Annotated in this window: 37 protein-coding genes; 10 read left to right on the top strand and 27 right to left on the bottom strand. The window is 59.2% G+C overall.

Annotated features, from left to right (window positions below; translation table 11 throughout):
* Positions 1-142: 142 nt before the first annotated feature.
* On the bottom strand, positions 143-790 hold the full coding sequence (locus I2H19_RS08235) for a DedA family protein (RefSeq protein WP_117848562.1): 648 nt from the start codon (positions 788-790) through the stop codon (positions 143-145).
* A gap of 223 nt (positions 791-1,013) precedes the next feature.
* Between I2H19_RS08235 and cysE the strand changes: the two genes are divergently transcribed.
* On the top strand, positions 1,014-1,718 hold the full coding sequence (cysE, locus tag I2H19_RS08240) for a serine O-acetyltransferase (RefSeq protein WP_055310162.1): 705 nt from the start codon (positions 1,014-1,016) through the stop codon (positions 1,716-1,718).
* A gap of 108 nt (positions 1,719-1,826) precedes the next feature.
* Here cysE and I2H19_RS08245 read toward each other — a convergent pair whose 3' ends face one another.
* The 4 genes from I2H19_RS08245 to I2H19_RS08260 form a co-directional block, all read right to left on the bottom strand.
* A complete protein-coding gene (locus I2H19_RS08245; protein WP_229089860.1) occupies positions 1,827-3,833 on the bottom strand; it encodes an ABC transporter ATP-binding protein in 2,007 nt (668 codons plus the stop codon).
* A gap of 1 nt (position 3,834) precedes the next feature.
* Positions 3,835-5,559, bottom strand: a complete 1,725-nt coding sequence (locus I2H19_RS08250) for an ABC transporter ATP-binding protein (RefSeq protein ID WP_195622332.1) — start codon at positions 5,557-5,559, stop codon at positions 3,835-3,837.
* The gene (locus tag I2H19_RS08255; protein WP_195622333.1) at positions 5,559-6,059 is read right to left on the bottom strand and encodes a MarR family winged helix-turn-helix transcriptional regulator; all 501 of its coding nucleotides are present in this window, start codon (positions 6,057-6,059) and stop codon (positions 5,559-5,561) included. The genes I2H19_RS08250 and I2H19_RS08255 overlap by 1 nt, the downstream gene beginning before the upstream one ends.
* A gap of 181 nt (positions 6,060-6,240) precedes the next feature.
* Positions 6,241-6,531: a hypothetical protein gene (locus I2H19_RS08260; protein WP_006235631.1), complete on the bottom strand. Its 291-nt coding sequence runs from the start codon at positions 6,529-6,531 to the stop codon at positions 6,241-6,243.
* A 294-nt stretch (positions 6,532-6,825) separates the two neighbouring features.
* On the opposite strand from I2H19_RS08260, the gene I2H19_RS08265 reads away from it, so the two are divergent.
* Positions 6,826-7,347 carry a nitroreductase family protein gene (locus I2H19_RS08265; protein WP_195622334.1) on the top strand — a complete coding sequence of 174 codons (522 nt, stop codon included), beginning with the start codon at positions 6,826-6,828 and terminating at the stop codon, positions 7,345-7,347.
* A 104-nt stretch (positions 7,348-7,451) separates the two neighbouring features.
* On the opposite strand, the gene I2H19_RS08270 is transcribed toward I2H19_RS08265, so the two are convergent.
* From I2H19_RS08270 to I2H19_RS08280, 3 genes are all read right to left on the bottom strand, one after another.
* Positions 7,452-8,021: a hypothetical protein gene (locus I2H19_RS08270; RefSeq protein ID WP_195622335.1), complete on the bottom strand. Its 570-nt coding sequence runs from the start codon at positions 8,019-8,021 to the stop codon at positions 7,452-7,454.
* A gap of 84 nt (positions 8,022-8,105) precedes the next feature.
* A complete protein-coding gene (locus I2H19_RS08275; protein WP_195622336.1) occupies positions 8,106-9,323 on the bottom strand; it encodes a helix-turn-helix domain-containing protein in 1,218 nt (405 codons plus the stop codon).
* Positions 9,324-9,589: 266 nt separating this feature from the next.
* Positions 9,590-10,624 (bottom strand): YeiH family protein, encoded by a 1,035-nt coding sequence (locus I2H19_RS08280; RefSeq protein ID WP_195622337.1) that lies wholly within the window; start codon positions 10,622-10,624, stop codon positions 9,590-9,592.
* 172 nt (positions 10,625-10,796) lie between these two features.
* Between I2H19_RS08280 and I2H19_RS08285 the strand changes: the two genes are divergently transcribed.
* Complete coding sequence (locus tag I2H19_RS08285) at positions 10,797-11,519, top strand: GntR family transcriptional regulator (protein WP_229089861.1); 723 nt, start codon at positions 10,797-10,799, stop codon at positions 11,517-11,519.
* Between the two features lie 113 nt (positions 11,520-11,632).
* On the opposite strand, the gene glmS is transcribed toward I2H19_RS08285, so the two are convergent.
* On the bottom strand, positions 11,633-13,480 hold the full coding sequence (gene glmS, locus I2H19_RS08290; RefSeq protein WP_195622339.1) for a glutamine--fructose-6-phosphate transaminase (isomerizing): 1,848 nt from the start codon (positions 13,478-13,480) through the stop codon (positions 11,633-11,635).
* Positions 13,481-13,793: 313 nt separating this feature from the next.
* Here glmS and I2H19_RS08295 point away from each other — a divergent pair, with 313 nt between their 5' ends.
* Positions 13,794-14,906: a LacI family DNA-binding transcriptional regulator gene (locus I2H19_RS08295; protein WP_229089862.1), complete on the top strand. Its 1,113-nt coding sequence runs from the start codon at positions 13,794-13,796 to the stop codon at positions 14,904-14,906.
* Positions 14,907-15,019: 113 nt separating this feature from the next.
* Here the strand turns inward: I2H19_RS08295 and I2H19_RS08300 are convergent, their stop codons facing one another.
* Positions 15,020-15,670 carry an HAD family hydrolase gene (locus tag I2H19_RS08300; RefSeq protein WP_117746492.1) on the bottom strand — a complete coding sequence of 217 codons (651 nt, stop codon included), beginning with the start codon at positions 15,668-15,670 and terminating at the stop codon, positions 15,020-15,022.
* A 173-nt stretch (positions 15,671-15,843) separates the two neighbouring features.
* Here I2H19_RS08300 and larE point away from each other — a divergent pair, with 173 nt between their 5' ends.
* Positions 15,844-16,722: an ATP-dependent sacrificial sulfur transferase LarE gene (gene larE, locus I2H19_RS08305; protein WP_195622341.1), complete on the top strand. Its 879-nt coding sequence runs from the start codon at positions 15,844-15,846 to the stop codon at positions 16,720-16,722.
* A gap of 224 nt (positions 16,723-16,946) precedes the next feature.
* On the opposite strand, the gene I2H19_RS08310 is transcribed toward larE, so the two are convergent.
* From I2H19_RS08310 to I2H19_RS08340, 7 genes are all read right to left on the bottom strand, one after another.
* Positions 16,947-18,641 carry an ATP-binding protein gene (locus tag I2H19_RS08310; RefSeq protein ID WP_161145456.1) on the bottom strand — a complete coding sequence of 565 codons (1,695 nt, stop codon included), beginning with the start codon at positions 18,639-18,641 and terminating at the stop codon, positions 16,947-16,949.
* A 403-nt stretch (positions 18,642-19,044) separates the two neighbouring features.
* Positions 19,045-19,497 (bottom strand): PTS sugar transporter subunit IIA, encoded by a 453-nt coding sequence (locus I2H19_RS08315; RefSeq protein WP_195622342.1) that lies wholly within the window; start codon positions 19,495-19,497, stop codon positions 19,045-19,047.
* A gap of 12 nt (positions 19,498-19,509) precedes the next feature.
* A complete protein-coding gene (locus I2H19_RS08320; RefSeq protein WP_195622343.1) occupies positions 19,510-20,448 on the bottom strand; it encodes a transketolase family protein in 939 nt (312 codons plus the stop codon).
* Positions 20,448-21,278, bottom strand: coding sequence for a transketolase (locus I2H19_RS08325; RefSeq protein WP_195622344.1), 831 nt, complete (start codon positions 21,276-21,278; stop codon positions 20,448-20,450). The genes I2H19_RS08320 and I2H19_RS08325 overlap by 1 nt, the downstream gene beginning before the upstream one ends.
* A 63-nt stretch (positions 21,279-21,341) precedes the next feature.
* Positions 21,342-22,025, bottom strand: coding sequence for a fructose-6-phosphate aldolase (gene fsa / locus I2H19_RS08330; protein ID WP_195622345.1), 684 nt, complete (start codon positions 22,023-22,025; stop codon positions 21,342-21,344).
* A gap of 124 nt (positions 22,026-22,149) precedes the next feature.
* Positions 22,150-23,418 (bottom strand): class II D-tagatose-bisphosphate aldolase non-catalytic subunit, encoded by a 1,269-nt coding sequence (locus I2H19_RS08335; RefSeq protein WP_055251764.1) that lies wholly within the window; start codon positions 23,416-23,418, stop codon positions 22,150-22,152.
* 144 nt (positions 23,419-23,562) lie between these two features.
* Entirely contained in the window at positions 23,563-25,035 is a 1,473-nt protein-coding gene (locus I2H19_RS08340) for a PTS fructose transporter subunit IIC (protein ID WP_156599829.1), read from the bottom strand.
* Between the two features lie 415 nt (positions 25,036-25,450).
* On the opposite strand from I2H19_RS08340, the gene I2H19_RS08345 reads away from it, so the two are divergent.
* Both I2H19_RS08345 and I2H19_RS08350 read left to right on the top strand, forming a co-directional pair.
* A complete protein-coding gene (locus I2H19_RS08345) occupies positions 25,451-26,461 on the top strand; it encodes a LacI family DNA-binding transcriptional regulator (protein ID WP_271745857.1) in 1,011 nt (336 codons plus the stop codon).
* 129 nt (positions 26,462-26,590) lie between these two features.
* Positions 26,591-27,574: a DNA/RNA non-specific endonuclease gene (locus I2H19_RS08350; RefSeq protein WP_195622347.1), complete on the top strand. Its 984-nt coding sequence runs from the start codon at positions 26,591-26,593 to the stop codon at positions 27,572-27,574.
* Positions 27,575-27,703: 129 nt separating this feature from the next.
* Here the strand turns inward: I2H19_RS08350 and I2H19_RS08355 are convergent, their stop codons facing one another.
* The 4 genes from I2H19_RS08355 to I2H19_RS08370 all read right to left on the bottom strand — a co-directional run bounded on the left by I2H19_RS08355 (position 27,704) and on the right by I2H19_RS08370 (position 32,496).
* Positions 27,704-29,779 (bottom strand): elongation factor G, encoded by a 2,076-nt coding sequence (locus tag I2H19_RS08355; RefSeq protein ID WP_195622348.1) that lies wholly within the window; start codon positions 29,777-29,779, stop codon positions 27,704-27,706.
* A 310-nt stretch (positions 29,780-30,089) separates the two neighbouring features.
* Positions 30,090-30,854, bottom strand: a complete 765-nt coding sequence (locus I2H19_RS08360; RefSeq protein ID WP_229089863.1) for an amino acid ABC transporter ATP-binding protein — start codon at positions 30,852-30,854, stop codon at positions 30,090-30,092.
* A complete protein-coding gene (locus I2H19_RS08365) occupies positions 30,847-31,500 on the bottom strand; it encodes an amino acid ABC transporter permease (RefSeq protein ID WP_099432382.1) in 654 nt (217 codons plus the stop codon). The genes I2H19_RS08360 and I2H19_RS08365 overlap by 8 nt, the downstream gene beginning before the upstream one ends.
* 138 nt (positions 31,501-31,638) lie before the next feature.
* Positions 31,639-32,496 carry a transporter substrate-binding domain-containing protein gene (locus tag I2H19_RS08370; protein ID WP_195622349.1) on the bottom strand — a complete coding sequence of 286 codons (858 nt, stop codon included), beginning with the start codon at positions 32,494-32,496 and terminating at the stop codon, positions 31,639-31,641.
* A 572-nt stretch (positions 32,497-33,068) separates the two neighbouring features.
* Here I2H19_RS08370 and rlmD point away from each other — a divergent pair.
* Positions 33,069-34,283 (top strand): 23S rRNA (uracil(1939)-C(5))-methyltransferase RlmD, encoded by a 1,215-nt coding sequence (rlmD, locus tag I2H19_RS08375; RefSeq protein ID WP_324252742.1) that lies wholly within the window; start codon positions 33,069-33,071, stop codon positions 34,281-34,283.
* Positions 34,284-34,362: 79 nt separating this feature from the next.
* Here rlmD and I2H19_RS08380 read toward each other — a convergent pair whose 3' ends face one another.
* From I2H19_RS08380 to tilS, 5 genes are all read right to left on the bottom strand, one after another.
* The gene (locus I2H19_RS08380; protein WP_195622351.1) at positions 34,363-35,184 is read right to left on the bottom strand and encodes a phosphatase; all 822 of its coding nucleotides are present in this window, start codon (positions 35,182-35,184) and stop codon (positions 34,363-34,365) included.
* Positions 35,185-35,343: 159 nt separating this feature from the next.
* Entirely contained in the window at positions 35,344-36,534 is a 1,191-nt protein-coding gene (locus tag I2H19_RS08385) for a pyridoxal phosphate-dependent aminotransferase (RefSeq protein WP_195622352.1), read from the bottom strand.
* Between the two features lie 189 nt (positions 36,535-36,723).
* The gene (gene ftsH / locus I2H19_RS08390; RefSeq protein WP_229089864.1) at positions 36,724-38,796 is read right to left on the bottom strand and encodes an ATP-dependent zinc metalloprotease FtsH; all 2,073 of its coding nucleotides are present in this window, start codon (positions 38,794-38,796) and stop codon (positions 36,724-36,726) included.
* A 61-nt stretch (positions 38,797-38,857) separates the two neighbouring features.
* The gene (gene hpt, locus I2H19_RS08395; protein WP_195622354.1) at positions 38,858-39,406 is read right to left on the bottom strand and encodes a hypoxanthine phosphoribosyltransferase; all 549 of its coding nucleotides are present in this window, start codon (positions 39,404-39,406) and stop codon (positions 38,858-38,860) included.
* 147 nt (positions 39,407-39,553) lie between these two features.
* Complete coding sequence (gene tilS, locus I2H19_RS08400; RefSeq protein ID WP_195622355.1) at positions 39,554-41,092, bottom strand: tRNA lysidine(34) synthetase TilS; 1,539 nt, start codon at positions 41,090-41,092, stop codon at positions 39,554-39,556.
* Positions 41,093-41,140: 48 nt separating this feature from the next.
* Here tilS and I2H19_RS08405 point away from each other — a divergent pair, with 48 nt between their 5' ends.
* Complete coding sequence (locus tag I2H19_RS08405) at positions 41,141-41,950, top strand: MBL fold metallo-hydrolase (RefSeq protein ID WP_195622356.1); 810 nt, start codon at positions 41,141-41,143, stop codon at positions 41,948-41,950.
* Positions 41,951-42,032: 82 nt separating this feature from the next.
* On the opposite strand, the gene I2H19_RS08410 is transcribed toward I2H19_RS08405, so the two are convergent.
* Entirely contained in the window at positions 42,033-42,464 is a 432-nt protein-coding gene (locus tag I2H19_RS08410; RefSeq protein WP_055310182.1) for an Hsp20/alpha crystallin family protein, read from the bottom strand.
* A 276-nt stretch (positions 42,465-42,740) separates the two neighbouring features.
* Between I2H19_RS08410 and I2H19_RS08415 the strand changes: the two genes are divergently transcribed.
* A complete protein-coding gene (locus I2H19_RS08415) occupies positions 42,741-43,208 on the top strand; it encodes a hypothetical protein (protein ID WP_195622357.1) in 468 nt (155 codons plus the stop codon).
* Positions 43,209-43,395: the final 187 nt, after the last annotated feature.

The following is a 43,395-nucleotide window of genomic DNA, read 5'->3' on the forward strand; positions in this document are numbered from 1 at the left end:
GCCGTTTGGCCCCACCCGCATAGCGGGTGGTTTCTGATGCGGCGCGCTGCGCGCCCCGCACAGGCTAAAGCCCGTAACTAAAGAGGCCCGCCACCGTAAGCGGTGACGGGCCTCAACTGCACGGTTTGCGCGCTGGCTCGAGCTACGCGTTCTTTTTGCCCAGCTTAGCCTTAACCAGACCGACCACGGTCGGGATGATCGACACGGCAACGATGCCGACGATCAGCAGCTCAAAGTGCTCCTGCACAAAGGGGATGCCGCCAAAGAAGTAGCCCAGCAGCGTAAAGAGCGTTGACCAGGTAATGCCGCCCAGCACGTTAAAGATAACGAAGTTACGCCAGTGCATGCCGCCCATGCCGGCGATAAAGGGCACAAAGGTGCGGATAAACGGGAAGAAACGGCCCAGGAAAATAGCCAGGTGGCCCCACTTGTCCAAGAAGTCCTCGGACTTTTTAATGCGCTCGGGCGTCATGGCCTTGACCTTGCCCGAAGCGATGATCTTTTTGCCAAAGAAGTGACCGATCATAAAGTTGCACTGATCGCCCAAAATGGCAGCGGCCCATGCGGTGGCCAGAAGCGCCACAATGTTAAAGCCGCCATTGTGGGCAAAGAAACCCGAGGCGAACAGCAGCGAATCACCGGGAAGGAATGGGAAGAACACCACGCCCGTCTCGATAAAGATGATCAGGAACACGCAGCCGTAGGCCATAAGCGGGCCGGCGGCGATCCAGCTGGCGATCGCGGTGCGCGGGTCCTTAAGCAGCTCGGCAATAAAATTGATGAAACCCATGAAGTAAAACCTCTCAGTTGTGGGCGCGGATACGTCCAAGTTGACCAGTATACGGTTGCGGTGCCCCCTCGTGCGCAACCCCACAAAAGCATGACTCCATTACCAGCAAGTTTGCATAACTGACACCTGTCGCGCAATGCCGCCAAGATTGTCCTTCCTAATCCCTAGCGAATCGCTATACTTTATTGAATCGCATTGCCATGGCGCTAAGGGAGGGCGGCCGGTGAGCTTTATCAATACCATTCGCGAGGACATCAAGACCGTCCAAGCGCAGGACCCCGCCGCGCAAAACGGTCTGGTCATCTTCCTTTCCTATCCTGGCCTGCACGCCAAGTGGAACCACGTGCCCGAGCACTGGCTCTGGGAGCACGGTCATCGCTCGCTCGCCCGCGTGCTCTCGCAAATCACCCGCCACATCACCGGCGTCGAGATTCATCCCGCCGCACAGATCGGCAAACACTTCTTTATCGACCATGCCATGGGCGTCGTCATCGGCGAGACCACCGTCGTGGGCGACAACTGTGTACTTTACCAGGGCGTTACGCTCGGCGGCACCGGCAACGAGACCGGCAAACGCCACCCAACGCTCGGCGATAACGTCACCGTGGGCACGGGTGCCAAGGTGCTCGGCAACATTCGCATCGGCAACAACGTCAAGATCGGCGGCAACTCGGTTGTCGTCAAGGACGTGCCCGACAACTGCACCGTCGTGGGCGTGCCGGGACGCATCATCAAGCGCAACGGCTGCCGCGTGTTCGAGGAGAGCTTCGACGCCAAGCAGCATCGCGAGTACATGCCCGATGACGCTGCCGAGCAGAGTGCCCTCAACCGCCAAGGCATCACCGAGAACGCCCGCCGCGTCAAGGAACTCGAGCGAGAGGTGGCCGAGCTCAAAGCCCTCGTCGCCAAGCTCGTGGACGAACGCTAGAGGCGGACGACCACCGACAACATTGACGCCAACGCAAAGGCGCGCCAGAGGATTCACCCCCGGCGCGCCTTATTTGTGATGTGGTAAAGAGACTGTCCCTTTGTCACATTATGCGAACTGGCTCAGATAGAGGTCGGCGTAGGCACCCTCGGCAGCCAGCAGCTCCTTATGCGTGCCCTGCTCGATAATGTTGCCGTGATCCATGACCAAGATCAGGTCGGCATCCACAATCGTCGACAGGCGGTGTGCGATCACAAAGCTCGTGCGCCCGCGCATAAGCGCATCCATGGCACGACCGATGGCAAGCTCGGTACGCGTGTCCACGCTTGAGGTCGCCTCGTCCAGAATGAGAATCGCCGGGTTGTTGAGCAGCACGCGAGCGATGGTCAGCAGCTGACGCTGGCCCTGGCTGATGCTCTCGGCATCGTTGGCCACGCGCGTGTCGTAGCCCTGCGGCATGGTGCGCACAAAGAAGTCGACCTGCGCGGCGCGCGCAGCCGCCACGATCTCGTCGCGCGTCGCCTCGGGGCAGCCGTAGGCGATATTCTCGGCAATCGTGCCGTCGAACAGCCAGGCGTCCTGCAGCACCATGCCAAACTGCTGACGTAGCTCGCCGCGATCCATGCGGCTCGTATCCACGCCGTCGAGCGTAATACGCCCGCCGTCAATCTCGTAGAAGCGCATGAGCAGGTTGATGAGCGTCGTCTTGCCTGCGCCCGTGGTTCCCACCACGGCAATCTTCTGGCCCGGCTCGGCGGTAAACGACACGTCGCGCATGAGCGGCTTGTCGGGCGAATAACCAAAGCGCACGTGCTCAAAAGCGACGCGGCCCTCCACGCGACCCGGCAGCTTGGCGGCCTTGTCCGGCAGCGGATCGGCCTCCATCTCGGGCTCATCGAGCAGGTCGAACACGCGCTCCGCACTCGCCAACGCGCTCTGCAGCGAGTTGAAGGTAAACGACAGCTGCGTCATGGGTTCGGACGCCTCGTAGATAAACTGGAAGAACGCCTGGAACACGCCGACGGTCATGTGACCGGCAACCAGCATGCTGCAGCCCACCAGCGCAATAACGATCTGCGCCAAACGGCCGATAAAGCGCACCGCGGGGCCGACAGCATTGATCATAAAGTCGGCCTTGGTGCTCACACGAGCCAATTCCTTCGAAGCCTCGTGCACCTCAGCGGAGCTCTGACGTTCGCGGTTAAACGCGCGAATCACCAAACGGCCCGAATAGCCTTCCTCGACCGCGCTCGTAATTTTGGACACCCACTCCTGGCGCTCACCGGTCACGTCATGCGTGCGACGCGAGACCACTTTGGTCACCAGCAGCGACAACGCCATAAAGAACAAAAAGACTAGCGTGAGCGGCACGCTAAACACGAACATCATGATGATGGCACCCGTCACGGTACCGATCGATACCAGCAGCTGCAGCAATCCGCGCTGCATACTCTCGGACATCTTGTCCAGGTCGTTGGTCGCGCGGCTGACGACCTCGCCGGGACGATGCGCGTCAAAATAGGCGAGCGGCAGACGGTTGAGCTTTTGCGCGATGCGGTTGCGCAGGCGCAGGTTGAGGCGTTCGGCCACGCTCGACATCAAAAAGCTCTGGAGCGCGTAGAACGAAGCGGCGGCCGTCCAAATCAAAAAGTAGATGAAGATAGTCCTGCCGCAGTTCTCCCAGGTGATGCTGAAGGTGGCGTTGTTGACAAACGCTACCTGAATGTGGCCCCACAGCTCATCGATCACGCGGGCGCTATATGCCGGCGCGGCAGTGTTAAAGATGACATAGAACACAATGCTCGCGAACACGATATAGAAGCGCCAATGGTCGCCGGCAGCCTCACTCCACAGACGGCGCACCGTCGCCCAGGTATCCCGAGGCGTCTCGTCCTCGTCTTCGTCGTCCACGTCGCGCATACGCTCTGCCTCGGCGCGGGCGCGCTCGTCCTCGGCACGTTCGTTTTCCTCGTAGAGCGCTTGGCGGCGAGCCTCGTGCTCGGCTGCAGCCTTGGCGGCGTCATCCAGCTCGGTCGACGCGGCAGCCGTTTCCTCGACCAGTCCCGCGGCAGCGGCGTCATCAACGCCGCCCTGCTTCTTGAGCTCCTCGGTCATGCTACTCACCTCCCTTCATCTGCGATTCCGCGATGGCGCGGTACACCTCGCAGGTTTCCATAAGCCCGCCATGCGTGCCCAGACCCACAACCTCGCCATCCTTGAGCACGACGATCTGGTCGGCGTGCAAGATCGTCGAGATGCGCTGCGCGATGATGAGCACCGCAGCGTCACGCGTCTCGTCTTGCAACGCATGACGCAGGGCGGCATCGGTCTTAAAGTCCAGGGCCGAAAAACTGTCATCGAAGATATATAGATCGGCATGCTTCATGAGCGCACGGGCGATTGCCAAACGCTGGCGCTGGCCGCCCGAAAAGTTCGTACCGCCCTGGGCAACCGGGGTATCGAGCCCCTGCGGTTGGTCGAGTACAAAGGTGCTCTGGGCAACCTCAAGCGCGTGAAGCATGTCGCCCTCGGTCGCGCCTTCGTTACCAAAGCGAAGGTTGCTCGCCACCGTGCCCGAGAACAGCCACGCCTTCTGCGGCACATAGGCAATGCGCCCGCGGATTTCGTCTTGCGTAAGCTCGCGCAGGTCCACACCATTCAGGCGAATGGAGCCCTTGGTGGCATCGTGGAAGCGCAGCAGAAGCTTTGCCACCGTCGATTTGCCCGAGCCTGTCGAGCCAACGATCGCAGTCGTCTGACCGCGACGGCAGGCAAAGCTCAGGTCGCACAGGGTGTCCTCGTCGGCGTCGTCAAAGCGAAACGACATATGATCGAACACGGCGACCACATCGGCCCCGTCCTTTGAGTCGGACGCGGCCGCATCAAGCGTACGCCCGCCATCGACGATGCTCGGCTCAATCTCCAGCACCTGCTGCGCACGGTTCAGGCACGCGGCAGCACGCGGAAGCGTCAGCACCACCATCTGGGCCATCATCACAAAGAACAGGATCAGAATTGCATACTCCAGCACCGCCGAGATACTCGCAATCTGCATGGCGTGGGCGCCTACGCGGTTGCCGCCCATCCACAGCACCGCCACCTCGGCGATGTTCATCAAAAAGAAGCTTGAGCTGTCGAGGCCCACAAACAGGTGGTTGACTTTGATGGCGTTGGCGGCGTATTCGCTAAACACCTCGTCCAGACGCCGTTCCTCGTGGCGCTCCTTGTTAAACGCACGGATGACGCGCACGCCCACGATGTTTTCGCGCAGCACCACGTTCATGCGGTCGATAAAGCTCTGCAAGCGCATAAAGATCGGAGCCGCGTTGGCAACCGTAAAGACCGCCGCCACCAGCACAATCGCAACGACTACGCCCAGAAGCGTGCCCATGGCAGGATCGATAAACCAGGCAAAGATGATGCCCGCCACAGCCAAAAACGGCACGGGCAGCACCAGCTGAATCGTCTGCAAAATCGCCTGCTGAATCACGTTGATGTCGTTGAGCGAGCGGGTGATCATCGATCCGGTGCCAAAGCGCTCAAAATCGCTGGCCGCGAGCTCGAGCGATTTGTCGTACACGGCATTGCGGATATCGCAAGCCACGTTGGCGGCCAGGCGCGCCGAAAGATAGCAGCCCAGCACCGTGCCGCCGCTAGCCATGCTGGTCGCGATAAACATGTATAGGCCGTTGCGTAAAATGTAGTCGACATCGCCCGTGGTAATACCGGTGTTGACCATGTTCGCCAGCATCGTGGGAACCAACAGCGTACCGACGTTATCCACCAGCAGCACCAGCAGCGTCACTGCGACAAGCCCTCGATATGGCTTCATAAACCTCATTAGCAGTCGCACGACTCCCCCTCACCTTGATTCTCGGCTTGGCTCTCGGCAGCGATATGCTGCTTAAAGGCACCGCACTCATCGCCGAGCGCATGGGAAAATTTTCCGATCAAGCGCATAATCTCGCGCTGCTCACACGGCTCAAGCGCGCCAAAGGCTCGCTGCTCGGCCTTGAGTGCCGGCAGCGCATAACGCTCGGCAAATCGCCTGCCCTCTTCGGTCAGGCTCACAACCTTGTTCTTACGACTGCCTTCGGCAAACTCCAACGTTGCGAAACCCCGCGCCGTCAAGGTTTTAATTGCCGAGTTGATGGTCTGCTTGCTGTAGAACCATTCGCTTGTCAGACGGCTTACGGCGATGCTACCGCCCGCCGTGCTGGTGTCGACGAGCATCCAGTAGGCGCAGTCCGAAAGACCGCAGGTGCGCGAGAACTCCGAATAGATATGGTCGAGTCCATTGATCAACCGGTCGAAGTCGACCAGCGCAACCGCACTATTCATCTATCCCACCATTCGATTGTCCGATTTTTGACCAATTATGTGTCTCTAGATTAGTCCGAGTTTTGACTATCGTCAACAGGCTCTCCGCGAATGCGTGCATTTTTATGGCCTATCGGCAGAAAAAGACCGCCGGCGCGGGGGCGGCGCCAGCGGTCACGTGAAAATCGGGTTTTATTGCCTGTTAAGCGGCGACGGCCTCATAGACCGTAGCGCCCGAGAAGCTGTCATGCAGGCTCTTGCCGGCAATCCACGGCAGCTCGACGACCTCGCAGACCGTGTTGACCAGCTCGGAGCAGTCAGTAAAGTGGCCCTTGTCGTTGAGGGCCTCGCAATCCTGAACACGCCAATAGCCATCGGTGTGCGTGATGTAGTACTCGTGATCGTTGATCGACACGAAAGCGCGCGTCTTGGAACGCAGCAGCTTCAGAAATCCTTCGAAATCGGTCTCGACGACATCTCCAGCCTGGAACATGATGGTTACCTCCTGGCCCAGCGCCCACACGGCGCATTGATAAACGTTGGTGCCCCTTTAGTAAAACCTTTATCATCGCTTATGCGTTGGTCATTTAGGCAAATGGTAAAGAACCGCAGGGTAGACGGGATAAAACGTTTGACCAATCGCTGGTTTGTCACATTTTTGCCGCGGTTTTATGCAGGCCGACCTTTTCCATTGATGGCTATAGCTGCTTGGACCCTTCCGTGCGATTACGGCTGCAGCCCGACGGGTATGAACGGAGCATCTGTAACGTCATCACTAGGAGAACCCATGGAGACTATCGAAGCACTCATCCACCGCCGTAGCTGCCGTAACTACAGCGACCGCCCCGTCGAGGCAGAGAAGCTCGCACGCATTATCGAGGCCGGTCAGTATGCACCCAGCGGCATGGGACGCCAGCCCGTCACCTTTGTCGCCGTGACCGACCCCGCGACCGTCGAGCGTCTCTCGCAGCTCAACGCACAAGTCATGGGCGGCAACGGCGACCCCTTCTACGGCGCCAAAACTGTTGTGGTGGTACTGGTCGACCGCAGTGTGCCCACGCACCTAGAAGACGGATCGCTTGCCATGGGCAACCTGCTCAACGCCGCCTATGCGCTGGGCGTCGATTCGTGCTGGATCCACCGCGCGCATGAGGTCTTCGACTCGCCCGAGGGCCTGGAGCTGCTGGCGAAGTGGGGCCTGCCCGCCGACGGAAGCCTGCGCGGCGTCGGCAATTGCATTCTGGGCTATGCCGAGGACGTGCTTCCCGAGGCAAAACCACGCCGTAACAACGTGGTGTACGTAGGGTAACCCAGGAACGTCCCCTTCTGCCGGCCCTATGCAGTTGCGGTGAAATACGGACTGTTTTGGCTCTATATGAGCCCATTTAGTCCGTATTCCACCGCAACTTATCTTTATGTCTGGTTCGATGCGGCTTCGTTCTCCTGAGTCGCTTCGCTATCGTTGCCTTGCTCGCCTTCGTCCTTTTGCGCATCGGCGATGGTGGAGGCCGCCGCAACGATGCCGCGTTGGGGTGCGACACTCGTTTGGACCTGTGCGCCCTCGACAACTTCTGTGCCTGCATGCGCGAGCTCGGGCGATTTAAACACTGCGTCCAAGTTGGCGCCACCGCCGGCATAGCCAAGCGCAGCGAGTGCGATGACGATCACTGCAACGGCGGCCACGATCGGCACGTAGCGATGCCAGCCGGCGGGATTGAGCCCGCTGCGGCGAGCCGCCCCGCGGCTGATGTAGCCGAGCGTTCCGTCGTGCTTGAGCTTTGAGCCCACCACGCGTTTGCGGCCCCACAGCGAGGACTCTGCCTGCATTGCCAAGCGGGCGCTTGCCGAAGGATAGCCGTATTTAGTGCGCTTGAACGAGCCATCAAACCCCGAGGCGTGTTTGCCCCACGTCACCGATGTCGTGCGTCGGTTGACCGGCGCGGCACTCCGCCTTCTGCGGCTCGGTTTTGAAGTCTCAGCCATATGCCCTCGCACGCCGTAACCAAATCGAAACAATAACGCTTTGGACTGTAGCACACGCGTCGCGCGCGGTCACGGGCGCCTCGCTCAACGGTCATCGTCCTTCAGCAAGCGCCACAGCGTTGTACGGCTTATGCCCAGCACCTCCGCCGCACGGGTTCGGTTGCCGTGGAGATGGTCTACAACCAGATGCGCGATATCTCGCTCGGTATCGGCCAGCGGTCGCAGGATATACAGGTCACTTTCGAGCGTCGGGGCGCCAAAGGTTGCGGTCTTAATCACGTCCTCTTGGGCGAGCACTTCCTCCGCCACAGCGCGGTCCACCGTGCCCGCCCCCACCAATATATACAGTCGTTCCGAGACCTCGCGGAGCTGCAGATAATTGCGCGGCCAGCGGTAAGCATCGAGCGTCTTCGTCGCCGCGACAGACAGCGTGGGCGCTGCCGTTCCAAATGCATCAGCGAGATATTCCAAATAGCGCGCAGCCTTCGTCGACGCGGCTCCCTGCTCGGCGATTGCCGGCGCCACGCTCACCGCACAGGCGAAGCGCTCGGACACAAAGGCGGCTTGATCACTTTCGCTGCCGCCCGGCATGTCATTCGCCGTCAGCACCACATGGCAGCGCGTCGCCAACGCGGTGTCGGCCATCGTGGAAACGAGCTCGCGAAGGCGCTGCGGACCAACCGCGTTCCAGCCCTCAATGCAAAGTGTCAGCCCCGTTTGGAACAGCGGCGATTCGGAGCTTTTGAGCACATGGCGCCAACCGCGATCGGTGAGTTCATCGAGCGCGACGGAAACAAAGGGCTGATCGGCAAAAGGACCGTCCAGATAGAGGCGCTTGGCGATCTCGACCTGACCCGCTCCCAGCTCGCCCTCGAGCATAAGGGGCACACCGCGCGCGTAGCTCTCGGCAACCGGTGCAGCCACCGAGGCCGCCCCCTCAACGATGCCGTACGCGCTCGATTCGTAGCGGGCCTCAACCTCGTCGGCGTTGAGCCACTCGATGCCCGCATGCGCCGCGGCACCGCGCACCTCACGCGCCACGACCACCCAAAGGCCCCCGCCCTCTTTGTCGGTGGGGCGAACGGTCAGGCTCAGGCGCGTACCCGCACGCCCCATAACAAGACGCGCGCCGTCTCCTATACGGTCGAGGCGCTCAGCGACAAAAGCCGCCACATCCCGCTCGAGCGCCGCGTCATTCATGGTCGAGATCGCGACGTCCCCACGCGCATCGATTGCCAATGCCGAGGCCCCGGCAGCAGCCAGGGCCTCGGTCAAGATGTTCAGCTTGACATCGCTATCCATTATTTGCCCCTGTCCGCAGCGACGCGCAACCGCCGACGGTCGCACGACCGAGTGTTTCAAAATTGAACGATATTGCTCATCAAACACTATAGGGCAGAAAGCGCCGTCCTGCGAGTATAGGTGTTGCCCCGCATCGCCATCCTGGCGGGGCGATAAGAGCTCTTCGGGACTTATAAACCTGCGGACAAGCCATACCCGCAAGAGCTCCTATCGCTCCACCGTGAGAATGCGCTCACCAGCACGCAGCACGCAAATAAGCTACTTCTCTACCAGATTCCCAGCACGTGCTGCATTCCCAAACTCATGCACGCAATGCCAATCCAGCAGCAAAAGCCCAGCGCGATGGGCTTGCCGCCCTTTTTGACCAGCTCGACGATATCGGTATTAAAGCCAATTGCCGCCATGGCCATCACGATAAAGAACTTAGACAGCTCCTTGATGGGCGCCGTAAAGGACGCGGGAAGCTGAAGCACCGTAGTGATCACACTCGCCAGCACAAAGAACAGCACAAACATGGGAAACGCGCGTTTAAGCGAGAACGTGCTCCTAGCGTCGCCGCCGGCCTTGCGCGCCAGATGCATCTGCCAGCAAGCAAGCGCCAGCGTGATGGGAATGATGGCCAGCGTCCTGGTGAGCTTGACCACCGTGGCGCTCTCGAGCACATTGGCGCCGGGATGCATGCTGTCCCAAGCGCTCGCCGCAGCCGTTACGGACGAGGTGTCGTTGATGGCGGTACCGGCAAACAGGCCGAAGCCCTCGTTGGTCAGCCCGAGCATGCCGCCAAGCGTCGGAAACACGAGCGCCGCGATAACGTTAAACAGGAAGATGACCGAAATAGCCTGGGCAATCTCGCGATCGTCGGCATCGATGACGGGTGCGGTCGCGGCGATGGCAGAACCGCCGCAAATCGACGAACCCACACCCACAAGCGTCGCGATCTTGCCCGGTACGTTCATAACGTGGCAGAGCACAAAGGCGATGACAAGCGAGGTCGAGATTGTCGCCACGATAATCGGCAGCGACTGGGCGCCCTTGGACAGAATCTGGGAGAGGTTCATGCCAAAGCCAAGCAGGATAACCGCGTACTGCAAGACTTTTTTGGACGTATAGGTAACGCCGGCGGCGAGCTGTTCGCGACGATTCTTGGGAAAGACGAGCGCCAAGACCATGCCAAAGAGGATGGCAAACACCGGCCCGCCGACCACCTCAACCTGTTTGCCGAGCAACGTCGCAGGAATGGCGATGATCAGGCAGAACAAGACGCCTTTCCAGCGCTCGCGTACGATATTTGCCAGTTGCATATGGGATTCCTTCTTTCTATTTCACGTTTGCGACGGCTTATGATACGGCAACATTGAGCGCAGCCTTGCGCAAACACAGACTAAGATGCCGCAATAGTTCTCAGGCAACAGCCGAATTACCCACCGCGGAGAGCTGATTCGCGGCATAATTAACAACTGACATATGAGTTTGATGGAACAGTTGCGAGGCGCTATGGAAGAATCGATGCACGTCGGCGAGCAGGAAACGAGCCTACAGGACCAGTCCTATCACACCATTCGACGCAAAATCGTCTACCTGGACTACAAGCCGGGCGAAAAGCTGGGCGTCAAGCAGCTTTGCGACGACCTAGATATGGGTCGCACGCCCGTGCGCGAGGCTTTGGTTCGCTTGGCGCAGGAAGGCCTGGTGCGCACCGTGCCCCAAAGCGGCACCTATGTCTCACCCATCAACCTCACCCTTGCCGAGAGTGCCTGCTACATCCGCGAACATCTGGAAAAGCAGGTGATCGTGGAGTGCTGTGCGCGCGCCACATCGGCCGGCATCGAGCAGCTCGACCGCGCCATCGCGCTGCAGGAAAAGGCCATGGCCGAAGAGGATCGCATCGGCTTCTTTTTGAGCGACAACCTCATGCATCACATGATTTTTAGCATCGCATGTCGCAGCACCGTGTGGTCGTGGCTCGAAGAGACCAATGCCGACCTGGAGCGCTTCCGCTGGTTGCGCGCCGCCACGCAGGTTCTCGACAATCAGGACATCGTGAACGAGCACAAGCAGATTCGCCGCGCTATCGCCGGTCGCGACCCCATCGAAGCGAGCTTTTTGGTCAGCAAGCACCTGCATATGATGTTCCGCAACCAAACCGAGGTTCTGGACCAGTTCCCCGAGTACTTCGAGACCAGCAAGCTCCGCTAACCTGCCAAATAGGGACAGGTTCATTTTGGCAGGTTTTATCCGGGCAAATGCAACAAGGCCCGGCTCCGTCTTGATGCGGAGCCGGGCCTTAGTCGCTAGAACGGCGGAACCAACTACTCTACCGTGACGCTCTTGGCCAGGTTACGGGGCTGGTCAACGTCGCAACCGCGCAGGATGGCCACCTCGCGGGCGAGCAACTGCAGCGGGACGCTCGCCGTGATGGGGCTGAACACGTCGCGGACTGCCGGCACGCGGATGATGCAGTCGGCGATCTTGTTGATCTCCTCGTCGCCCTCGGTGGCAACAACGATGACCTTGGCGCCGCGCGCCTTGCACTCCATGAGGTTCGACACGGTCTTGTCGTAGGTGGCACTCTTGGTGGCCACAGCGATGACAGGGAAACCCGGGTCGATCAGCGCGATGGGGCCGTGCTTCATCTCGCCGGCGGCGTAGGCCTCGGCGTGCAGGTAGCTGACCTCCTTGAGCTTGAGCGCACCCTCGTAGGAAATAGCGGCACCCATGCCACGGCCCACGAACAGCGCCGACTGCGCATCCTTGCACAGCAGGGCGGCCTCATGCACGGCCTCGGTCTGGGTATCCAAAATCCACTGGATCTGCTCGGCCGTATCGGAAAGCTCGCGGAACAGCATGCGCGCCTGCTTGGTGGTCAGGCGGTACTTGACCTGCGCCAGCAGCAGAGCCAAAAGCGTGAGGCTCACAACCTGGCCGATAAAGCTCTTGGTCGAGGCGACCGCGATCTCCTTGTTGGCCTTGGTGTAGATGACGCCGTCGCTCTCACGCGCCACGGGGCTGCCCACCACGTTGGTGATGCCGAAGACCTTGGCACCCTTGATGCGCGCGTCACGAATGGCAGCAAGGGTATCGGCCGTCTCGCCCGACTGGGACACGGCAACGACAAGCGTCGTCGGCGTAATGATGGGATTGCGATAACGGAACTCGCTGGCCGCCTCAACCTCAGTGGGGATGCGAGCCCAGCCCTCAATGAGATTCTTGGCGATCAGGCCGGCGTGATAGCTGGTGCCGCAGGCGATCACGTAGACGCGATCGATGTCGTTGAGCTCCTCGAGCGAAAGGCCCAGCTCGTCGATGTCGAGCTCGCCGGCCGGCGTCATACGACCGACCAGCGTGTCGCGCACGACGCGCGGCTGCTCGTGGATTTCCTTGAGCATAAAGTCAGGGTAGCCACCCTTTTCGGCCATGTCCAGGTCCCAGTCGATGTGGGTGACCTTGGGCTCGATAACGTTGCCGGCCTCGTCGGTGTACTCGACGCCTGCGGGCGTGAGCTTGGCAAACTGACCGTCCTCGAGCACCACGACATCGCGGGTGGCGTCGATGAGCGCGATGACATCGGAAGCAACATAGGAGCCGGTTTCGCCCACGCCGACTACGATCGGGGAATCCTTGCGGGCCACGGCGATCACGCCGGGCTCGTCAGCGCACACGGCGGCCAGACCATAGGCACCGACCACGTGGGTGCACGCCTCGCGCACGGAGGCCATCAGGTCGTGCACCTCGGCATAAGCCTCTTCGATCAGATGCGCGAAGACCTCGGTATCGGTCTCGCTCTTAAAGTGGTGGCCGCGACCCTCCAGCTCTTCGCGCAGCTCGGCGAAGTTCTCGATGATGCCGTTGTGGACGATGGCGATACGACCGTCACAGCTGGTGTGGGGGTGAGCGTTAACGACGGAGGGATTGCCGTGGGTGGCCCAACGGGTGTGGCCGATACCGCAGGTAGCGTCGCTGTCGATGTTGGAAAGCTCGCTCTCCAAGCCCGCGACCTTGCCCACGCGGCGGATGACATCGAGGTGTGCCGCGGCGCCCTCGCCCACCTCGAGCGCGACACCCGAGGAGTCATAGCCGCGATACTCCATACGCTTGAGGCCCGTGACCAGGATGTTCTTTGCAATATCAGAGCCGGTGTAGCCGACGATTCCGCACATAGGATAAATCCCTTCGTTCGCGTGACTGCAAGACGTCCACGCACGGGAGGCGCTGAGACGTATAACGTTCGAGTATTGTACTCACGCAAGCACAAGCTGATATACCAGAAGTGGTATCTCAACTTAGATACCACCCGATGCACACACATCCAGCCGGTCCAAACCACCACAAAAGCGCCTGTCCCCCTTCGTGGTGGTCGCGTTGGCAACAGCGTTTCCCCAGATAAAACCTGCCAAAATAAACCTATCCCTTTTTGGTTGGTTTGGGATGCTACAATCTGGCTTGTACTTGAAACGCATCAAAGGGGCCGCTATGGCAAAGGTAAAAATCAGCGACGTCGCGCGCGAGGCCGGAGTTTCGCTGGGCACGGTTTCCAACGCGCTCAACCACCCCGAAAAGCTGCGCCCCGAAACCCTCAAGCTCATCAACGAGACCATCAATCGCCTTGGCTACCTGCCCAACCAAAGCGCTCGTCAGCTCGCGGGCGGCGCCACCAAGTCCTTTGGCCTGGTGCTCCCCCGTCTCGATCACGGCTTTTCGCTCCAAATCGCCAGCGGCGCCCACAACGAGGCCCGCAAGCACGGCTACGACCTGCTCATCGCCAACGCCGATAACGACGATATTCTCGAGGACCATTACCTGCGCTACTTTATGGGCACCCAGATGTCCGGCGTCATGGTTCAGCCCATGGCATCCCCCGACTGGCACCCCGTCATGGCCAAGATGCCCGTGCCGATCGTCCACCTGGACATCCATTGCTCCGAGCCCGGCTACTACGTAGCGGCCGACAACGAGGCCCAGGGTCGCATCATTGCCGAACTCGCCATCGCCCGCGGCGCACACCATATTGTCGTCGTCGGCCGAGCAGCATTTATGCAACTCACCCTGCGCGTCCTTGGCATTCATAAAGTGCTCGCTCTACACCCCGATATCAAGATCGAAGTCATCGACGCCGGCGAATGGAATACCGCCGCCGACGGCTACGGCATCGGCGCCCAAATCGCCGCGCGCCCCGCCGACGAACGCCCCGATTTTGTCGTCGGTCTGACCGACGTGCTGGCCTCGGGCGTTATCTCGGCGCTGGTCGACAAAGGCATCGCCGTCCCCGGGGAAGTACGCGTAGCAGGTTGCGATGGCAACCCGCTCGCTTGGAGCGGATCGGTCCCGCTCACTACGGTAGCGCCCCCGGGCTACGAGATTGGCCGCAAGGGCGTTCAATTGCTCATGGAGCAAATCGAGAACAAGGCCCCGGCAAAGACCAAGCACGTCCACATCGGCTCTGCCGCGCGCACCGTCACCGCAGTCACCGCCGCCGAGGATATCAACCGCCAAGAACTGGTACGTCCGTTCCTACTGGAGCGCGCCAGCACCCAGGCAAGCACCCAGACCGACGCCACGGCCATCAACCTCGGTGCGTATCTGTAGCACGCCCGCAAGTATGCTATGTCGCCGCTTAAGCAAAAGGGGCCCGACCATTGCCGGGCCCCTTTTGCTTAGGCGCAAACGTGGGCAATTGCTCGTTTCAACGCCGCAATTGTCTAGCGCGCGGCTTTAACTGCCGCCGAAAGGTCGAACAACGTATCGAGCACGGCCTCGCAGCCATCCACCACGTCCTGCGGCAGCGGCACGATATCAGGAACGGCAAAGACGTGGCATCCGGCCGTAATGCCCGAGACACAGCCGTTGCGCGAATCCTCGACCACGGCACATTCCTCGGGAGCAAAGCCCGCGCGCTCGCAGGCGAGCAGATACATCTCGGGGTCGGGCTTGCCGTGCACGACGTCCTCGCCACACGTTACCGTTTCAAACTTGTCAAAAAGACCGACCATCTTAAGGTTGCGCTCGGCCGTAACGAGGCGCGACGACGTCGCTAGACCCACGTGATAGCCCGCAGCCAGCAGCTCGTCTAGGCACTCGGCGGCACCGGCCTTAAGTTCCAGTTCGGTCTTGACCATCTCGTCGCGAATCTCCTTGTGGCGACGATAGATCGCCTCGGTGGTTTCATGGCTGCCGTAATGCTCATCAAGGATGTCCATAACATCGGGCAGCGTGCGGCCGATAAACTGATGGATCAGCGCTTCATCAATCGCGAGCCCCAGCTCAGCGGCGCCTGCCTTCCAGGCCTTAATCCCCAAACGCTCGGTATCGACCAGCGTTCCATCCATGTCAAAAATAACAGCCTTGATCATATCGGTCCCCCATCGACTCTCGCTGTCGCATTGCCGCAACTCTACCGCATTTGGCAACTTGTATATAACGTATATACCATATTGCACTTTCGTTACACAGATAGAAGTCTTATGGCAAGTAACGCATTAGGATTATAGTTTTCGATCGAGTACTCAACGATAAGGAACGTTTCATGATTTTAGACACCACGGCACCCGCAGAGGAGCTTCAAGACAAGCTATCGGCGCTCGAACAGCTGCTTTTGGCATACGGGCGCGTGGCCATCGGGTTTTCCGGCGGCGTTGACAGCAGCTTTTTGGCCGCCGTGTGCGCCCGCATCATGCCTACCAATACCCTCCTCATCCATCTCACCACGCCGCTCATCGGCACGCCCGAACAGACTTCGTTTGAGCAGTCCGTTGATGGACAGGCCAATGAGGGGCCGCATTTTAAGCTCCCCGTGCTCAATCTTTCGGTGGATCAGCTGCAGCTCCCCCAAGTAGCCTGCAACGATGCTAATCGCTGCTACCACTGCAAGCACGCCGGCTTTACCGCCATCGTCAACCACGCCAAGTCGCTCGGCTTTCCCACCGTCATCGATGGCAGCAATGCAAGCGATCGCGGTGACTACCGCCCCGGCATGCGTGCGGCAGAAGAGCTCGGCGTACGCTCCCCTCTCATGGAGGTCGGCTTTACCAAGGACGAAGAGCGCGAGCTGCTGCGCGCATGGGGCTATCCCGTTTGGAACCTGCCGGCGGGAGCATGTCTTGCCACCCGCGTCCCCACGGGCGAGGAGCTTACGCGCGAGAAGGTCGATTTGATCCGCACCTGCGAGGACTACCTGCACGATCTCGACCTGGCGCAGGTACGCGCGCGCTTGGTCGGCGGCTGCATGCATATCGAAGCCGCGCCCGCAGATGTCGCCAAGATTGCCGCTCTCGGCGGTGCCGCCGTCGACGGCGAGGGCAAGACCCCGTTGCCCGCCGCCATCGAGCCCGCGCTGCGCGAGCTGGGCTGCGCCCACATCTCCCCCGAGGTCACCCCCTACATCCACGGCAACATGAACCAGTAGCGTATCCCGATAAGTTGCGGTGGAATAGTTCCTGTTTTGCGGCCTATCGGGCCCAAACAGGAACTATTCCACCGCAACTCCGTTTGGCGGGCATGGACCCGCAGACCTTCCAAAAAGGGACAGGTTTATTTTGGCAGGTTTTATCTGGGGAAACGTCGCGAGGCAGTCGCCCCTCTAGCACCCATCTAACTTCGAGAGGCACTAGAGAGGCGACTCGGCTGCATCTACTTCTTCCGATATCGGCGGTTACGACTCGTCGATGAACCCATTACCTCAATGAGTCCTTTATCTGCCATTTTTGGCAGATGGTAACGGACAGACGAAATTCTGACCCCCGATGCAACCGCTATTTCTCGCGCCGTCATATCCACTTCGGCGCTGAGAGCCTCCAGGATCCTATCCGCCGTCGAAGCTGACGATCCTCTGTTCAAATCGATAATTTCAAACGTGTCTTTGCCGCATTTTGACAGGACATGTTTATCCACAAGGTCCCCGCAGATCAGGCGAATGTCATCCGAATCCCACTTTAGGGCCTCTCGTATTTTTTGAACATCGCATACGCACCCATGCTCCCGCATAAACATGAGCAGTGTTTCCTCGCGATCCGTCAGCTCGGTGCCCACATGGCTCTGAATCCACGTGCGGTTTTCAGCTAGCTCCGCCCCGTGCCGGGAAAGCAGCACCGTAAACGAATCGGCCTTAACGATAAATTTCGGCCTGCCAAGCGAACGAGACTCCATCTCGCGAATCATAGCCGGGATACCAGATCCTTGGCTTTCCGCAACGGCCCCCTCGGCATGCTCTAACGGCGTCGCCCCCATTAGGCTCATGAGCTTTGGGTTTCGGCAGCGCGATTCCCCGTCTGCAAGATTGTCCACCGTCTTTCCGCCCCAAAGCCCGCCAGGGTTTTTGATCTCTATTCTGTCTGGATAGATATCGACACTCACGGCCTGCCCCACAAACATGGGTGAATATTCTCGATGGATGCAGGCATTTGCCAAGGCCTCGCGCAAAACCTCCTGGGGAACTTCCCAATCATCCCTTCTGCCAGTGCCTTGCACTATCGCCGCTTTGCGCAAGTTTCGTCCAATCGCGGCAAGGGCATCTTCGATGCAAGCCGGAATCGGGCCATCGCACAACTGGCGGTCAATAAACCGGGGCTGCCCGGGTGCAGATTTTTCCACATCGGAATGAACGGCGACATCGATCATGAGTTTGGGATAGAACTGCTGGGGGTAAATTCCCGCCGAAAGAAGCCCCGCGAGCTTCACGGCACCATCCTTTGTAGTGATATTGAGTCTGACCAGCTGCTTTTCCAGCGTATCGGCCCCGCGCAAAACGCGCGGGGTCTGCAGCCGGCGATTTGCGATAATAGACCGCACGACATCTGGATCCAAATCCTCGACCGTTGCCTCCGAAACCACCGTGCCGTCTGCATCGCTCGGAAGCAACGCACTCTGCAGTTCATATAGCTCAGCGGGTGACATCTTGATATCTTTATCATCCACGCGCTTGTAGCTACCGTTCTGCACGCCGCGCGCGCCGATATAGCAAGGCTTCGCTTTAAGCTCAAGTTCAAAGATGCGCACCAGAAGCACCTGGAGCCCGTCGACCTCACCTCGATCAAGCTCGTACCGCGGCGCATGGGTCACCACCGCCGCTGAGCCTCCGTCTCCGATACCCGAAACAAACTGATCGCGCACCCTATCGATAGCAAAGTTAGCCGAAGGAACAAATCCTTCGGCTTCGTTCAGGCCCAAAATAATGAGCCCACCCGCAGTGTTCGCAAAAGCGCTCACTGTCTCCCATACGTCTGCGCTCAATTTATTCGTGCAGGCTTTAACTTCTACCGATGCGTCATCAGTCCCTCGCCTGCGAAGGCGCTCAACGATAAGGCCAAGAGGTTCATCCAGCAGCATTGGCATTCCGTCTCTCTAAAACGATAGATTTATCTCTCTAAAGTATAGTATATCTCTCTAACTTTAGAGAGATAAGCACCTTATTTTAGAGAGACATTTAGAGAGATGTATCGAATTCGCTGTTAGATTACCCAATGTTATCTCTTTAACTGGCTTTCTCTTTGGAGAGACATTTAGAGAGACGAGCGCAACCTCTCTAATCATGGGCCCTGCTCTTTAAGGTGTACACTTCCTAACCGTGCCCTAAGTTGCGGTGAAATAGCCCCCGATTAACCCGCCAAAAAGGGACAGGTTTATTTTGGCAGGTTTTATCTGGGGAAACGCAAACAGGGCCGCGACACCTCTATGGCATCGCGGCCCTTTTCCTTGGAGAAGGATCGATTGATGGAACGGAGAGCCCGTTCTAGCCCTCGAGTCCGGCGTTGATGAGCTCGGCAATCTCGACAGGATCGGTGCTCGCGCGCACCTTGTCGCGGAAACCGGCGTCCATCAACATCACGGCAGCCTTGGAAAGCAGACGCAGATGTGTGGTTCCGGCTTCGCCGGCGGGCACGTACAGCGCAAGCGCGACATCGACAGGCACGCCATCAAAGCTCGGCCACTCAACAGGCTCGGACAGCTTGAGCACGTCCACGCCCGGCGTATGGATCGCATCGCTCTTGGCATGCGGAACGGCAAAACCGGCGACAAGGCCCGTCTCGGCCTCGTTCTCGCGAGCGATAAAGGCAGCCTCGACAGCAGAAGCATCATCGGCAAAGCCAAGCTCAACAGCCTGCTCAGACAGATAATGCAACGCGCCCTCGCGCGAGGCGGCGGCGTAGCCAATCGTCACTTGGTTGGCAGATACAAATCCCATGGAAAGCCCTCCCTACAACACGGACCTGACCGCGGCTTCGATACCGTCGGCGTCCAAACCGTACTTGTGCAGCAGATCAACCGCAGGACCGGATTCACCGTACACATCGCGCACGCCGACGCGACGCATCGGCACTGGATGCTGCTCCGAGAGCACCGAGGCAACGGCCTCGCCAAGACCGCCGATGATCGAATGCTCCTCGGCAGTGACCACGCGACCGGTCTTCTTGGCGCTGGCAACCACCAGACGCTCATCAAGCGGCTTGATCGTGTGCATGTTGATGACCTCGGCGTCAATACCATCGGCAGCGAGCGCCTCGGCTGCCTCGAGCGCCTCGGCGACCATGAGGCCGCATGCGACGATAGTCACATCGGATCCCTCGCGCACAACCACGCCGCGACCAATCTTGAACTCATAGCCCTCGCAGTCGTTGATAACCGGCGTAGCCAGGCGGCCAAAACGCATGTAGACCGGACCCTCAAACTCATAGGCGGCGCGCACACAGGCACGAGCCTCGACATCGTCGGCGGGAACGACCACCGTCATACCCGGAATCGTGCGCATGAGTGCGATATCCTCACAGCACTGGTGCGTGGCGCCGTCCTCGCCCACCGAAATGCCGGCATGGGTGGCGCCAATCTTGACGTTGAGGTGCGGGTAGCCGATGGAGTTGCGGACCTGCTCGTACGCACGACCGGCGGCGAACATGGCAAAAGTGCTCGCAAAGGCGACGTGACCCGTGGTCGCAATACCGGCGGCGAGCCCCATCAGGTTGCTCTCGGCGATGCCGGCATCGTAAAAGCGCTCAGGGTGGGCAGCCTTAAACTTACCCGTCTGCGTAGCGGCAGCCAGGTCGGCATCGAGCACTACAAAGTCATCGTGCTCATTGCCCAGCTCGACGAGCACCTCGCCATAGCTAACGCGCGTGGCGACTTTCTTGACCTCTGCCATTAGAGCTCCTCTCCTGCTGCCGCGAGCTCGGCCATGGCCTGCTCAAACTGCGCGTCATTGGGCGCCTTGCCATGCCAGCCAACCTGGTTCTCCATAAAGGAGACGCCTTTGCCCTTCACCGTCTCAGCGATGATAGCGACGGGCGCGCCGGTCACCTCGCGAGCCTCGGCGAAAGCCGCCTCAATCTGCGCCATGTCGTTGCCATCGGCTAGCTCTATCACATACCACTTAAAGGCGCGGAACTTATCGGCGAGCGGCATGGCCGAGTTGACTTCATCGATCGTGCCGTCAATCTGCAAGCCGTTGTGGTCGACGACGGCAACAAGATTGTCGAGCGCATGGTTGCCGGCAAACATTGCTGCCTCCCACACCTGGCCTTCCTCGCACTCACCGTCGCCCAGCAACGTGTAGACACGGTAGCTGTCGCCCCAGTGCTTAGCGGCAAGCGCCATTCCAACTGCAGCAGAGATGCCCTGACCGAGCGAGCCGGTGGACATATCGATGCCCGGGGTGTCGTTCATGTTGGGATGGCCCTGCAGTCGGCTGCCAATATGGCGGAGCGTCTCGAGCTCTTCGACGGGAAAATAGCCGCGATGTGCCAGCACCGAATACAGGCCCGGCGCCGCGTGACCCTTGGAGAGCACAAAGCGGTCGCGATCGGCCTTGTGAGGGTCGGCAGGATCGATATTCATTTCCTCAAAGTACAGATAAGTCATGATGTCGGCAGCACCGAGCGATCCACCCGGATGTCCCGACTTGGCCGCGTGAACCGCAGTCACGACACCCTTCCTGACCTCATTGGCGACCTCCGCCAGCTCCTGGTTGGTCATACGAATTCCTCTCTTGAGAACAACCCCGGCACCAGATGACGCGATGCCGGGGCAACCCACTCGTTAGGCCTGAGCGACGACCTTCTGCCAGTCAGCCTCGAACGAGGCAAGGCCCTGGTCGGTCAGCGGGTGATGCAGGCATTTCTTAAGAGCAGCCATGGGGACGGTCGCAATATCGGCACCGAGCAGCGCCGCCTGGGTCACGTGGTTGGGCGTGCGGACCGAAGCGGTGATGATCTCGACGGTGTTATCGACGTTCTCGCCAGTCCAGTCATAGTTCTTGATGCAGGTCACAACGTTGTCGAGCTGCGAAATACCATCCTCGGCGATGTCGTCGAAGCGTCCCACAAACGGGCTGATGTAGCGGGCGCCGGCGTTGGCGGCCATAAGGGCCTGGGTCGGCGAGAAAACAAGCGTCATGTTGACGCGCACGCCCGCATCGGCCAGGGCGCGGCAGGCGGCGAGGCCGGCCTCGCACACGGGAAGCTTAACCACGATGTTGGGAGCCAGAGCGGCAAGACGATTGCCCTCCTCGATCATGCCCTCAGCCGTGGTGGTGGTAGACTCGGCGGACACGGGCAGTCCCTCGCAGAGCTCGGCAATCTTGAGCATATGGGGCTCAAAGTCGGCGAGCTTACCGCCGGTCTTGGCGTACAGGGACGGATTGGTGGTAACACCGGCCAGGCAGCCCCAGCTCTTGGCCTCGGCAATCTCGTCAAGGTTGGCGGTATCGATAAAGAACTTCATGGTGCAAACTCCTTCTAAGGAATCCAAAACTCAAAAATAGGACAAAGGGGATGTCCCTTTGTCCTATGTGCCGGGCCCGCAGCTGGGACATGCCCCGGGCCCGGCGTCGTGTAGGAAAAGCTACTTAGAGAGCCTTCTCGATGCGGCTCGTGACGCCCTTGAGGTTAAGACCGACGACGTACTGCTTGATCGGGCGCTTGATGTGCTCGATCACAAAGCGCTTGCCGTCGATGTCCTGGGCAGCGAGGTTGCGGTAGAGCTTCTCGACCTGCTCCTTGACCTCGGGGTCGTTGAAGGCGTAGTGACCGGAGACATCCAGAATCTTCAGGCTGAGCTCGTCGTCTGCCAGGATGTCATCAACCTGCAGGTTAACGTCATCGCCGGTCATCCACTTGCGCCAGCGCTCGGTCTTGATAGCCTTAACCAACAACGTGTGGTACAGGTCGGAAGGATCGTCGCACAGGCCGTTGTCGACCAGGATCTGCTCGGTAGCGCAGAGCTTGAGGTAAGCGCGGGTCTCCTCGGTGCCGTACTGAGGGGCGACATTGGAGGCCGTCACGTGAGCCGGGATGTGCTCGAGCAGCGTCGCGTCGTCCAGGTAGTCGGCGTTGTGCTCCTTCAGGCCCACGCCGTAGCGCTTGGCCATGTCGGCGAGCTCGCGGGCATTCTTAAAGTTGTAATGACCGACCTGCTCGGTCCAACGGGTGAGCGTACCGGTCTGACCGACGATAAAGGTGGGCATGGGGCAGCCGCGCTTCTCGAGCTCGGGCTGCAGCTGAGAAATGAACTCCTCGTACTTGTCGGTAGAGGTCAGGCCGCCATTGGTCTCCTCGGTACCGACCTCATAGGCAACCTCGGGCAGGTTATGCTCGCGACGGTACTGCTCAAGGTAGTCGATAAGATCGATCGTGCGGCGAAGCACCACGTCGAGCGGAATAACCTTGCCGATCTGATAGGGGTCCTTGGTGGGGTCGACCATCAGCAGGTCAAAGCCCGCCTCCATGTCGGCGACGAATGACTTGCGAGCGAGCTCCATGGCCTCGTCCTCGGGCAGGTGGGCGTTACGCTCCTCGTCGCGCTGCCACGGACCGCCGTGATCGCGGCACAGGTAGTACGGACCGGTGTAACCCACCTCGTCGGCAACCTTCTTGATGTCGGCGGCAAAGCGCGTCTGGTCCCAACCGTTGACGTAGCCGGCGCCCATCTCGTCCATATCGACCTGGTTGCGGCTGGCGATAAACATGGGTGGGAAATCCTCGTCCTTGGCAAGCTCGAACACGGCCTGAATCAGGTTGGGGCTCATGGGGCCAATGCCGACCATGGTTGCGTGATCGCCGCTATCCTGTAGCTTGAGCATGCCCTGAACGGCCTGGCGGATGGTGAGGTTGGACATTTTGTTCTCCTTCTCCAGAGGATTTTTGACAAAAGTTCCCTGGGACCCAGATGTGGGCCCTATCAGTACGGATGGATTTTGTTGTGTAGGGGCGGTTGTGCGGAGTCAAATCCATCCCTCCGCACAACCGGAGTCCTTAAAGGTTTACTTGGCCTGCTTATCGAGCGTGGGCTTCATGGCAATCAGGATTGCAGCGGCGACCAAGGAGCCAATCACGATGTCCAGGCAGAACAGCGCGACGTTGTTGGTGGCCAGGGCGACGATAAAGCCACCATGCGGAACGTAGCAATCGATGCCCTGGAAGGCGGCAAGCGCCGCGCCCACGGCAGAGCCGATGCAGATGCCGGGCAGGGTGTGGCCAAGATCCTTGACCGCGAAGGGGATAGCGCCCTCGGTAATGCCGATGCAGCCCATGAACAGCGCGGAGATGCCCATCTGACGGTCAGCGTCATCGAACTTGTTCTTGGCGATGAGCGCGGCGAGACCACAGGCGATCGGGGGAATGGCGACGGCGACGCGGAACATACCGTTGGGGCCGTAGATACCGGAGGCCATGATGGCCATGGTAAAGGTCGAAGCGGTCTTGTTGATAGGGCCACCCATATCGAAGGCGGTCATAACACCAATGACCAGGCCCAGGACAACGGCGGAGCCGCCCTGCAAGCTACCGAGCACGCTGGTGAGCCAATCCATCACAAAGCCAAGCGGCGTGGCCAGGATGTAGATGTAGGCCATACCCAGGACGAGAGAGGTCAGAATCGGGATGATCAAGATCGGCATGATGGTCTGAATGGTGTTGTTGACCTTCCAGGTCTTCATCCAGCGGACAAAGTAGCCGCAGATAACCGCCATGATCATGGCACCCAAGAAGCCGGTCGAAACGCTGTTGCCGCTCGGGGTGACGACGGCGTTGTTAACCAAGTAGCCCAGGACGAAGCCAGGGGCAAGCGCGGGCTTGCCGGCCATCGAGTAGGAGATGTATGCCGCAAGCACCGGAATCATCATAGAGATGCCGGCCATGCCGATGGTGTTAAGGCTCACCATCAACGGGTTGGTGACCTCCATGCCGCTAGCACCGGCAGTACCGGACGCCAACGAAAAGGCAAGGAACACGCCACCGATAACGACGATGGGGATAAAATAGGAAACGCCGGTATTGAACGCATTGAGCAGCGTCTTGCCAGGATCGGCAAAGATGGACTGCTTGGACGCCGGTGTCGGGGCCTGCGGGGCAGCGGAGACGGCCTTCTTCTCTGCCTTGGCCTCGGCCTTGGGCGCGTAAACTGCGCCACCCGTCGCCTTAATGGTCTCAACGGCCTGGTCGATAATCTTGACCGGATCGGCGATCACATCGGAAGTACCGACCTTGAGGAACTTGCCCTCGGCCATCTTCTGCTCAAAACGATCCTCGTTCTCGACACCCACGTCGACGGACTCGAGCACCAGGTCGGCGGAATCCACGTCTTCCTGCGTCAGCTCGTTCTCGATACCCAGACCACCCTGAGCCTCGACTTTGCACTCGATGCCACGGGCGGCGCATTCATCCTGAATCGCCTTCTGGGCCATATACGTGTGAGCGATACCCACGGTACAGGCGGCAACGCCTACGATCTTCATTGCTTCCCTCTTTTCATAGAGTTGCGTGCGCAAGACACCGTTTGCGGAGGCCTCCGGAGCATCCCCTGCCGTTTGGACTTGCTGTCTTTTCGACAAGACCAATATATGGTGCTGGCATTGATAAAACCAGCTCAATTCGGTAAACGCTCAGGTCAGGGCATTAGTTATGCGATTTAGTTATGCGTTTAACCAAAAATGAATCCTGCGATTTTACCCTCGATTTCAAAAGTCAAGAAGTATTTGATTTTCTCGGTAGACAGCAGATGCGCATGCCGGTCACAAATTTCGACCCCACCCGTATACCGCATTTGTTGCATACTCATATGAAAGGAAAAAGTCGCTCACCGAAGCGCATCCCTCACCAAGACTCAAAGTCATCATGTTGGAAAATGCTCATCTGTCGGAAGGAGTCGCTGTGGCAAAACAGCGCGTTACGATCGCAGACGTCGCTCGAGAGGCGGGAACCTCGACGGCAAGCGTCTCGTATTACCTCAACGACAAACGAGAAAAGCTTAGCGAGAAGACGCAGGCAAAGATTGCGCGCGTCATCAAGGAACTCGGATACGTTCCCAACGCCCAAGCGCAAACGCTCACCGGCAAGCAGACCCACGTCATCGCCATCATCATTTTGGATAACACCAACAAGTGGGCGGGCCTCGTCCTCAACGGCATGGAACAAGTCATGCTCCCCGCGGGCTACCAGACGGTCGTTTGCACCAGCAATTTCGACCCCGAGACCGAGCTCATATATGTCGACAAAATGCTCTCGCTGGGCGTCGATGGTTTTATCATCCAGCCCACGGCAAATTTCAAGGCCGTCCACGACCGCATCAAGCGCGCCGGCAAGCCCGTCGTCTTTTTTGACGCGGCCATCTACAGCCCAGGCACCAGCTGGATCAAAACCAACCTCTACGACGGCGTATACAATGCCACGCAGGCGCTTCTCGATGCCGGCTACGAGGACTTTTTCTCCATTGCCGCCAATATGACCGAAATGCGCACCCGCATGGAACGTTTTCAGGGATATGCCGAGGCATTGGCCGCGAATGGGCAGCTCTACAAAGCCATTCCCATCGATCACAACAAGCCGTCAATCAGCGAGCTCACCGAATACTTTAAATACAAGCTCAACCCCGCCAAGCGAACCCTTATCTTCGTGCAAAATCAGTGGGCACTCCCCCGTGTCTACAAGGCCCTCCAGCCCATGGCCCATCTACTTCCGAAGCAAATCGGCCTTTTGGGACTCAACTGCGAAGACTGGACCAACCTCACCACGCCGACCGTCTCCACGATCATCGAGCCCGTCGACCAGGAAGGTCGCGAAGCAGCCGAGATGCTGCTCGCCCTACTTGATGGCAGCAGTACGCCCGGTGAGCAGCGCATTCTCGAATGCAAACTCAATTGGCTCGGTTCCACCTCGATCTAGCCATACGTCAAATATGAGGCAAATGAATCAGTAGCGTCTATCCCAAATCTTAAGTATTTGTTCGATAGAACGGCCCCTGTCGGCTCCTGCTAGACTGGTAGATTCTCAACCGTCCATCCAGGAGCCGCAATGTCGCGCAAATCCGCCTACAAGCAAGTACTTTCCATCGGCACCGCCGTGGTGCTGGGATTTGCGCTGTTCACAGGGTCGATCGACGGAGCACCCAAGTTGTTGTCTCCGCAAAGCGATGAGCAGGCGGCGACTCTGGCTGAGAAGCAAAATGAGAGCCCCAGCCGCACCGACAACGAGGCGAACCTAGTCGCCCGCCTCGAATCGGGAACAGCAAGCTCGTCTGACTCCCAAAACAGCCAGGACTCTGGCGATGGCTCCGAATCCACCGCGACCAACACCGACGGCAACGTTCACGAGGACAGCTCCACCACCCCCATCGACGAGGTGGAAAACCCTGACCTCAACCGCGCCCGTGGCGTATATCTCAGCAGCATTCCCGACTACGGCGGCAACCCCTACGTAGCCCTTCGCGCCGACAGCACGCACCCGTTGGGCACGCCGTCGTTCACTCTCGATGAATACGATCGTGCCACCGAAGAGGGCTGCTTTAAGAAATTCTCCAAGCTCGACAGCCTTGGCCGCACCCGCAAGGCGCTCGCCTGCGTGGGCCCCGAATCGCTCGGTCAAGGCAAGCGCGGCGATATCTCGCGTATCCATCCTGCCGGTTGGCACCAGCAGCGCTACGACTTTATTCCGAGTCAGAGTCTCTACAACCGCTGTCACCTCATCGCCTGGTCGCTCTGCGGCGAGAACGCCAATCGCAAGAATCTCCTCACCGGCACGCGCTATCTCAACGAGACGGGCATGCTGCCATTTGAAGAGCAGATCCTCGACTACATCCGCGACACGGGCAACCATGTGCTCTACCGCGTCACGCCCATGTACAACGAAGAGGAACTCGTCTGTCGCGGCGTGCGTCTTGAGGCGCAATCGGTCGAGGACCACGGTAAGACCCTGTGCTTCCACGTGTACTGCTACAACCTGCAGCCGCATGTGCAGATCGACTACGCCACCGGCCGCAATCAAGCCTCGGGGGACTAGGGCCGACCAAGCTGCCACAAAACCTAAAATGATCCGTTTTCCTCCGTCCCCAAGGGATCAAAAAGGGCCGCCCCGGATTACCCGGAGCGGCCCTTGCATCGGTATGCATGTTGCAGGCAAAACCGCACGCTACTTGGCGCGGCCCTCCTCATAGCGCTCGACCAGCTTGGCCTGAACGTCATAAGGAACCTGCTCATAGCCTGCGGGCTTCATGGTAAAGTCGCCCGTGCCGCGCGTGATAGAGCGCAGACGCGTCGAATAATCCGTCAGCTCAGCCAGCGGGGCTTGAGCGATGACCACGGTGTCACCACGCTCATCGGTCTCCATGCCCGTCACGCGACCGCGCGAGGCCGAGATGTCACCCATCACGGCGCCGGCGTAGCTCTCGGGGATAGTCACCGTGATTTCCTCGATGGGCTCCAGCACCACCGGATCGGCGTCGGCGCATGCCTTGCGCAGGCCAATGCGAGCCGCCGCGCGAAACGCCATCTCGTTGGAGTCGACGCTGTGATACGAGCCGTCGTACACAGCCACGCGAATCCCCGTAAGCGGGTAGCCGGCAATGATGCCGTCCTTCATGGTCTCCTGAACGCCCTTGTCCACGGCGGGGATCAGCGAGCGCGGAATGCGGCCGCCCACGACCTCGTCCACAAACTCATAGCCATCGCTCGTGCCGTCGGGCCCAATGAGCGGCTCAACGCGCAGCCAGCAGTCGCCATACTGACCGGCGCCGCCGGTCTGCTTCTTGTGGCGGCCCTGTGCGCTCGCCGTGCGGCGGATGGTCTCGCGATACGGAATGCGGATCGGCACGCTCTTGGCCACGACCTTGGTGCGATCCTCCAAACGGTTGAGCAGCACCGAAACCTGCGCCTCACCCACCGCCGAAATGATGGTCTGGCCAGTCTCCTCGTCACGATCGATGCTCATGGTCGGATCAGCCTTGCACGCCTTCTCGATAAACGTATAGAGCTTCTCTTCGTCGCCACGGTTCTCGGCCTCGATGGCAATGCGGTACTGCGAGTTGGGGAACTTAAACGCCGCGGCCTCGACCTTGCCGGTAATCGAGAGCGTATCGCCCGTCTCGGCAGCCAGCTTAGGCGCCACGATGATGTCGCCGGCATAAGCATGCCCGACCTCGGTCATGTCACGACCGCACATCACATACAGGTGAGCCAGACGCTCACCCTTGCGCGTACGTGCATTGATCAGCTCAAGGCCCGGCTCAAGCGTACCCGTCAGTACCTTGATAAAGCTGATGCGACCCTGCTGCGGGTCGGCCAGCGTCTTAAACACAAATGCCACCGGACGGTCATCGTCGCTCGAGATCTTGAGCGAATCACCGTCGATGAGCGGCATCTCGCCGTAGTCCGTCGGCGCCGGGAAGTACGTGGCGATGTCGTCCATCAGCGAGTTGACGCCCTGCTCCTTAATGCAATCGCCCGCAAAGACCGGCACAAAGATGCGCTCGGCGATCGCCTTGGACAACAGGCCCTCGAGCTCCTCCTGCGTCAGCGTCTCTTCGCCTTCCAGGTACTTCATCATCAGCTCGTCGTCGGCCTCGGCCACCAACTCGCACAGATGGTCATGGGCCTCCTCGGCCTGGGCACGATACTCCTCGGGAATCTCCGACTCAATGGCCTCGGCGCCGTTGCAGTGGCGCGCCTTCATACGCACCAGGTCGATAATGCCGTCAAAGTCCTCGCCCTCGCCCCAGGGGAGGGTCACGGCACCCAAACGCGTGCCAAAACGCTCCTGCAGCAGGCCCATCGTGGTCGTAAAGCTGGCCTCGGGACGCGACAGGCGGTTCACGAACACTGCACGCGCCAGGCGCAGGTCCTCGGCGGCGTACCAAAGCTTAACCGTCGTGGGCTGCGGGCCGGCCTCGGCGTCGACCACGAACAGCGCCGTCTCGCAGACGCTCATCGCGGCAAAGGCGTCGCCGATGAAATCGGGGTAGCACGGGGCATCGAGCACGTTGATGCGGGCGCCCTTCCAATCGATCGGCGCGATGGTCGTCGAGATGGAAAACGCACGCTTGACCTCTTCGGGGTCATAGTCGAGCGTGGGCTTGGTGCCGTCGTGGCCGCCCAGGCGGGCGGTCTTACCGGAAAGGTGGAGCATGGCCTCGGCGAGTGAAGTCTTGCCCACCCCGCCTTGGCCTACGAGCACCACGTTCCTTACGTTGCCGGTCTTGGGAGCACCCATGATGACCTCCTTGCAGGGTCGCGCGCGATGCGCGACGCCAACGGGGAGAGTTCGCGGTCGATGCCGTCCCGGGAGCAGCATGGTCGGCAGCCGAGCCGACTCACCCTCCAAATGTCCTATGCCTCCACCCTACCCTTGCAGTCGCCTGTCCATGCAGACCTTTCGGCACGCGTATGGATACGGGCGGCGAGAGGAGGGGGCGAGCTTGCAAGGCGATTATTGAACCCCGCGGATGCAAATAAAATGCCGCCCCAGGCCGTAAGACCTGCGGCGGCATCACCTCAATAAGCAGTTGAGTAAATAGCTGAGCCTATCCCTCGATACGGCTCAAGAACTCGCGTGTACGCTGTTCGCGCGGATGATCGATAACCTGCTCGGCCGGACCCTCCTCGACAATGCGCCCGCCGTCCATAAAGACCACGCGGTCGGCAACGTCGCGGGCAAACTGCATCGCGTGGGTCACGATCACCATCGTCATATTCTGCGCGGCCAGATCCTTGATGACGCGCAGAACCTCGGCCGTCAGCTCTGGATCAAGCGCCGAGGTCGGCTCATCAAAGAACAATATTTCCGGGTCGAGCGCCAGGGCGCGGGCAATACTCACGCGCTGCTGCTGACCGCCCGAAAGCTCACACGGCACCTTGTTCTCGTTGCCCGTCAGCCCCATTTGCGCAATCAGCTCGTGGGCGCGGGCCTCCGCCTGCTCGCGCGGGCGCTTAAGCACGCGAATCGGCGCATCGGTGATGTTTTTCATCACGGTATAGTGCGGGAACAGATTGTAGTTCTGAAACACCAGACCAAACCGCGAGCGCGCCTGTTTAGGAACATCGTCCTTTACGTACACCGCGCCCGAACCCGCATCCGTCGCGACGGCAAGGTCACCAAACGAGAGCGAACCACCGTCGAGCGTCTCGAGCAGCGTGGCACAGCGCAGCAGCGTGGACTTACCGCCGCCCGAAGGCCCGATAATCGCCACAACCTCGCCACGCTTGACCTCGAGCGAGATATCCTTGAGCACCTCATTGCCGCCAAACGCCTTGCGTGCGCTTTCGATTTTCATCACTGAGTTAGTCATGGTAATAGTCCAGCTTCTTTTCGGCAGCGCCCAGCAGCATCTCGACTACAAAGTTAAAGACCCAGTAAATCAGCGCCGCGATTGCAAACGGCACCATGCTCACCTGCGAGGCGACCAGCGCCTTGGCCGTCGAGAACATCTCGCCCACGCCGATGGCGAACGCCAGCGACGTGTCCTTGACCAGTGTGATGATCTCGTTGCCCATCGCCGGCAAAATGCGCTTGGCGACCTGTGGCATCACAATGTACAAAAACGTCTGCAGACGAGAGTAGCCCAGCACCTCGGCAGCCTCATATTGACCGCGCGGAATCGACTGCAGGCCCGATCGATAGATCTCGGCAAAGTAGCCGGCGTAGTTGATGATGAACGCCACGACGCACGCCGTCCACTTGGAATCGGGCGTGAGCGAAATGCCAAACACGTAGTACGGGGCAAAGTAGATGGCAAACATTTGCAGCATGAGCGGCGTACCGCGCATGACCGAAATGTAGATGCGCGCAATCCAGCGAAGCGGCGCGATTTTGCTCATGCGCATAAACGCCACGGGGATTCCCAGCGGAATCGACCCCAGCAGTGTCAGCACAAACAACTGCAAACTGACCAAGAATCCCTGGCCAAGCATCTGCATCATGACTTGGATAGACAACCTACCCTCTCTTTCACAGCAACAGAACAGCGGGCGTTAATTGAAATAGGCACAGTGCCCAAGATTGCGAGCGACAAGCCCGACGAAGCGTACTTTGGTACGCGAGGAGGGTTGGAGCCGCAAGGTTGGGTGCTGTGGCTATTTCAAAACCCAATTATCGAAAGATAGACCATAGCTTGAATACTTGTCGCACAGGTCCTTAACCGTGCCGTCCTCGTAGAGCGCCTTGAGCGACTCAGTCACGGCATCGGCGGACTTGGTGTCGCCCTTCTTAAAGCCGACGGCGTAGTGCTCGCTGGACAGCGGCTTGTCGAGCTGCGTATAGGCATCGGGCTTAGCAGCAAGCTGATACTGGGCGATCGAGAGGTCACAGGCAACGGCATCGACTGCACCACTCTCGAGCTGCATAAACGCCGTGTTGTACTCACCGATGGTATCGAGCGTGGCAAACGTCGCGGCCAGATCCTTCTGGTCGCCCTCGAGCACATCCTGTGCGGCGGAATCAGTCTGCGTAATCACGGTCTTGCCGGCAAGATCGTCCCAGCTCTTGATACCCGCGTCCTTCTTGACCACGAGCACCTGCTCGTTGAGCATATAAGGCTCGGAGAACGTGTAGTCGTCCTCGCGGCCCTCCATGGTAAAGCCGTTCCAGATGCAGTTGATGGCACCCGAGTTGAGCAGCGTGTCCTTGGCGTCCCAGTCGATGGCCTCATACTCAACATCCCAGCCCTGCTTGTCGGCAACGGCCTTGGCAAGGTCGAGGTCAAAGCCGGTGTACTCGCCATCGTCGCCTACAAAGCCGTACGGAGGATAGGACTTGTCAAAGCCCACCACGAGCTTCTTGGACTCCGCAGCACCCTTCATGTCCTTGGCTGCGGCAGAACCGGCAGCAGTGCCCTTATCGGCACCGCCACAGCCAACCAGGCCAAGGCCTAGAACCGTAGCGAGTGAGCCGGCTAGACCAACAAACTGACGACGAGACATATCGGCATTCATGGTATCCCCCTTGGTAGCACTTTAGTTAGGTAAAGTGAATCATGTAACGTTCAGAATCATACACTTTAGTGAGATGGAGTACAAGGGAGGGTTTGCCCGCTGGGCTCCGGGGCGGGGGTTAAGTTTCCTGCTCTACAGTCCTGCTCACGACGGAGGCCACATTAAGTGGCCTCCTGTTCGTGCGGAACTCGCGATAAACTTAACCCCCGCCCCGGAGCCCAGCGGGCAATCATCGTTGTACCTATCACTGATACCAATAAACCGCTTGCATATCGTCTGTTGGCTTGGCACGGTACAATGCTTGTGGCTTTAAATTTATAAATTAGTGGGGTTAATTCATGGCAGAATCTCGTGCGGAGCGTAGGGCTCGTCGTGCTTTGGTGGAGGCGGCTGAGGGGTCGAAGGAGGAGAAATCTTCTACGAAATCCAAGTCTTCCAAAACTGCAAAAAGCAAATCGACCAAGAGCAGAGCTAAGGCCAAGCGTCCCGGCTCTCGTCGGGGTGAGGACAAGTCACCTCAGACTCGCACCAAGCGCCCGCATAAAGATCCGGTTTCGTCTGCACGTAAGGCTGTGGACCCCAAGTCTCCCTGTTCGATCATGAAATCTTGCGGTGGGTGCACGGCGCTCAATCGTCCTTATAAAAAGCAGTTGGCAGCCAAGCAAGCTGCTATGGAGGAGCTTTTTGCTTCGCTTTGTGAGCGTGAGGGTATCGCCGTTGATCCTATTCGCGGTATGGGCGTCACCCTGGGCGACCCGGGTAAATATCCTGCGCCGCGTGGCTTTCGCCATAAGGCTGCCACTCCCTTTGCTCCCGGTAAGGAGGGCGCTGTCCGTTGCGGTTTCTTTGAGCGCGGCACGCACAAGATCGTTGCCGTACCCGAGTGTCCTGTCGAGGCGCCGGGTGCCCGTCAGATTCTCAACGGCATCGCACGCGAAGCTGAGCGTCTGCATATTCCCGCCTTTAATGAGGACAAGCATCTTGGTTTGCTTCGCTATGCCGTCGTCCGCTGCGGTTGGCGTACCGACCAGGTCATGGTTACGCTCGTGACCGCCCAGCGTGACTTACCGCATGCGCAGGAGTTCTTTGAGGCCGTCGCGGCGCTCGATCCGCATATCGTCACCGTTGCCCAAAATATCAATGGCCGTCCCGGTAACGCCATCTTGGGTGAGGAGACTCGTATCGTCTATGGCGCCGAGTGCATGCGCGACCAGCTGCTCGGTTGCGAATTCGATATCTCCCCTACCGCGTTCTATCAGACCAATCCGCAGCAGACCGAGCTACTCTATCAGCTCGCGATTGACGGCATGGACCTGCAGCAGGGTGACATTCTTATGGACGCTTACTGCGGCAGCGGCACCATCGGTCTGTGCGCCGCGAAGGATGCCCAGGACAGAGGTGTCGGCATTATGCTGCTCGGCGTGGAGCGCAACCCGGCGGGCATTGCCGACGCACGTCGCAATGCCGAGCTCAACGGCCTCACCCGCAGCGCTTGGTTTATGGCCGACGACGCCACCGACTACATCCTAGATGCTGCCGATAACAACGAGCGCGTCGACGTCCTCTCCATCGACCCGCCGCGCGCCGGCTCAACGCCCGAGTTTCTTGAGGCCGCCTGCGCACTTAAGCCGCGCCGCATCACCTATATCAGCTGCAATCCCGCCACCCAAGAGCGCGACCTGCACCAGCTCCTCGACGGTGGCTATCGCCTGCTCAAGATCACGCCGGTCGACATGTTCCCTCATACCGACCACACCGAGACCGTCGCGGTCCTCGAGCGCCGCTAATCCACCCCGGTAGATTTTTGGGACAGGAAAGGGGGCGGCCCGTCTGGACCGCCCCCTTTCGTTGGACATATGAGTCTCGTTACATCCCCTTGCGCAGGTCGCATACGCCGGCTGCCGCCATCTCGCGCAGCAGCGTCTCGCGGTCGCGCGTCACGATCAGGTCCAGCGGGAAGTGAATCTCGTCGAGCAACTTGCGGGCGTGCTCGAGCTTGCCAATGGCCATACCAATGTGGGCATCGGTCGACACACCAATTCCCACGCCCAGCTCGGCGCAGCGCTCGGCGATCTTGCGGCATACGGCCCAATGCTCAGTGTCGGCACCATGCTCAAGACTATGGTTGTTAATCTCGATAATCTTGTGCTTGGCCTTGGCCGCCAGTAGCACCTCATCGATATCGAACGGCACGCCCGAACGACCCGTATGCCCAAGCATGAACACCTTGGGATGCTCCAGGGCATTGATGTACATCTGAGTCGTTTGAGCCAGCGTCGCGCCCTCGGCAAACTGCGGATTATGCACGCTTGCCACCAAATAATCCAAATTACGCGTCACCAAATCGAACAGCGAATGCTGGTGACTGTACGAATCGCCGGCAATATCGAGCGACACGGGAATGTCCTCGCCAAACAAGCTTCCGTCCAGCGAAACGATATCGACCTCGGTGCCGCGAAGCACCAGCACGCCGCTCCAAATGCGCGGCCAGATATCCTGGTTAATAAAGAACTGGAAACTGCGCAGGTCGTTGGGGCAAGCCGTAACCATAGAGCTCAGATGGTCGGCGGATCCGAGCACCTGCAGGCCACGTTCCGCCGCCCAGTACACATTCTCCTCAATGGTTGAGTACGCATGTGCGGAGAACAGCGTATGAGTATGAATATCACAAGAAAGAAGGTAGGGCATCGGGTCTCCTTATCCGGTATGGCCGTCGCGTATATTCATTGTACGCATAGCTTTCGGCAGTCGTAAAACTGCTTCATCCCAATCACACAACGGCATAGACAACGGGGTCTGGCTTAAAACCAAACCCCGTTTCACGTAAAACATTGTAAGCAGAGCGCTTTACTTTTGACGATACTCGTCGGCCAGCTGCTTCCAGGCGGGCAGTGAGTTAACGATAGTCTCGTAGCTCACACAGTAGCCCAAGCGGAACCAGCCCGGCATGCCAAAACTATCCGAGGGCACCGCGAGCAGCTCATACTTCTTCGCGCGCTCGCAGAAAGCGTTCGCATCGGGCTCCAGCGCCTTCACCCACAGGTAGAATGCACCATCCGGCTCAACATACGTGTAGCCGTACTCCGCTAGTGCATCGGTAAGCGCGGTGCGGTTGCGCGCATAGGCCTCAACGTCACTCGGCTCATCGATGCAGTCGATAATTACGCGCTGGAAGAGCGCCGGCGCGCACACGAAGCCCAGCGTACGGGCGGCACCGGCAACGGCGGGCATTAGACGAGCTGCCTGAGGGTTCGTATTGGGAACCAAGATCCAACCCACGCGCTCACCAGGCAGCGACAGCGACTTGGAATACGAGTAGCACACGATGCTGTGCTCGTAGATCGAGGGCACCCAAGGCACCTCGGCACCATAGACAATCTCGCGGTACGGCTCATCCGAGATGAGCATAATCGGATTCTCGGAATCGCGCTGAGCGTTGGCCTCGCGCAGAACATTGGCCAGTCGCGTCAGCGTGTCGCATGTATATACGGCACCGGTCGGATTGTTGGGCGAGTCGATAATGACGGCAGCCGTCTTATCGGTGATCGCCTTGAGCACGTTGTCCACGCTCAGCTGGAACGTATCTTCATCGGCGAGCGCCTCAACACACGTGCAGCCGGCCTTCTCAATCCAAACGCGATACTCCGGAAAGTACGGGGCGATAACAATAACCTCGTCGCCCGGGTTCGTAACGGCGTTGAGCGTACAGGTGAGCGAAGCCGCGGCACCCACCGTCATAAAGACGTCCTTACCCTCATAGTTCGTTCCAAAGCGGCGGTTGAGCGATTCGGCGACGGCTGCTCGACATTGCGGCAGGCCCGGAGCGGGGGTGTAGCCGTGCAACTGATCACTCGGCAGCTCCAGGGCCTTCTTAATCGACTCAGCCACGGCAGCCGGCGCCGGAACGCTCGGATTGCCCAGCGAAAAATCGAATACGTTTTCCGCACCGATCTGCGCCTTGCGCTCAAGGCCATAGCTAAAAATCTCACGGATGATGGAGCTTTCCGCACCGCGAGCATACATAGTTTCGTTGATCATCTGTTCCCCTTTCGCATAGGCGCTATTGTACGCTTTAGCCGAGCAAAGTGCCGCAGCAATGTTGATTGGGGACAGACTTAAATGCGTGAAAACGCTCATTTAAGTCTGTCCCCAATCAACAGACGGCCCCATATCGCTCAAAAGAAAAAGCCTCCGCAGGTTTCCCCGCGGAGGCTTTCGCTACAAAGACTATTTGTCGGCGTCGGCACCGGCATCGACGGCATGGTCATCGTCAGCATCATCGGATGCGGCTTCGGCATCCTCCTGCATGGCCGCCTGCGCAAAGGCCGCGGCATCAGCCGCCAGCTCCTCCTCGCTCATACGAGGCGCGCGCTTCTTGGTCGGCATGCCGGCCGCCTTGGCATTGCGCTCCTCCTTGGCCGCCAGGATATCGTCCTCGCGCTCAAGGTAGGCCTCCCACTCGTTGTCGAGCAGGGCGTTCACGGCGTCGCCTTCGACGGTCTCGCGCTCAAGCAGCACCTTCGCCATCAGATCGAGCTGATCGCGACGGGCGTCCAGGATCTCGACCGCACGACGATGGGCCTCACGCATAATGCGCTGAACCTCGATATCGATGCGGCGCGCCGTCTCCTCGGAGTAATCCTGGTGATCGGCGTAATCGCGACCAAGGAACACCTGATGTTGCGCCTCGCCAAACACTTGCGTGCCCAGCTCCTCGCTCATGCCCAAGCGCATGACCATCTCGCGCGCCATCTTGGTTGCGCGCTCCAGATCGTTGCTCGCGCCCGACGTAATGTCATCGCACATGAGCTCCTCGGCAACGCGACCGCCCAAGAACACGGCGAGCTCGTCGAGCATCTCGTTCTTGGTCTTGAGGAAGTGGTCCTCCTGCGGAAGCTGCAGCGTGTAGCCCAGAGCCTGACCGCGGCTGACGATCGAGATCTTGTGGACCGGATCGGAGTGCTCCAGGATGTGGCCCACCAGGGCGTGACCGCTCTCGTGGTAGGCAATCGTGGTGCGCTCGGCCTCGGTCATCACGCGACCCCTGCGCTGCGGTCCGGCAATCACGCGCTCCATCGATTCCTCGACCTCGTCCATCGAGATCACGGAACGATGACGGCGGGCGGCCAGCAGCGCAGACTCGTTGAGCAGGTTCGCCAAATCGGCACCAGTAAAGCCAACGGTCATCTGGGCGAGCTTCTCAAACTTAACGTCCTCGTCCATCGGCTTGTTCTCGGCATGCACGCGCAAGATCTGCTCGCGGCCCTTCACATCCGGACGGTCGACCGTAACCTGACGGTCAAAACGGCCGGGACGCAGCAATGCCGGATCCAGGATGTCAGGACGGTTGGTCGCAGCGATCAGGATGACCGACTCGCTTTCCTCAAAGCCGTCCATCTCGACCAGCAGCTGGTTGAGCGTCTGCTCGCGCTCGTCGTGACCGCCGCCCAAGCCAGCTCCGCGCTGACGTCCCACGGCATCGATCTCATCGATGAAGATGATCGACGGGGCCTGGGACTTGGCCTCCTTAAAGAGGTCACGCACACGGCTGGCGCCGACACCTACGAACATCTCGACAAAGTCGGAACCCGAGATGCTAAAGAACGGCACGCCCGCCTCGCCGGCAACGGCCTTGGCCAGCAGCGTTTTACCGGTGCCCGGAGGGCCAACCAGCAACACGCCACGTGGGATCTTGGCGCCCAGCTTGCGATAGCGATCCGGATCGCTCAAAAAGTCACGGATCTCCTCGAGCTCCTCGACTGCCTCGTCCACTCCGGCAACGTCTTCAAACTTGACCTTGGGGCGTGTGGCCTCGTTGGTCTTGGCGTTGGTCTTGCCAAACTGCATGTTCCTGTTGTTGGCGCCCATCATCTGGCGCATAAAGTAGAACATGATGGCGATAAGGGCGATCGTCGGAAGCACACTCATCGCCAAGTCGCCCCAAAAATCGGGATCGTTGGTGTTGACGATGTACTTGGTATCGGGGTGCTCCGCCATGAGCTCGGCAAGCGAATCGGAGCCGACATAGGTCGAAGAGAAGCTCTTGAGCTCGCTCGTATCGCCCTTGTCCTTTTTTGTCTTCCAGTAATGACCCGTCACGCTTCCGTCTTGAACCGTATAGGTCAGATCTTCGACGCGATCCTGCTTGATGGCGCTGACCATCTCGCTCGTCGCGAGCTTAACGGTATTGCTGGAGCTGGTAAAGCCGGAACCCATATTAAAGAAGGCATAGCCCAGAAGCGCGCAAGCCAAAAGAAAATACAGCCAGCCCGTACGCGTGGGCTTCTTGCCTCCGGGCATCCCCGGGATCTTTGGGTCCCGGGGAGTCTGGGAATTGTTGTCGTTACGGTCGTCGGGCATCTTACGAATAAACCTCCGGTTTCAGAATGCCCAGATACGGAAGGTTGCGATAGCGCTCGGCATAGTCGAGGCCGTAGCCCACCACAAAGGCATCGGGGCAATGGGTTCCAACATACTTGGGCGTGATGGCCGAGACGCGGTCCTCAACGTCCTTCCACAGGAAGGCGGCGACCTCCAGAGAAGCGGGCTTGCGGCTCTCGAGGTTCTTCATCAGATACTTGAGCGTCAGGCCCGAGTCCAGAATGTCCTCGACGATCAGCACGTCGCGACCGCGGATGTCGATATCCAGGTCCTTAATGATACGCACGATACCCGAGGACTTCACACCGTCGCCATAGCTCGAAACAGCCATGAAATCGATGTTGGTCGGCAGCTCGATCTTACGCATCAGGTCGCCCATAAAGACCACGGCGCCGCGCAGGACCGCAATCAGCACCAGATCCTTACCCGCGTAGTCGCGCGTAATCTCCTCGCCCAGGCGAGAGACGATACCGTCGATATCCTCCTGCGTGAACAGAACCTTCTCGATATCCGGATGTTGAGAAGTCATGACAACCCTTTCTTGTGCTTATCGCCCACACACCGCCGTATGGACGCGAACTACACATTCTAGCAGCGCACGGGGTAAATTTACCAGCCCGTGCGCCATCAGCGCGGGAATACCGTCAACGTCGCACAGAATAGCAGGCGTGGGACGCTATTCCGCATCGACCACGCGGAGCAGATATGCCACGCGCGTTGCGGCCGTGCACTTAAAACGCTCGTCCGCGCGAACTCCGGCGACCCACACCACGGCACCCCCCGGCGCCGTCCTCACCATGGGCACGCCGGCGCGCTCGGAAACGGGAATGCGAGCCTCACCTAGCAAATCGGATACTTTCTTGCTTCGGCCACTCATCCCTAACGGGCACATCACGTCTCCCGGCGCGGGACCGTCCACCCACAGGCGCGCCAATCGCGCCTCGGCAGGGATCTCGCCACGCGAGCCCGACAGGATCCGCTCACTATCGCTGTCGGCAAAACCCAGGGCAGCCGCGTCTACCAAAGCTGTCACTTCCCCGGTAGCCGCAAGCTCACGGGCGCGGCGCACGATATCGCATCCCGGCTCAACAGCCATCGGTTCTGTGACCAGCATACGTCCCCCGCCCAACGGCAAACGACCGGGTACGGTAACCCAGTCCGCGACCAGGCCCTCGCGAGCCGCCGGCGCCTTAAACGCCAGCATGCCAAACTCAATGCGTGCGTCAATCCCCGCCGGAAGCGTGACCGAGCCGGTGCCCTCGGCAACGCAGGAAAGGACTCGCTCCACATGTCGCATCTCGGGACGAGCGTCCGGATCGATGCGCTTAATCGCCAGTCGCACGATGCGCCGCGCGATTACCACCTCGGCCGCAGCCAGGCGCCTGGCATCGAGCACCAGCGCACCCGCTGCCTCTTTGCGCAAACAGCTTCGAAACGCCTGTGCCGAAAGCTGAGACAAAAACGCGTCCTCATCGCCTAAGATCTCGCAGGCGGCGCCAATCGTCTTGCAGATGCTCGCGTTGCGCTGCGCCACCACTGGCATTACTCGATGGCGCACGTAGTTTCGCAGATACGAGATATCCTCATTGCTCTCGTCTTCACGCCACGGCTGACCATGTACCTGTAGATAGCCCACGAGCTCGCCATGAGTTAGGTCGAGCAAGGGACGTACCACGATATTCCTCCGGCGAGGAATGCTCGATAGGCCAGCGGGCCCCGAACCCTTAATCGCGTTCATCAAAAACGTTTCCGCGCGATCCGAAGACGTGTGCGCGGTGCAGATACGAGCCGCCGTTCGCGGTGCCCCCGTCTGGGCGCAGAGCTCGCGAACATACCTCCGCGCCGCGGCATAGCGCACTTCGCGGGCCGCGGCCTCAATATTGCCCGACTCCCCATCAAAATAAGCGTGCTCCACGCACAGCGGTAAACCATATTTCGCGCAGAGCTCACGCACAAAGGCCTCGTCGCCATCGGACGCCTTGCCGCGCAGATGATGGTTTACATGCAGCACATGCAGGCGCTCGCGAGCAATGGGGGCAACACCGCGCCCGTCTTGGATATCCAGCTTTGATGTGCACGCCATAAGAAGCAGTGCCGTCGAGTCCGCGCCGCCTGATACCATGAGCACAACAGGAGCAGCCTGCTGCCTCGTTCGGGTCTCATCGACTGCCCCGGGCACGGCATGGTGTCCGTAATGCTGAGATACCGTAGGCATTTGCTTCCTCCTCTATTCGTCCGCACCCATTGTATCCTTTGGAATCTTATGTCTCGTCTGCACCTTCATATCCTTGGCAGCGGCTCAAAAGGCAACTGCGCGCTCATCGAAGGCCCCCGGGGGCTCATCATGATTGACGACGGTCTTTCTCGCCGCGAGACATTAAAGCGCATGGCAGAACTGGGACTCTCGGCAGACAACGTCTCGGCTCTTCTCATTACTCATGAGCATAGCGATCACATCAAGGGTCTCGATGTCTGGTGCAAGCACTGGCACGGTCCCCTCTTTGCCAGCAGGGGCACACTTTCGAGCAAAGAAAATCTTTCGCATCTGCCTGTCGAGGAATTCGACCCCGGTGAAACCCTATCCATTGCCGGCATCCACGTGCAAACCTACTCAACATCACACGATGTCATAAATCCAATCGGCTTTCGATTCGACACCCTCGATGATTCCATCGGCTTTGCTACCGACACCGGAGAGCTATCGAGCCAAGCCATGAACACCCTCAAAGATTGTCGAGTCCTCGCGCTCGAAAGCAACCACGATGTGACCATGCTGCGCGAGGGAGAATATCCCCGCTTTCTTCAAGAGCGCATCCTGTCTGCAAGGGGACACCTCTCCAACGGCCAAGCCGCCGAAGCCGCGCGCGAACTTGTTACCGATCGCACCGAACAGCTCATTGCCATGCATATCAGCCAAGACAACAATCGTCCGAGCCTTACCGTCAAAAGCTATGCCAAAGCTCTAGCCGCAACCCTGGATGACGAGCTCGGCAGCTCCGCCACCCTTCTCCAAGGATCGCGAAAACTCTCGATACGCCCCGCAAGCCAGTATCGGCCAGCAACCATTCAATAGACTGTCCTAAACAGCAAAAGGGGCCGGGAATCGCTTCCCAGCCCCTTTTGTTGTCTTTTAATAGCGAAGAACACCAACGAAGTTATTCGATGGAGATCTTCGTAACGTTCTTCTTCTCGACGATCTTGGGAACCGTAACGGTCAGGATGCCGTCAGCGTACTTAGCCGAGAGGCCCTCGCTCGAAGCGTCCTTAAGATACACGCCACGCGTCGCGCTGTACGAGCTGAACTCCTTCTGCAGGAAGTTCTTGCCCTCGTTCTCCTCGTCTTCCTCGACATTCACGCTAATGGACAGACGGCCCTCGTTAAGCTCGACATCGATATCGTCCTTGGCGACGCCGGTCAGATAAGCCTTGACCTCATAGCCATCGCCCTTATCCTCAACGTCAACGGGGAACGCCTTAGAGGCAATCGAGCTGTTCGCTAGGTCGCTCATATCATCAAACAGATCGAACAGCGAGCTTGCAGAGGGACGAACGCCAAAAACCGAACGATAAGGAACCATGCTTGCCATGTTTACCACTCCTTTTAGGACTGCCGAGCCATCTTCTAGGTGACTGGGACTTCTTTTGACGCTCTTATATATGCCCACACAGTGCTTATATATACATCGACTATAAAGTTTTTTGAGTCTAGTACTATAAGCATATCTAAGTGTGTATGACTCAGGTTTAAATAGGGTTAAGGTTCTTTGAACCAGAGCTTAAATAACAAGTATGTTCGCAGCTACAAATAACAGGGGGCTTACAATGAGCGCGTACACGTTGTTGGTAACGAGCTAAAGGGCATCATGGACGACCAAAACCAGAACAATATGTTTATGCCGACGCAGGGCGAAGATACTTCTACGCAGCCGCCACGGTTCCATCGCCCCCACATCTCGCAAGAGCCCATTAATGATCCGGAGCCCGAATATGTGACGAGAAATCGATATCAAACGCTCGAGGATGCCCAAACGGGACGTAAACATATGGGCGTCGCCTCGGGAGACCCTGTATATCTGAAAGACGCACCATTATCTAAAAACAGCACAGCTAGTGAGGAGCCACTGAAAGCATCCGCCGCTCATCAACAAAGAGGTCCACGACCCAAGCAAACCTTGACGCATTCGGCTCGCTATCTCGAAACGCCAAAACAGGGAAAATCAATCTTCGTTTCATCAAGTAAACGACGCAAGCAGCATCGACTGACAATCCTGCTTTTGATCATTGTGGCCATAGCAGTTGCCCTTGTTATTCGATTTATCTTCTTTAAATAAGGGCTCAATACCAAAAACGATAAGATCGTCTCGTGTAATTGAGTCATTTACGCCCCGTAAACGCAAAAAAGGGGGGGGCCGCGAGGCCTCCCCCTTCTCCATGTCATCCGACGGCTCGGTGCCGTCCACCGGTCAGCGGCGCCCTGGCCTCCCACGGGCTGACCCCGCAGTACTCTCGGCGCGATGG

This window comes from Collinsella aerofaciens (assembly GCF_015560135.1).
Classification (GTDB): domain Bacteria; phylum Actinomycetota; class Coriobacteriia; order Coriobacteriales; family Coriobacteriaceae; genus Collinsella; species Collinsella aerofaciens_AN.

Bases quoted from the DNA above. Each gene is read 5' to 3' on its own strand.
- I2H19_RS08235 (WP_117848562.1), bottom strand. From the start codon at position 790: ATGGGTTTCATCAATTTTATTGCCGAGCTGCTTAAGGACCCGCGCACC.
- I2H19_RS08245 (WP_229089860.1), bottom strand. From the start codon at position 3,833: ATGACCGAGGAGCTCAAGAAGCAGGGCGGCGTTGATGACGCCGCTGCC.
- I2H19_RS08250 (WP_195622332.1), bottom strand. From the start codon at position 5,559: ATGAGGTTTATGAAGCCATATCGAGGGCTTGTCGCAGTGACGCTGCTG.
- I2H19_RS08255 (WP_195622333.1), bottom strand. From the start codon at position 6,059: ATGAATAGTGCGGTTGCGCTGGTCGACTTCGACCGGTTGATCAATGGA.
- I2H19_RS08260 (WP_006235631.1), bottom strand. From the start codon at position 6,531: ATGTTCCAGGCTGGAGATGTCGTCGAGACCGATTTCGAAGGATTTCTG.
- I2H19_RS08265 (WP_195622334.1), top strand. From the start codon at position 6,826: ATGGAGACTATCGAAGCACTCATCCACCGCCGTAGCTGCCGTAACTAC.
- I2H19_RS08270 (WP_195622335.1), bottom strand. From the start codon at position 8,021: ATGGCTGAGACTTCAAAACCGAGCCGCAGAAGGCGGAGTGCCGCGCCG.
- I2H19_RS08275 (WP_195622336.1), bottom strand. From the start codon at position 9,323: ATGGATAGCGATGTCAAGCTGAACATCTTGACCGAGGCCCTGGCTGCT.
- I2H19_RS08280 (WP_195622337.1), bottom strand. From the start codon at position 10,624: ATGCAACTGGCAAATATCGTACGCGAGCGCTGGAAAGGCGTCTTGTTC.
- I2H19_RS08285 (WP_229089861.1), top strand. From the start codon at position 10,797: ATGGAACAGTTGCGAGGCGCTATGGAAGAATCGATGCACGTCGGCGAG.
- glmS (WP_195622339.1), bottom strand. From the start codon at position 13,480: ATGTGCGGAATCGTCGGCTACACCGGCTCTGATATTGCAAAGAACATC.
- I2H19_RS08295 (WP_229089862.1), top strand. From the start codon at position 13,794: ATGGCAAAGGTAAAAATCAGCGACGTCGCGCGCGAGGCCGGAGTTTCG.
- I2H19_RS08300 (WP_117746492.1), bottom strand. From the start codon at position 15,670: ATGATCAAGGCTGTTATTTTTGACATGGATGGAACGCTGGTCGATACC.
- larE (WP_195622341.1), top strand. From the start codon at position 15,844: ATGATTTTAGACACCACGGCACCCGCAGAGGAGCTTCAAGACAAGCTA.
- I2H19_RS08310 (WP_161145456.1), bottom strand. From the start codon at position 18,641: ATGCTGCTGGATGAACCTCTTGGCCTTATCGTTGAGCGCCTTCGCAGG.
- I2H19_RS08315 (WP_195622342.1), bottom strand. From the start codon at position 19,497: ATGGGATTTGTATCTGCCAACCAAGTGACGATTGGCTACGCCGCCGCC.
- I2H19_RS08320 (WP_195622343.1), bottom strand. From the start codon at position 20,448: ATGGCAGAGGTCAAGAAAGTCGCCACGCGCGTTAGCTATGGCGAGGTG.
- I2H19_RS08325 (WP_195622344.1), bottom strand. From the start codon at position 21,278: ATGACCAACCAGGAGCTGGCGGAGGTCGCCAATGAGGTCAGGAAGGGT.
- fsa (WP_195622345.1), bottom strand. From the start codon at position 22,025: ATGAAGTTCTTTATCGATACCGCCAACCTTGACGAGATTGCCGAGGCC.
- I2H19_RS08335 (WP_055251764.1), bottom strand. From the start codon at position 23,418: ATGTCCAACCTCACCATCCGCCAGGCCGTTCAGGGCATGCTCAAGCTA.
- I2H19_RS08340 (WP_156599829.1), bottom strand. From the start codon at position 25,035: ATGAAGATCGTAGGCGTTGCCGCCTGTACCGTGGGTATCGCTCACACG.
- I2H19_RS08350 (WP_195622347.1), top strand. From the start codon at position 26,591: ATGTCGCGCAAATCCGCCTACAAGCAAGTACTTTCCATCGGCACCGCC.
- I2H19_RS08355 (WP_195622348.1), bottom strand. From the start codon at position 29,779: ATGGGTGCTCCCAAGACCGGCAACGTAAGGAACGTGGTGCTCGTAGGC.
- I2H19_RS08360 (WP_229089863.1), bottom strand. From the start codon at position 30,854: ATGACTAACTCAGTGATGAAAATCGAAAGCGCACGCAAGGCGTTTGGC.
- I2H19_RS08370 (WP_195622349.1), bottom strand. From the start codon at position 32,496: ATGAATGCCGATATGTCTCGTCGTCAGTTTGTTGGTCTAGCCGGCTCA.
- I2H19_RS08380 (WP_195622351.1), bottom strand. From the start codon at position 35,184: ATGCCCTACCTTCTTTCTTGTGATATTCATACTCATACGCTGTTCTCC.
- I2H19_RS08385 (WP_195622352.1), bottom strand. From the start codon at position 36,534: ATGATCAACGAAACTATGTATGCTCGCGGTGCGGAAAGCTCCATCATC.
- ftsH (WP_229089864.1), bottom strand. From the start codon at position 38,796: ATGCCCGGAGGCAAGAAGCCCACGCGTACGGGCTGGCTGTATTTTCTT.
- hpt (WP_195622354.1), bottom strand. From the start codon at position 39,406: ATGACTTCTCAACATCCGGATATCGAGAAGGTTCTGTTCACGCAGGAG.
- tilS (WP_195622355.1), bottom strand. From the start codon at position 41,092: ATGCCTACGGTATCTCAGCATTACGGACACCATGCCGTGCCCGGGGCA.
- I2H19_RS08405 (WP_195622356.1), top strand. From the start codon at position 41,141: ATGTCTCGTCTGCACCTTCATATCCTTGGCAGCGGCTCAAAAGGCAAC.
- I2H19_RS08410 (WP_055310182.1), bottom strand. From the start codon at position 42,464: ATGGCAAGCATGGTTCCTTATCGTTCGGTTTTTGGCGTTCGTCCCTCT.
- I2H19_RS08415 (WP_195622357.1), top strand. From the start codon at position 42,741: ATGGACGACCAAAACCAGAACAATATGTTTATGCCGACGCAGGGCGAA.